The following is a 57671-nucleotide window of genomic DNA, read 5'->3' on the forward strand; positions in this document are numbered from 1 at the left end:
GCGGGACTCGGTGAATACGGACAGGTCGTCGTCCTGCGGCTGCTGTGCGTGGCGTTCTCTGCCGCTGCGATCCCGATCTACCGGGGCGTCCTCCGCCGGATCGGTCTCTCCGCCGCGCTCGCCAACTCCGCGGTGGCCGTGTTCATCCTCCCGCCCGTGGTCATGTTCCTCGGTGCCACGGTGAACTACGACAACCTGCTGCTCCTCCTCGCCGCTGGGTGCTTCGCACTCGCGGTGCGGGCCTTCACGTCCGAGCGCGCGGACGTGCCGGCGATCGTCTCGGTGATCGCGCTGGGCAGCGCCGCGACGCTCGTGAAGACCGCGTTCCTGCCTGCCTTCGCCGCGATCGGGGTCGCCCTGGTCGTGAACGAGGTCGTCCGCGGACGTGCCGAGGGTTTCCGGTCCCGGTGGAGCGTCGATGCAGCGGGATGGCTCCGCCGACCGACCACGTGGCTGCTCCTCGCGGCGGCGTTCGCCGCAGTCGTTCTCTTCGTCGAGCGTATCGTCGGGAACGTGCTCGCCTACGGCACTCCCGACCCGGACTGCGCGCGGGTGCAGACCGAGGAACTCTGTCGGACGTTCGGGGTCTGGCGGCGGAACGAGGCGCTCGAGGCCGCAGCGGCGGGCAACCCGATCCAGCTCGGCAACGGACTGCAGTTCCTGATCGTGGACTGGCTGCCGGAGTCCGTTCGTACGGCCCTCGTCGTGGGCGGCGAGACCGCGCGTGGCATCCAGACGTCCGAGGGCTCGCCGATCGCACAGACGACGGTCGGATGGGTGGCAGTCGTGATGGTGTTCCTCGTGGTCCTCGCCTCGACCCACGCGCTGCGCAACCGTGCCGCACGGGTGCTGGCGATCGCGTTCGCGACCTATGTGGCAGCCCTCTTCTGGACCAACCTCGGTCACTTCGTGCGATTCGACGTGCCGCTGGCGATCCAGGCGAGGTACCAGCTCATGTTCCTCCCATTGCTGATCGGCGCTGCGATCGCGATGTTCGCGCGAGTGCTCGATCGCACGCAGCGGTCGCCCATCGCGTGGAAGCTCGCGGCAGTCGTCGTCGCGGTGTTCCTCGCATTCCAAGGTGCCGGCGCGATCACCTACCTGGTCGGATCCGACGATTCGTGGATCATGCCGGGCAGCCCGGTGGAGGGCATCGTTCCGATACTCCGGCGGCTCGCCGCTTTCGGAGTCATCGGCGTCTGACGCTACACGACCACGGCGGACGAGAGCCTCCGGTCGCGCAGCATCCACATGGGGACCGCTGTGGCGGCGGCGAACGCGAGCCCCGCACCCAGCAGGCCGACGAGCACCCACCAGGGCACGTAGGCGATCCCCAGCGCACGAAGCGCCGCTATCGGGTCCTCGAGGAGGAGGTCCGGTCCGACGGAGTAGGCGATGATCGATGCGGCGGATCCCAGGATGAGCAGCACGCTCCAGGCCGGGATCAGTACGGCCCGGATCCGTGGAGCGAGGATGATGCCACCCACCATCGCGGCGGAGAACGCGAGGGTCGCGGGAAGGAAGTAGCGCGTGTTGTACGCGCCGTATCCCACCGAGTGGCTGAGCTGCATGAGGTACGCGCCGATCGCGAGGCCGACCAGCATGGCCACGACGGCCCACTGGCCGAGTGACGGCCGGACACGTCCTCGGATGATGAGGCTGGTCCACGCCACGAGCGTGGCGAGGGTCGCCGCCCAGAAGAGCAGCGCGGACGCGGCGGGTGCCCACGCGACGACCGTGACGATCCACTTGCCGAACAGGCCGGCGGGGAAGGTGCCGTAGAAGTTCCAGTCCCCGAGGTTGTCGGAGAGCGTGCGTGCGACGCGCCCGATCGGCGAGACCTCGGTCGATCGGTGCCAGGCGCCACTGAGCAGCGCGTTACGCGCATAGAACCAGCCGAACGACGCGATCGCGGCGATCCACGGCACGGCAGCGGCTGCTCCGCCGAGGAGGGCACGACGCAGCGGCCCTCCGCGCCCGTGCAACAACGTCCCGACCATGATCGCGATGGACCCGACGGCGAGTACCAGGATGAACGTCGCCTTGCTGCCGGCGCCGACGATCGCGAGGCCGGAGAGCGCACCCAGGCGCCACCACGACGGTCCTCGCAGTAGTACGGAGGCAGAGGTCGCGAGGGTCCAGATCGAAGCCACCACGAGCAGCATGTCGCCGTACACCTCGCCCGAGAAGCGCAGGTAGGCGTAGGTGAACCCTCCGGTGGCGGGAAGGGCGATCGCCAGCGGAGCCCGAAGGCGCCCACCGATGATCCAGCCGGTCCACGCCAACCCGAGGAGTCCGATCAGGCCCAGGCCGATGTTCAGAGCCCGCAGGATTGCAACGGCACGGATCCACGAGTCCTGGTCCTGCATCCCCGCCTCGAGGAGGCCTCCGACGAGCGCGGCCGCGATCACGTAGTACAGCGGCGGGTGGGCGGAGGCGTACTGGCGACCGGCCTCGAGTCGCGACTGGTTCGCGGTCCAGACCGCCGGATCGAAGACGTGGCCGAACGGCTCCGGCAACTGGCCGCGCGCGACCTGGAGCACGTAGTCCAGGTGCTCGTACGCGTCGGCGCTGCCGCTCCAGCGCAGCGAGTACGCCGCGAAGGCGGCGACGCATACGAAGGCGATCCCGATGAGTGCGACGCCGATTCCGGCGAGGCGTCGCTCCCGCGCGACGTCCGTGGCCGGCGCCGCCTCCATCAGGCCGCGTCGCGCCGCGGTGGCACGGGCAGCGCCCCGACCATCGGGACTCCGGGCTCGCCGTAGCGCAGGACCTTCGTGTACTCGAGGTTCTCCTCGAGCAGCACGCGGTTGGTACGCATCAGGTCGGCGAGCACGCCGAGGGCGAACGCCAGCAGCGCGCCGACCAGTAGCGCAACGCCGAGCAACAGCGACTGGATGTGCTGGCCGGCGTCTTCAGCGAACAGCGTGATCAACACCAGGTAGCGCACGAACGGGATCATCGCCCCGGCGAACATGATCGCGGCGATCCAGGCGAAGAAGACGAAGGGCTTGAACATGAGGTAGCTGCGCAGGATCGCCTGGGCCGACTTGACGACGTGCTCGCCCATGGACGAGAAGAGACGCGACTCGCGGGTCTTCGGATTCGTGTCGACCTCGACGCTGGCGATCTTGAGGCGCTTGTTGCCCGCCTGGATGATGGTCTCCATGCAGTAGCTGAACTGGGTGACGATGTTCAGCCGGAGGAGAGATGCCTTCGAGTAGGCGCGGAAGCCGCTCGCCGCATCCGGCAGCCGCGTACCCGCCGCCTGGTTGACGACCCAACTGCCCAGTGCCTGGAGCTGCTTCTTGAACCAGGAGAAGTGCGCGATCTTGTGGGTCTGGCGATCGCCGATGACGATGTCGGCCTCCCCGGCGATGATCGGTGCGACGAGGTCGGGGATGCGCGACTGCGGGTACTGGTTGTCGCCGTCGGTGTTGACCACGATGTCGGCGCCGTGCGTCAGCGCGTAGTCGATCCCGTCGCGGAACGAGCGCGCGAGGCCCATGTTGCGGTTGTGGTGGACGAAGTGGCGCACCCCGTACGCGCGCGCGACCTCGATCGTGCGGTCGGACGATCCGTCGTCGATCACGAGGATCTCGAGCTCGTCGACGCCGGGGATCTGCTTCGGAATGCTCTCGAGGACGAGCGGGAGCGTCTCCTCCTCGTTGAGGCAGGGAATCTGGACGAATACCTTCACGATGGGGTCTTTCCGTTTCGGTGCGGCCGGTGGGGACCGGACGGCGTTCAGTGTAGTGCGGCTCAGGCGCGGGGCGACGTGGAGTCGGATCCGCGCACGATGTCGGCGATCAGGTCCGCCTGCTGCACGGAGCGAGCCTTGACCTCGGGGAGGTGCCGGGCGAGCCGGTCGCGCACCTCGGGTTGCTGCGCGACGAGCGCCTCGAACCGCTCCTGGAGGTAGGTCGGCGAGAACTTGTCATGCCCGAATGCCCACTCCTCGAGCTCGAACATCTCGAGCACTTCGGCGTACTTGTGGCTCCACCCGATCACCAGCGTCGGCACTTCCATCGCGAGCGAGGAGACCATTGCGTGGAATCGGCTCGCGACGAAGAGGTCGCACCGACCGATGAGGTACCGCAGCTGCTGAGAGGTCATCTCCCGATCGAGGACGAGCAGATCGTCGCCCGCGGTGAGTCGATCGGCGATCGAGCGGCAGAGCGGGAGGTCGTTGTTGTGCGTCTTGTCGGTGCCGGTGCGCACGCTGTGCGGGACGAGCACCACGCGACGGCCGGTCGACCGGACCCACTCGATGAAGTCCACGAGCTGACCGGCATAGTCGCCGCCCTTCGCGTCGACCTTCTTCTGCAGCACGACGCTGGGGGAGATGCCGACGACATCGCCCTGCGCGAAGAAGTCCAGGTCGACGTGGTCGGCCACCGCGGCCGCCTCCGTGCCGTCGAGCTCGAGCGAGAACGCGTAGTCGGCGCCGGCCACGAGGTTGCGGAGCCCGAGCCCTTCCGCGAACTCGTGAGTGATGCGGCCGCGCGTGACGAGGGTGCGCACCTTCGGCAGGAAGGTCTTCGACGCCCACCGGTTCACCGGGTTGCGGAAGGGCCCGACCGCCTGTGCGCACTTGAAGACGGGAGTCCTGGTGTTCAATGCGGGCAGGATGGACGCCACGTTGTAGAGGAGGAACTTCTCGCGGCCGTCGGTGAAGGTGATCCCGCCCTGGTCGAGCAGCACCGACGAGCGAGCGAGCGCGCCGATCGCCCGCGAGCGCCGCCGGATGAGCGGACGCACCGGCGGGAGCAGGCGATACGTCAGCGCCAGCAGGTTGATGGTCACGCCGAGCTGCCGGGGCGAGGCGGGGACCACCTCGAGGTTCGGGTACGGGTTCTGCGCGGCATCCTCGGTCGGGTACATGCTGAGCAGCGTGAAGTCCACCTCGCCGAGGCGCTCGCCGAGGGTCTGGACGGCGCTCTCGAGCATCGCCGCAGCGCCCTTGTTGCCGGACAGGGCGGAGCCGATGATGGTCACGTGGTACGGGGTCATGGGCGGTTCTCCTTCGGGATCGCGCGGCGGAGCGCGAAGTAGGCCAGCGCGACGACGACGTCGCCCAGCGTGCTGAGCAGCCGGGCGAGCAGCGCGATGACGATCGCCTGCGCGGTGGTGGTGTACTGGCTGAGGACGAGGACGATGATCGCCTCGCGCACGCCGAGCCCGCTGGGCACGAAGAACGCGAGGATGCCGATCGCCCCGGCGAGGACGTAGGCCGCGCCGAAGGGAAGCCACTCGGCCGGGGTCACCTCGGTCACGGTGGCGGCGAGGATCACGAAGCCGACCGCGTTGAGCAGTCGGGGCAGCAGGAACTCCGCGAGGCTCGCCAACGTCTGCGGTGTGGAGAGGAAGTACTCCTCGGGCACTTCGGACTTCAGCGCCCGCCGCGCCGCGACGTTGACGACGCGGTGGAAGAACGGCTTCCACATCACGAGCCCGAGGGGCACGAGGGCCAGCAGCGGAAGCACCAGCGTGATCGGGTTCTCGCCGAAGAGCTCGATGCCGAGCGCGAGCAGCAGGATGAGCACGGAGGGGATGATCGAGGCGAGCTGCAGCAGGACGTTCTCGTAGACGAACGAGATCACGACCACGGTGCGACTGAGCCCGCGCTTGCCGGCCCAGACGACCTTGTTCACGACCGAGCCGACCTGGCCCGGGATGTACTTCAGGAGCCACGACAGCGACTGGACCGCCATCGCCTCGGTGCGCGTGATGCGGCTGCCGTCGAGGCGGCGCAGCAGGCGCCCCCAGAGGAGCCCGGTCACGAGCACTGCGGAGGCGAATATGAGGGTTGCGAGCACCCACGTCCAGTCGAAGCCGAGCTCCGCGCTCGCGACGTCGTCCCAGTTCCGCGCGAGCGTCACCGCGAAGAAGTAGCCGACCACGGCCACGACCGCGACCGTCAGCAGCCAGCGCAGCGCCTTCCGGAGGCGCCTGCGTGAGCCGTCGGACGCCATCACGCGAGTTCGTTGAAGCGCCGGAACGTGTCGAGTTCCTTCTTCTGCGAGAAGGGCACCAGTCCCTCGGCGTGCGAGTAGCCGACCGCGATCAGCATGACGACGCGGTCGGTCGTGCGCAGTCCGAGCGTCTTCTGCATCTTGCGCTCGAGTGGCTCGAAGTCGGGCCAGTTGATCACGCTCGAGCTGAGTCCGAGGGTCTCGAGGGCGAGCAGGAACGACATCGCGGCGAGTGAGCTGTCGACGTAGATCGCGTGGCGGTCGCGCGGGCTGAAGTAGCTCTCCAGCTTGCCGATGACCACGACGATCGAGGGGATGTTGTCCGCGTACCCGGCGGTGCCGAAGGGGATGCGGGACACCGTGCGCACCATATCGGGCTCGTCGAACACGCGGAACTCGTACGGGAGGCGATTGCAGGCGGTCGGCGCCTGGCGGGCCAGCAGGAGCGCCTTGTCCATCAGCTCGCGGGGAACCGGCCGATCCTCGAACCACCGCACGCTGCGGCGCTGCATCGCGAGCTCGTGCAGTTGCTCGTAGCTGATGTCCGAGAGCGCCTTCTTCGGGTAGGGCACCTTGCCCGTGAACTCGGCGTCGTGCCCAGCCGCCCGGAAGCGTGCGAGCGCTGCGGCGACGGTCTCGTCCGAGTGGTCGACCACCGCGAAGTACTCGGTGAGCACGTCGTGCGCCCACTCCATCTCGCTGGGCTCCATGGTGCCGGGTGCCGTCTGGACCTGGCGGACCGCGTCCTCGTAGAACTCGATGGTCTCGGCGATGTAGTCGCGCGCGAACACGGGTCGCCGCGGGCGCATCGTCAGCCCCTTCTCGATGCGGTGCACGTTGCGCCGCAGCTCCACGTGGGTCGGCCGGTCGCGGTGCTTGTTGCGGTAGTAGTCGCGCCGTCCGCGGAGGACCGCCGCCTGCTCGCGGTTGAAGGTGAGGAAGCTCACGACGAAGTAGAGCCAGACGAGGACCCGGGATGCCCCGAAGGTCTCGAGCAGGACCCGGTTGACGACCTCGTAGGTGCGCCGGATCCACGTGATGGCGAGCAGGTCCTTCGCGATCCGCTTGAGTGTGTTCAGCACCGGGTCTCCGAGATGATGGGGGAACGAGTCAGGGCGCGATGCGCCCCGGAAATCCTAGTCGATGGCCGACTGGACGATCGCCGAGTGCACGGGTCGCCCGCCGATCGCCCGGATCAGGCCGTCTGGTCGCCGCGGCCGCGGGCACGCGAGCGGAGGCCGAGCCCGGTTCGGAGGGCCAGCCGGAGCGGCGCGTGGTACCAGCGGTCGTACACGCTCGCGAGATAGCGGTAGGCGCTGGCGTGGTGGGCCCGGTCCATGCGCCGGGCCACGAGCGAGGTCGAGCGGGCACCGAAGTGGAGCACCGTGGCATCCGGGACGTAGATGCTGCGCCAGCCGGCGTCCGCGAGCCGCTGCCCGAGGTCGACGTCCTCGAAGTACATGAAGTAGTCGTGGTCGAACCCGCCGACCTCGTCGTACGCGGAGCGACGCAGCAACAGGCACGCGCCCGAGAGCCAGTCGGTCGCGCGCCGCTCCGTGCCGTGGTCGTCTTCGGCACGGTACGCCCGGGTCCATGGGTTGCCCGGCGCGATCCTGCCCAGGAGCGCGTGGCCCACGCCGGTGCCGACGCGCGGGAATCGACGTGCCGACGGATAGACGGCGCCGTGCTCGTCGACGATGCGTGGGCCGAATGCCGCACCCTCCCGCACGGCGTCAGCGGCATCGAGGAGGGACCGGATCGCGCCGTCGGTGAATTCGACGTCCGGGTTCGCGATCACGATGAACTCCGGGTGCGAACGGAGCGCCGCGACCCCGGCATCCGCTCCCGCTCCGTACCCGAGGTTCTCGTCGAGGGCCACGAAGGTCGCGCCCGCGGCTCGCGCTCGCCCTGCGGAGAGGTCTCGGTCGGTGGAGGCGTTGTCGACGACCACGACCTCCGCGGTCACGCCGTCCAGTGCAGCGGGAAGGGTTCGGAAGAACCCCTCGAGTGCATCCTCCGAGTGGTACGCGACCGTGACGACGGCGACGGTCGGGCCGGCGGTGTCAGCGCTCGACATCGTCCGAGAACGTCGCTTCCGCGTGCACGACACCGGTGAGGCGCTCGTCGTACGGCACCGTGAAGGATGCGGCCTGGGCGACGTCGAACAGGTGCACGCCCGCGCTCGTCATGAGCGACGCGTGGATGAAGTAGCGGCCGCCGGCGAACGGGCTGTCCTTGACGATGAACTCGACGGTCCGCTCGTCGCGCAGAGGCCCGAGCCGATCGGCGAGCCGGGCGGATGTGGTGCCCCAGATGGCCGGCCCGAGCGGCGTCGCCACCTGGATCGCGCAGACCCAGTCGTCGAGTCCGGTCGGATGCTCCATGGTGACGGCGATCCGAAGGTCGTCACCGGGCGCGACGGGGTCGCCCGGCTCGCGTCCGACGGCGTGCACGACCGTCTCGACGATGCTCCCCGTCGGAGCGGGTTCGACGTCGGCCTCGGACTCCTCGGCGACGCGCGCCTCCTCCAGCAGGTCGCGGAAGCGCTCGACCGCGGTGGTCGTCGCACCGTCATGCACGACGCGTCCGTGGTGGAGCAGTACGGCGCGGTCGCAGAGCTCGGTGACCTGGTTGAGATTGTGCGTGACGAGCACGATCGTCCGGCCCTCGGCCTGGAATTGGCGGATCTTGTCGAGGCACTTGCGTTGGAACGCCTCGTCGCCGACCGCGAGCACCTCGTCGACGAGCAGCAGGTCCGGGTCGGTGTGCACGGCGACAGCGAAGGCGAGTCGCACGTACATGCCGGACGAGTAGAACTTCACCTGCGTGTCGATGAAGTCGCCGATGCCGGAGAACCGCAGGATCTCGTCGAACCGCGCGGTGGTCTCCTCCTGGCTGAGGCCGAGGATGGAGGCGTTGAGGAAGACGTTCTCGCGACCGGTGAGGTCGGGATGGAAGCCGGCGCCGAGCTCGAGCAGTGCCGCGATGCGCCCCCGGCGGGCGACCGAGCCCGCCGTCGGGTCGATGATGCCGCCGATCACCTTCAGCAGCGTCGACTTCCCCGAGCCGTTGTGGCCGATCAGGCCGATGGTGGTGCCGGCTCGCAGGTCGATGGACACGTCGCGCAGGGCCCAGAACTCCTCGCGATGCCGACGACCGGCCCGCCCGAAGGTGACCAGCCGCTCCTTGAGCGAGTTGTCCTTGCGGATGACGAATCGCTTGCTGACGTCGGAGACGTGCACGATCGTCGGGCGTTCTGCTGCCGGGGTCAGGTCTGGAGTCGTCATGTGCGGTCAGAGCTCCTGCGCGAAGTTGCCCTGCAGGCGTGCGAACACACGCTGGAAGACCACGATGAGTGCGACGCTCACACCGATGGTCAGCCACAGTCGCAGCATGAGGTCGTCCGGGTACGGGGCGCCGCTCTCGGCGCCGCCGACCCAGAACGCCTTCTGGAAGCCGAGCACCGCGAGCGTGACCGGGTTGCTGGTGTAGACGTCGAGTGCGATCCCGGCGCCGAGGGCATCGCGAGCCATCTCCCAGGAGTACACGATCGGCGAGGCCCAGAGCAGGATGAGCAGCAGCACCTCGACGAGGTACTGGAGGTCGCGGAGGTAGACGTTCGTCGCTGCGAGGAGGAGTCCGAGCGCGGTGCCGAAACAGATGAGCAGGAGCGCTGCCGGGATGAAGTAGACGAGGTCGGCGGTGAGCGGGGGCTTCCGAGCACGATCGTCGCGACGGTGAGGATGACCAGCTGGATGCCGAAGTTGAACAGCGCCGAGCCGACGCTCGCGAGGGGGAAGATCTCCCGGGGAAGGTAGACCTTCTTCACCAGCCCGCTGTTGGAAACGATCGACGAGGTGCCGCCGGAGACGATCTCGCTGAACAGGCCGTACGCAGTGAGCCCGGTGAACACGTAGATCGCGAACTCCGGAATGTTGCGCTCGGCGCCGAGGAATCGGCCGATCACGATGTAGTAGATGAGCAACTGCGTCAGCGGGCGGACCAGCGTCCACACGACACCGAGCGCGCTGTCCTTGTAGCGTGCCTTGAGGTCGCGGCGAACCAGCAGGCCCAGCAGGTCGCGGCGGTGCAGGATCTCGCGGAGCGAGCGTGCCGGGGTGGAGTTTCGGGCGACTTCCACCATGGGTTCGCGCGCAAGGCGTGCGTAGCGTTCCTGCGCGCTCATCTGTCTGTGTCAATCCTCCGGTCGGGCGTCAACAGTATAGAGCGCGCGTGATGCGGGTCCGGTCGCGTGGTCGCGACCGCCACGCCCGGCGCCGTGTCCTCCGGGGAACGCGCGTCCCGCACAACTAGCATGACGTGCGACACCGAGTCGGAGGGGGCCGAGTGCAGCAGGCGGTGCCGGGACGACGCGGATTCCTGACGCGGGCGAGGGTCGCGCTCGTGGCAGCGCTGTCCCTCGTGCTCATCGGTTCGACGCTCTCCCTCGCCGCCGGCCCTGCGGAGGCCGCCGACGCCGCCGACTTCGACGCCGGGCACATCGTCAGCGACGCCGTGTTCTACGACGCCTACTCGCTGGACGCGGCGGCCGTCCAGCGGTTCCTCGAGGCCCGGGTGCCCACCTGCCGGGCGACGACCGGTCCCGACTGCCTCAAGGACTACCGGGCGTCGACGCCGACGCGGGAGGCGGAGGCGGGCCGCTGCGAGCGCTACGCCGGCCGCAGCTCCGAGTCCGCCGCGGAGATCATCGTCCGCGTGGCCCGGGTGTGCGGCGTCAGCCCCAAGGCGCTGATCGTGTTGATCGAGAAGGAGCAGAGCCTGGTCACCGCCACTGCTCCCAGCTCGCGGCAGTATCGCAGCGCGACCGGCTACGGCTGCCCGGACACCGCCGACTGCGACAGCCGCTACTACGGCTTCTTCAATCAGGTCTACTCGGCCGCACTGCAGTTCAAGCGGTACGCCGCGGCGCCGTCGGGCCGCGCCTACGTCGCGGGTCGCAACAACGCGATCCTCTACCATCCGAATTCCGGGTGCGGCACGAAGACCGTGTACATCCGGAACCAGGCGACCGCCGGGCTGTACCTCTACACGCCGTACACGCCGAACCGCGCCGCCCTCACGAACCTCTACGGTGCGGGCGACTCATGCTCCAGCTACGGGAATCGCAACTTCTGGCGCATCTTCTCCGATTGGTTCGGCTCGCCGACCGGCGGGGCGTCGCCGGAGGGGAGATCACCTCGGCTCGAACCGGGTATCGCAGTATCAAGGTCACCGGCTGGGCGACCGACGTCGACACGACGGACCCGATCCGGGTGCACGTCTACGTCGACGGGAAGGGCCGCGCGAGCGTCGCGGCGGACGACGAGGAGTCGGGCTCCACCCGCTCGCGCGGGTTCTCGGTCGTCGTCGGCGACCTCGACCCGGGGGACCATCGCGTCTGCGTCTGGGCGATCGACGTCGGCGTGGGCAAGAACGTGCGCCTCGGCTGCCGGACGCTCGCGGTCAAGTCGGGCTCCCCGGGCGGATACATCGATGAGATCTCCGGCGCACCCGGTGCCATCGAGTTCCGGGGGTGGGCGATCGACCCGGACACCCCGGATCCGATCCGGGTGCATGTCTACGTCGACGGCAAGGGCCGTGCATCGCTGCTCGCGAACGAGACGAAGCCCGGGTTCGACGATGCCAAGCCCGGCTACGGCGACGACCACGCGTTCTCCGGGCGGATCGAGGACATCGGTCCGGGCACGCATCAGGTCTGCTTCTACGCGATCGACGTCGGCCCGGGATCCAACCGGAAGTTCGCCTGTCGCACCGTCACCATGCCCTCCGGATCTCCTGTCGGCGAGATCACGGCGAGTGGTTCCCTGAGCATCGGCGTCATCGAGGTCGCGGGCTGGGCAGTCGACCCCGACACCGTCGATCCGATCCGCGTCCACATCTACGTGGACGGTCGGGGCGCGGCCTCGGTCTCCGCGGATCAGGACGTCGACGGTGCGCTGCTCCCGGCCGGGTACGGCACGGCCCACGGCTTCAGCGCGTCACTCGCGGGGTATGCGCCCGGAGTCCACCGGGTCTGCGCGTATGCGATCGACGTCGGTGCGGGAAGCAATCGCCGAATCGGCTGCGAGGACGTCCAGATGCCGACGGGATCCCCCACCGGATTCATCGACGAGATGAGTGCGACTGGCACGAGCGGGGAACTGATGGTGCGAGGTTGGGCGTTCGACCCCGACACGATCGACCCGATCCGGGTCCACATCTACGTCGACGGGCGCGGCGCCACCTCAATCGAGGCGAGTCTCGAGAAGCCGGGCTTGTCAGACGTGTACCCGGGCATTGGAGATCTCCACGGCTACCGCACCGTGCTGACCGGACTTGCTCCCGGTGAGCACGAGATCTGCGTCTTCGCCATCGACCGGGTCGATCCAGGCTCGAACACGCTGGTCGGGTGTCGTATCAGGACGGTTCCATGAAGCCGTCGAGAGACGGCGTCAGCGACCGAAGACCCGACGAATCGCCCGCAGCGAGACGCCGTAGGCGCGCTGCACGGTGCGGTAGGCGGGGTACGAGCGAGCCGACGTGATCGCGTCGATCCTGGCGCGGGTTCGTGCTGCTTCGGCGCGGACATCGTCGAGTTCGCCACGCAGTCGGTTGCGCTCGGTACCCACTGCCCGCGCATCGGCGAGGAACGCGTCGCGCTCGCGCTCCGCCCGGAGCAGGTCGGACTGCAGGCCCGCCGCCCACGCGAGCAGGGCGGACGGACGGCCGGTTCCACGTTCGGCGGTCGTGCGGAGCGCGTCCAGCGCGGGTGCGACGTCCTGCGCGCGCTGCGCGTAGGAATGGCGCGCGCGCACCACTTCGCGCAGTGCGGCCGCCAGCTCGGATGCATCCGACCCGCCCGCCGCCTCGAGCGCCGACTCGAGCGAGGAGGCGTCGCCGTACACCGGCACCGCGTCGAGTCCGAGCTCGTCGAGGCCCGTGCGCGTGTTCGTGACGGGGAGCGCCCCCGCGGCGATCGACTCGAACAGCCGGCTGTTGTGGTTGCCGTACGCCTTCGCGGGCGGGATGACGTCGTCGAGCACGACCGCCGACGCGGCATAGGCGGACGGCAGCGCGAAGAAGTCGAGGATGCCGGCGTGCTCGGCGTGCCGGGGCAGTGGCAGGTGCTCGCCGTTCGCGCCGAACCAGGTCACCGACCTCGAGTCGGGGAGCCCGTCGATGGCATCCGCGATCTCCCGTTCGGCACCCCAGAAGTTCACCGTGGTCATCGCCGCGAAGTGCTCGGCCGGATCGGCGACCGGAGCGAAGAGCTCGAGGTCGGCGGCGATCGGAACGACCTCGACCGGGCGGCCGGTCCGCGTCGAGAGCGCCTCGGCGGAGGCCGAGGACGACGCCCATATGCCGTCGAACACGTCGAGGTAGGGCAGTTCGAGCCAGCGATCGGTCCAGTTGCGCACCCACGCGACCACGGCCGTGTGCTCGCCGACGAGCCCGGGAACGAACGACTCCACCATCACGATCGCGATGTCGACCTGCGGCATGGCGTCGCACCAGCGCTCGGCCGGCCAGAGGCGAACGCCCCAACCGTCGCGCTGGAGGTACTTCGCGAGGCCCAGCGCGACGTACAGGTCGCCCTTGCCCTCGTCGAGGTCGTCGGTCGACACGCAGAACGCGATCGTCCCGCGGGGGCCGTCGGCATACGCGCCGGCCGCGAGGCTGCGATACAGCTCGGCCTGCGTGGAGTTGGTGGGGAGGTCTGTGGGGGTCACATCGGGTGCTTCCTGCGGGGGACGAGCGGTGCGCGGCGTCGTCGCCCCTGCCCGCTCGGCGAGTCGTCAGCAAAGATCTTGGCATACGGCCGCTGATCGGGCCCCCGTCCGCCCACAGGGTGCGCGTTGCTAGACTCCGCCTGTGCCCAGCGTCTCCGTCGCCCTCTGCACGCGCAACGGGGCTCCATACGTGCGGTCGCAGCTCGACTCGATGCTGGCGCAGTCGGTGGCCCAGCACGAGTGGATCGTCTCCGACGACGACTCGCGGGACGCCACGATCGAGGTCGTCTCCGGCGTCGCCGATGCCGCAGGGCAGCCCGTCCGCATCCTCCGCAACGACCCGCCGCTCGGCGTCACGGCGAACTTCGAGCAGGCGCTCGCCGCGACGACGGGGGAGCTCATCGCGCTGAGCGACCAGGACGACGTGTGGCATCCGGAGAAGCTCGCGCGCATGGTGGCCGAGTTCGAGGCGCGTCCCGGCCTGCTGCTCCTCGCGAGCGATGCGCGCCTGGTCGACGGCGAGGGTGAGCCGACGGGGGAGCTGCTGCTCGACACGCTGTACGTGAGCGCGGGCGAGCGCGCCCGCATCCACGACGGGGACGCGTGGGGCGTGCAGCTGCGCCGCAACGTGTTGACGGGCGCGACGATGCTGCTCCGCCGCGAGCTGCTCGAGCTCGCGCGGCCGTTCCCCGCCTCGTGGGTGCATGACGAGTGGCTCGCGACGATCGCCGCGGCGACAGGCGAGGTCGACGTGCTCGAGGAGCCGCTGATCGACTACCGGCAGCACGGCGGCAACCAGATCGGCGCCGAGTCGCTGGGCTGGGCGGGGCGGATGCGACGCCTGCGCGAGCCGCGCGACGCGAGGAACGCGCGCCTGCTCGCCCGTGCCGAGGCGCTCGCCGAGCGGCTGCCCGAGCTGCCGGGCATCGCCCCCGATCGGGTCGCCGCAGCAGCCGACAAGCTCGCGCACGAGCGGGTGCGCTCCGCGCTCCCCGAGGCCCGGTGGCGCCGCGTCGGGCCGGTCCTCCGCGAGTGGCGCACGGGACGGTACGGGCGGTTCGGCCTGGGTGCGCAGGACATCCTGCGCGACCTGGTGCAGCCGGTCGGCTGAGTCGTCGACCGGGGGAGCGGCCCCCGGGGCACGGCGCCGTTTCAGGGGCATCCGTTAGACTCAGGCGACCCGCGCGACGACGCTCGATCGGGCGCACGTGATCGTGCGTCGGACGGAACCCACGCCCCCGCCGCCCCGCGGCGCTCGACCGAACCGGAGCCACATGCACTCGACTCCCCGACTCGTCGCCTTCGACCTCGACGACACGCTCGCGCCGTCGAAGTCGCCGATGGACCCGCGCATGTCCGGCCTCCTCGTCGAGCTGCTCGGCGTCGCCGAGGTGTGCATCATCTCGGGCGGCCAGATCGCGCAGTTCACCGCGCAGGTCGTGGAGCGGCTGCCCGAGGCGGATGCGGCGACGCTCGCCCGGCTGCACCTGATGCCGACCTGCGGCACGCAGTACTACCGCCACGAGGCGGGCGACTGGCGGCGCCAGTACGCGGAGGAGCTCACCGACGACGAGCGACGTCGCGCGCTCGACGCGGTCGAGGCCGCCGCGCGCGAGCTCGGCTACTGGGAGGCCGAGACGTGGGGGCCGATCCTGGAGGACCGCGGCTCGCAGGTGACGTTCTCGGCGCTCGGGCAGGCCGCCCCGGTCGCGGCGAAGGCGGCCTGGGACCCGACGAACGTGAAGAAGAACACGCTGCGCGACGCCGTGCAGCTGATGCTGCCCGACCTCGAGGTGCGCAGCGGCGGCTCGACCTCGGTCGACATCACGCGTCGCGGCATCGACAAGGCGTTCGGCATGCGACGCCTCGTCGAGGTGTCGGGCATCGCGCTCGACGAGATGCTCTTCGTCGGCGACCGGCTCGACGAGGACGGCAACGACTATCCGGTCAAGGCCATGGGCGTCGCCTGCGTGGCGGTCGAGGGCTGGGAGGACACGATCGACGTCGTCGAGGGCATCCTCGCCCGGGCTCGGGACGCGGCCGCGCCCGTCGCCTGACCGCCGCACCGCGGCACGCGGCCCCGGTCGCGATCAGAAGGCAGGCGTGAGCGCCGGCTTCCACGCGTCGCGCCAGCTCATGTCGCGCGCGGCCTTCACGGCGCAGATCACGATGAGCATCCAGCCGCCCTCGACGAGGGCGTAGCTCTCGGCGACCGACGTGACTGCGACCACGACGAGCACGAGTGCCGGCCAGACGTAGACGACGGCACGGCGGGCGGATGCCAGCAGCCACGCGCGCACGAGGGCGAGGCCCAGCATGCCCACGAACAGCACGCCGCCGATCACGCCGAGCTGGAAGTAGACGTCGACGTAGGCGCTCAGCCCGCTCGCGTGCGGGCGGCCGGTCGCCAGGGTGATCCAGCTGTACGGGGGCGACGTCGGCCAGATGCCCGCCCAGCCCCAGCCCTGCATGGGGTTCATGTCGAGGTAGCGGCTCATCTCGCGCCAGGTCTCGAGTCGCACGTCGAACTCGCCGCGTGCGTCGAGCAGCTCGATGATGCGCACGCGCGCCGCGAAGCCGATGGCGAGCGCGACGACCCCTCCGGTGACCAGCGCGACCTGCCACCGCCAGCGGGTCTGCGCGTCGGCCCGCCGCAGGCCGAACAGCGCGAGCGTGGCGACGAGCAGCACGATCAGGGAGACGAACGTGGTCGGCGAGCCCGACAGCAGCACCATGACGCCCGCGAGCACCATCGAGGCGATCGCCGTCGGCCGTGACACCGACCGGGTGCGCCACTCGACGACGAACGTCAGCGCGGCGATCAGGGCCACGAACCCGAGCAGGTTGCGGGTGCCGAACAGGCCCTGCACGGGGCCGCCGGAGGCGAGGGCGCCCTCGATGCCGAGGAACGCGATCGGGAGGTCGAGCAGGATGCCGGAGAGGACCTCGAGCGCGAGCGATGCGCCGAGCAGCACGCGGAGCACGTCGCCGGCGGCGCGCACGACCTGGATGGTGTCGCGTGCCAGGGCGACGTACACGCCGAGCAACCCGAACGCGACGAGGTAGCCCACGCGGACCGCGGTGGTCGCCGGGTACTCGCTCCAGAGCACGGATGCCGCGGCCCAGCCGACGAACACGAGCAGCGAGAGCGGCAGCACGCCGTACCAGTCCACGGCCTGCCAGCGCGCGACCAGGGAGACGCCCGCGAGCACGACCAGCGCGACGACCACGGCGATGAGGCCGGGCCACCCGATCAGGCTGCGCAGCGCGTGCGTGGCGAACCCCGTACCGAGGATCGCGAGGGTCAGCGCCTGGGCGAAGCGGGCCGAGCCCAGGAAGCGTCGCAGTGCCGGCGCGATCGGGTCGGGCATCGGCTACGGCATCGGCTCGCCGGCGAAGCGGCGGCGCTTGGTCAGGAAGGCGAGTGCGATCAGGAGCATCCAGCCGCCCTCGATGAGGATGCGGCTCTCGCCGATGCTCTGCGCGATGAGTGCGGCCGTCAGCAGGAGCGGCATCAGCGAGCTGGCCCGGTACCCGGTGCCGTTGCCGAAGTCGACCGCCGGGCGATCGACGGCGGCGAACCAGGAGCGCGAGAGCGTGCCGAGCACGAGTGCCGCGAAGACCACGAGTCCGACGACGCCGAGCTGCATCCAGACGTCGAGCCAAGCGTTGTGCGCCTGCAGGTACTCGACCCCGTTGCGCACCGCGAGCCCCGCGTACGGCTCCGTCCACGGGGCCCAATAGCCCGTCCAGCCCCAGCCGAGCACGGGACGCTCGGCGATGAGCCCCTGCACGGACGCCCAGATGTCGAGGCGGCCGGTTGCGTCCTCGCTGCGGCCGAGGAGGTCGAGCAACGGTCCCCACGCGACGACGATGGCCGTGATCGCCGCGGCGAGCGAGCCGGCCGCCGTCAGGTAGACCGGCAGGCGGCCGTGCGGGCGCCGTCTGGCCCAGAGCGCGAATCCGAGCACCGCCGCGACGACCACCGCCGCGAGCAGCACGGTCGCCGACCGGGTGAGCGCGAGCGTCAGCACGGAGACCACGATCCAGCCGATGGCGCGGTCGCGCCGGTGGCCCATCGTGCGCGTCTGGATCGAGAAGACGATGAGGCCGAGCAGCGCGATCATGCCGAGCAGGTTGCGGTTGGCGACGACGCCCTCGATCGGCCCGCCCGCGAAGAGCAGGTCGCGCGACCAGTAGAACGCGGCCGGCACATCGGCGTCGCCGTAGTCGACGAAGTTCGGCAGCAGCGGCTCGCCGACGAACAGCGCGACCCACAGCTCGAACACGAGCGAGAGCGCGAGGATCCACGCCAGTGCCCTCGCGAGCGAGCGCAGGAACTCGCCCCAGGTGAGGCAGAGGCCCAGTGCGACGCCGGCGATCGCGGTGCCGGCGAGGATCGCGACCATGAGCACCGTGGTCCACGGGTAGGCAGACCAGGCGATCGACAGCGCGGCGAGGCCGACGAACGCGATCGCCGACTTGGGCACGAGCCGCCAGTTCCAGGTCGGTCGCACCAGGACGAGGAGCACGACGGCGCCGGCGATGACGATGCCGGCGACGATGCCGAAGCCCCACCAGCCGAGCAGGTTGCGCCAGAACTGGCCGGCGAAGGCGGTGAAGAACGCGAACCCGGCCCAGGCGCGGATCGCCGAACCGAGCCACCGCGGTGATCCGGCGCGCGCGGAGATGCGGGCGCGCACGTCGGTCATGTGGTCAAGGGTACCGCCCGCGCCGGCGGCGGCGCGGTCAGGCGAACGCGGCGCTGCCCGTGATCGCCCGCCCGACGATGAGCGTGTTCATCTCGCGCGTGCCCTCGTAGGAGTACAGCGCCTCGGCATCGGCGAAGAACCGCGCGGCGCCGTGCTCGAGCACGATGCCGTTGCCGCCCATCGCCTCGCGCGCCCAGGCGACGGTCTCCCGCATGCGGGCGGTGGCATACGACTTCGCGAGCGCCGAGTGCTCGTCGCGCTGCTCGCCGCGGTCGAGCATCTCCGAGACGCGCACGACCATGCCGAGCGAGGCGGTGATGTTGCCGAGGCACTTCACCAGCAGGTCCTGCACGAGCTGGTGCGACGCGATCGGCTTGCCGAACTGCTCGCGCGTCTTCGCGTACTCGAGCGCGGCCTCGTAGGCGCCGATCGCGACGCCGACGGCGCTCCAGGCGACCTCGGCACGGGTGAGGCGCAGCACCGAGGCGGTCGCGCGGAACGAGTCGGCACGCTGCAGTCGCAGGCGCTCGGGCACGCGCACGTCCTCGAGCACGATGTCGGCGTTCTGCACCGGTCGGAGGCTGATCTTGCCCTCGATCTTCGACGCGCGGTAGCCGGGGGTGTCGGTCGGCACGATGAATCCCTTGACCTGGCCGTCGGCGACATCCTTCGCCCAGATGATCGTGATGTCCGAGAAGGTCGCGTTGCCGATCCACCGCTTCTCGCCGTTCAGCACCCACTCGTCGCCCTCACGGCGCGCGGTCGTGCGCAGGCCGCGCGCGGAGTCGGAGCCGGACAGCGGCTCGGTCAGGCCGAATGCGCCGATCACCTCGCCGGATGCGAGCTTCGGGATCCACTCCTGTCGCTGCTCGGGAGAGCCGGCGACCGCGAGCGCGCCGGTCGCGAGCCCGTTCTGCACACCGACGAAGGTGCAGATCGAGGCGTCCACCCGGGCGAGTTCCAGGGCGACGAAGCCGCGGAAGACCGCGGAGTTCTCGAACGGCGCCGTCTCGTCCCACGAGAACGACAGTGCGCCGGTGTCGGCGAGCGGCTTCACGAGCTGCATCGGGAACTCGCCGCGCTCCCAGTAGTCGTCCATGATCGGCCGCACGTCGGTCTCGAGCCACGCGCGCAGCTTCGCGAGCGCCTCGCGCTCGGGCTCCGAGAGCAGGCTCTCGTATGCGTAGAAGTCGCTGGCGAGGGGCTCGAGGGTCATGGTCGCTCCAGTGCGTGGTCGTCGGGGCGTCGGGGTGCCGCAGGGGCTCGCGCCGATCCGGCGCGTCGACGCCGGAAAGCCTAGGTCGCGCCCCGAACCGGCCCAAGGCCGTTGGTAGGTTGATGCAGTCGAACGAGCGAGAGGGCGTCCATGTTTGTGCCGATCGGCAATACTCCCCGTGACTACGCGTGGGGTTCCCACACGGCGATCGCCGACCTCCTGGGCTCGGCGGCCTCGGGCGGCCCCGAGGCGGAGCTGTGGCTCGGCGCGCACGCGGGTTCGCCGGCGCGCATCGTCGCCGACGCCCCGGAGGGCGTGGACGACCTCCGCTCGTGGATCGGCTCCGCTCCCGAGCAGGCCCTCGGCCCCGACCTCGCGCGACGCGGTGCCCGCCTGCCGTTCCTGCTGAAGGTGCTGGCGGCGGATGCCCCGCTGTCGCTGCAGGCCCACCCGGACCTCGACCGCGCCCGGCTCGGCTTCGCCCGCGAGGAGGAGGCGGGCATCGCGGTCGACGCGTTCGACCGCAACTACCGCGACGCGTTCCACAAGCCCGAGCTGATCGTCGCGGTGAGCGAGACCTTCGACGCCCTGTGCGGGTTCCGGCCGGTCGCCGAGGCGCTGGCGATCGTCGACGAGCTGGGGGCGGCGGATGCGGCGGGCGACGACCCGCAGCCGGCGGCGCTCGACCTGCTGCGCGCCCGCCTCACCGGCGACGACGGACTCCGCGAGGCGGTCGAATGGCTGCTGCGCGACGGCCGCGGCGAGGATACGGGGGAGGTGTCCTGGCTCGTCGAGCGCGTCGTCGCGCTCTCGGCGGTGCGTGCGGCGGACCCGGCCTCGCCCTTCCGCGCGGCGTTCGCGACCGTGGGCTTCCTCGCCGCGCACTACCCCGGTGACCCGGGCATCGTCATCTCGCTGCTGCTGAACCACGTCACGCTCCGTCGCGGCGAGGCCCTGTACCTGCCCGCCGGCAACATGCACGCCTACCTCCGCGGGCTCGGCATCGAGCTCATGGCCGAGAGCGACAACGTGCTGCGCGGCGGGCTCACCCCGAAGCACATCGACATCGAGGAACTCGTCGACGTGCTCGACTTCTCGCCGCTGCCGGTGCCGTACCTGCGGCCCGAACAGCCGGGCGCCGGCGTGCAGACGTTCCGGCCCGACGTGCCCGACTTCGTGCTGCACCAGGTGCGGGCGGCGGATGCCTCGGAGACGCCGATCCCGCTCGACGGACCCGCCATCGCGCTCTGCACGAGCGGCGACGTCGCGATCGCGGGGGCGCACGGCGAGACGACGTTCGGTCGCGGCGCGAGCGTCTACATCACGCCCGACGAGGGCGCGGTGACGGTGTCGGGCGACGGCGAGGTGTTCATCGCGACCGTGGGTGCCGGCTACGCCTGAGGCATCCGCCCGCCCCTGATCAGGACGCGATGCGCTGGCTGAAGGTGCGCCGGTACGCGGTGGGCGTGGTCTGCAGCACCTTGACGAAGTGGTGCCGCATGACGGCCGCGGCGCCGAACCCCGTGTCGCGCGCGATCTCCTCGAGCGTGAGGCCCGTGGTCTCGAGCAGCTGCTGCGCGCGCAGCAGGCGCTGACGGTTCAGCCAGGCGGTGGGCGTGGTGCCGGTCGCGGCGCGGAAGCGGCGAGCGAACGTGCGCGGCGACATGAGTGCACGCCGGGCGAGCGCGTCCACGGTGAGGTCCTCGTCGAGGTGCTCGAGCATCCAGTCGGTGACCTCGGCGAGCGAGTCGGCGCGCACCTCGGGCACGGGGCGCTGCACGAACTGCGACTGGCCGCCGTCGCGCTGCGGCGGCACGACCATGCGCCGGGCGACGATGTTGGCGGCCTCGGCGCCGAGCTCGGTGCGCACGATGTGCAGGGCGGCGTCGATGCCCGCGGCCGTTCCGGCGCCGGTGACGACGTGCCCGTCCTGTACGAAGAGCACGTCGGGGTCGACCTCGGAGCGGGGGAACCGGCGCTGGAGCGCGTCGGTGTACATCCAGTGGGTCGTGCAACGGCGGCCGTCGAGCACGCCGGCCTGGCCGAGCGTGAAGGCGCCGCTGCAGACCGAGAGCACCCACGCGCCGCGATCGACCGCCTCGCGGATGACCCGCAGCACCTCGGGGTGGGTGGGCGAATCGATGATGGAGGCGGGGACGGCGACGAGGTCGGCGGTCTCGGCGAACGAGAGGTCCTCCTTCACGACGAGGTCGAAGCCGAGCTTTGTCGGGACCGTGCCGGTCTCGGCGGCCACGACGTGGAAGTCGAAGGTGGGGCCGCCCTGCTCGGTGCGGTCGATGCCGAAGACCTCGCAGATGACGCCGAACTCGAACGGCGCGAGCTGGGGAGGGCGATGCAGGCGACGGTGGTGAGCATGGGCGGGCCCTCTCCTCGAGCGTGGCAGGAATGTGCCGATGTATGTCAATCCTGCCACTGGTGGCATGATCTGGCAATCCGTAGATTTCCTGCCATGACCATTCTCCTCATCCTCGTCCTCGTCGCGGTGGCCGCGTGGGGCGTCGTCGAGACGCTCCGGAGGATCGACGGGGACGGCTACGGCCGCCCGGAGATCCGCGACCGCATCCGCCACGTCGAGCGCCGCGCCACGCCCCGGATCTGATTCCGGCCCGACCGGCCCCGCCGGTCGTCCCCGTCCGCCTCGCGCGAGCCCGGCCCGTCGATAGAGTGTCGACGGGCCGGCCCCACTCGGCCCGCGAGGAGGACACGTGAACTGGTTGGTCACCGGCGGCGCCGGCTACATCGGGGCGCACGTCGTGCGCGCGCTCGTCGCGGAGGGGCTCGGCACCGTGGTGCTCGACGACCTGTCGTCGGGACGGCGCGGCTTCGTGCCCGACGGCGTGCCGCTGGTGCACGGGTCGATCCTCGACGGCCCGCTCGTCGACCGCACGCTGCACGAGTACGAGATCGCCGGGGTCATCCACGTCGCGGGCTTCAAGTACGCGGGCGTCTCGGTGCAGGAGCCGCTGCACACCTACCGCCAGAACGTCACGGGCACCGCGACGCTGCTGGCCGCGATGCAGGAGCGCGGGGTCGAGCGGATCGTGTTCTCGTCGAGCGCGGCCGTCTACGGCACGCCCGACGTCGACCTGGTCACCGAGGACACGCCCAAGTCGCCCGAGTCGCCCTACGGCGAGTCGAAGCTGATCGGCGAGTGGATGCTGCGCGACCAGGGGGTCGCCACGGGCCTGCGCCACACCTCCCTGCGCTACTTCAACGTCGTCGGCTCGGGCACGTCCGAGGTCTACGACGTCAGCCCGCACAACCTGTTCCCGCTCGTCTTCGACGCGCTCATCGAGGGACGCACTCCGCGCATCAACGGCGACGACTACCCGACGCCCGACGGCACCTGCGTGCGCGACTACCTGCACGTCGCCGACCTCGCGGCGGCCCACGTCGTGGCGGCGAAGCGGCTCGCCGACGACCAGCCGATCGAGCCGGTCTACAACCTCGGCTCCGGAGACGGGGTCTCCGTCGGCGAGATCATGCGCGCGGTCGCCGAGGTCACGGGCATCGACTTCACGCCCGAGATCGCGCCGCGGCGCGCGGGCGACCCGGCCCGCATCGTCGCGTCCGGCGACCTCGCCGCGCGCGACCTCGACTGGCGCATGCGGCACTCCCTCGCAGACATGGTCGCGAGCGCGTGGGAGGCCCGCCGGGCGGCATCCGACCCGACCGCCTGATCACGGATCCGCACCGGATCGGCGTGTCGTGATGGCCGCCTAACCCTCGACGACGCCTTGAGGGTTTAACATCTGCGACTTGACGCGCGCGAACTACACGAGTGTAATTACACGTGACGCGGCGACACGCCGAGTCGGTACGAATGGGTGGGAGACGATATGGCTGTTCCCGAATATCGTTCTGGCGTACCGGACGACTGGTTCATCGACCCCGTGAAGCTCGGGGTCCCGGGGGTTCGCGCACAGACCGACGACGACAATCCGCTCTCCTGGCAGACGGATGCGCTCTGCGCGCAGACGGATCCGGAGGCGTTCTTCCCCGAGAAGGGCGGCTCCACGCGCGACGCGAAGAAGATCTGCACCACGTGCGAGGTGCGCTCGCAGTGCCTCGAGTACGCGCTGGCGAACGACGAGCGCTTCGGCATCTGGGGCGGCCTCTCCGAGCGCGAGCGCCGCAAGCTGCGCCGGCGGGCGGTCTGACCGGTCGCTCGGCCCCCGATCGGGGCACGCCGCGCGGCTGAACGGCGTGCGGGAGGACCCGACCTAGGCTGAGCGCGATGATCCCGAGTGTCGCCGCCGTCCTCGTCGTCCGCGGCGAGGCTCCGCTCCTCGAGCGAGCGCTCGAGGCCGTTCGCGGGCAGCACCGCGCCGTCGACTCGCTGACCGTCGTCGCCTGCCGGGTGCCGGATGCCGCGCTGTCGCGGATCGAGCGGGCCGAGCCCGACCACATCGTGACCAGTGCGCAGGAGCTCGACTACGGCGCCGCACTGCGGGCGGGAGTCGCAGCCCACCCCGAGGGGGCCTCGGACGAGCTCCTCTGGTTGCTCGACGCCGCCACGATCCCGACGCCGGACGCGCTGCGGGTGCTCGCCGCCGAACTCGAGACGGCGCCGTCGGTCGTCGCGGCCGCGCCGAAGCTCGTGCGCGACGACGAACCCGACCGCATCGCGTCGATGGGCGAGTCGATGACCCGGCTCGGCGCGTCGGTGGACCTGGTGGGGGGCGAGCTCGACCAGGGCCAGCACGACCGGCTGAGCGACGTGCTCGGGACTTCGCCGCACGGCATGCTCGTGCGGCGTTCGGCGTGGGACGACCTCGACGGGCTCGATCCGGCGCTGCCGGCCGTCGACGACGGCCTCGACCTCGGCGTGCGCGCGCGCCTCGCCGGCCACCGCGTCGTCGTCGTGCCGGCGGCGGCCGTGCGCATCGCCGCCGACCGCGACGACCGCCGCGCCGGGGCGGCCGCCCGACGCCGGCACCGGGAGCGACGCTCTGCCCAGCTGCACCGGAGGTTCGCGTACGCCGCATGGCCGGCGCTGCCCGTGCACTGGCTGTCGCTGCTCCCGCTCGCCGTGCTGCGGTCGGCGTGGCACCTGCTGACCAAGGCGCCCGGGTCGATCCCCGGCGAGTGGGTGGCGTCGGCGCGGGCGCTGGTGCTGCTCGGGCCGGTGGTCGCCGCGCGCCGTCGGATCCGGCGGAATCGAGGGGCCAGGTGGAGCGCCATCGCTCCGCTCCGGCTCCCGCCCGACGAGCTGCGCCGCCGACGCGCGCAGGAGCGCGACGCGCGCCGAGTGCGCGCGCGCGGCCAGCGCGAGGAGGTGCACTTCATCGCGGGCGGCGGTGGCTGGACGGTGCTCGCCGCGACCGTGGCATCCGTGGCCCTGTTCCTCTTCCTGATCGGGTCGTCGGGCGTCTCCGGCGGCGGACTCCAGCCGCTCGCCGCGCAGGTCGGCGAGCTCTGGGGTTCCGCGGCCTACGGCTGGCGCGACATCGACACCGGCTTCGTCGGCGCGGCCGACCCGTTCGCCGGCGTGCTCGCCGTGCTCGGCACCGCGAACTGGTGGTCGCCGTCGTTCGCGCTCGTGCTGCTCTGGATCGGCGCCGTTCCGCTGTCGGCGCTCGGCGGCTGGTTCGCCGCCGCGCGCCTCACCGACCGCGCCGGCATCCGCGCGGTCACCGGGCTCGCGTGGGCCGTCGCGCCGCCGCTCTTGGTGGCCCTCGCCGACGGCCGGCCCGCCGCGGTGCTCGCCCACGTGCTGCTGCCCTGGCTGGTCTGGTCGATGATCGCGGCGGCACGCTCCTGGCCGGCGGCGGCGGTCGCCGCGCTGCTGTTCGCCGCGGTCGTGGCCTGCGCGCCGTCGCTCGCTCCCGCCCTCGTGCTGGGCTGGCTCGTCGCCGCGATCGTCAGCCGGCACCCGCTGCGCTACCTCGGCATCCCGGTGCCGGCGGCGGTGCTCGCCGCGCCCCTCGTCATCGACCAGGTCGTGCGCGGCACGCCGCTCGGCCTGCTCGCGGACCCCGGCCTGCCGACGGCGTCGGGCCCGACCGGCGGCACGGCGCTCGTGCTCGCCTTCCCGGCCGACGCGTACGCGGCGTGGGCGGAACCGCTCGCGGCGCTCACGGGCGGCACCATCGCACCGACGGTGCTCGTGGCGTCGATGCTCCTGCCGCTCGGGCTGCTGGCGGCCGCGGCCGTGTTCGTGCGCGGTGCCCGCGCCGGCATCGGCGCGCTCGGGATCGCCCTGGCGGGGTTCGCGACCGCGGCCGCGGCGGCGCAGGTCTCGGTCGCCACCGCGGGCGAGGACGCGGTGCGGGTGTGGACGGGAGCGGGCCTCAGCCTGTACTGGCTGGGGCTGCTCGGGGCCGCGCTCGTGACGCTCCGCGCGATCGGGCGCCATTCCGCGGTGCCGGGGGCCGTCGCGCTGCTCGGCGTCGTGCTGGCGATCCTGCCGGTCGGGGTCGCGATCGCGACCGGCTCGGCGGCGGTGCAGCCCGCCGGGCCGCGGACGGTGCCCGCGTTCGTCGAGGCCGCGGCGGCCGAGGACCCCCGCGTGGCCACGCTGCGGCTCGTGCCGCAGGCGGACGGCGGCCTGCGCGCGGTGCTCGAGCACGGCGCCGGCACGACCCTCGACGAGCAGTCGACGCTCGCGGCCACGGCGGATGCGCTCGATGACGACCAGCGCGAGCTCGCGGAGCTCGCGGGCAACCTCGCCAGCCGCACCGGCTTCGACACCACGGCCGGGCTCGAGCAGTTCGGCATCCGGTTCGTGCTGCTCGGCACCGCGTCCGACGACGAACGACGGGCGACGGCGACCGAGGCGCGCGCCGCCACCGCCATGGACCAGAATGCGGCCCTGGTGCCCGTCGGGGACACCGAGTTCGGACGCTTGTACCGCACCGCGGACGAGGGCGACACGACGGCCGCGACCGCGATCCCCGTCGGTGCGGGGGCGCGTGGGGCGCGTGGGTCGTCGGCATCCAGCTCGCGGTCGTGATCGGCACGCTGCTGCTGGCGATGCCGATCGGGGCCGGGCGGGAGCGGGGCGCCGCAGGCCGACCCCGCCGCCGCTCGTCGACACGGTCGTGCGCGCCGATGCCGCCGCCGAGCAGGATGCTGCCGAGCAGGACGCGGCCGAGCAGGACGCTGCCGAGCAGGACGCAGCCGAGCAGGACGCGGCCGAGCAGGATGCTGCGGAGCAGGACGCCGCCTCGTCGCCGGAGCCCGAGCCGGGCCCCCGGACGCGGCCGCCGCCGCCGACGATCCGGGTGCCGACACGGATGCCGCCGAGGCCGACGCCCGGCCGGACGAGCGGACGGACCGAGGGGAGACGCATGATCGCCGCACGCACGGTCGCGCTGGTGGGCGCTCGCATCGGTGCGGGCGTGCTCGCCCTGGGGGTCTGCGCGACCGTCGCCGTCGTCGCCGCGGTCGAGCCGCTGCCCGAGGTGTCGGTCGAGCCGCCGTCGGTGCGCGTGCTGCCGGCGGACTCGCAGGAGGTGCGCGCGTGCGCCGGCCCGTTGCTCGCGCTCGCCGAGGACTCCGCGGAGGCCACCGGGGCGACGGCGCTCGGCGTGCCGGCACTCGTCGACGGGGCGTTCCCCGACGGGGCCGCGATCGAGGAGCAGGCCGCGCTGGCCATCGACGTCCCGGGCGCCGACGCGCTCGGCGGCGTGGCGTGGTTCGCGACCGCTCCGGGCGAGGTCGAGCCCGGCCTGCTCGCCGCCGCGTCGTCGCAGGGCGTCGCGAGCGAGCGCGTGGCGGGCTTCGCCGCGGCCGCGTGCACCGAGCCGGTCGCGGAGGCGTGGCTCGTCGGCGGCGCGGTCTCGGTCGGCCGCACGACCGTGCTGTCGCTCGTGAACCCCGGCGAGGTGGCCGCGACCGTGCGCGTCGAGGTGTTCTCCGAGCTCGGTCGCCTCGAGTCGGCCGGCGGCTCGCTCGTCGTGGCCCCGGGCACGCAACGCGTCGTGGCGCTGTCGGGCATCGCCCCCGACGCGCGCTCGCCCGTCGTGCACGTCACGTCGACGGGCGGACGGGTGGCGGCAACGATGCAGCAGAGCATCGTGCGCGGGCTCGACCCCGACGGCGTGGCGATCGTCTCCGCCGGCGACGCGCCCGCGACCGACCTGGTGATCCCGGGCGTGCCGCGCGGCATCTCGGGCGACGGCGACGCCGACCACGTGGGCGACGACGACGCCGTGTCGGTCGTGCGCCTGCTCGCCCCGGGCGACGAGGACGCCGATGCGACGGTCTCCTTCCACGACGCCGCAGGCGCGACACTCGGTTCGCTCGAGGTCGCGCTGCGTGCGGGGCTGGTGGCCGACGTGCCCGTGCCGACGCTCTCGGCGACGGTGGTCGACGTGCGTGTACGCGCCGACGGTCCGGTCGTCGCGGCCGCTCGGGCGACGACCGGCGACCCCGACGACGACGCCGGCAGCGACTTCACCTGGTACGCCGGCGCGCCGGAGCTGGTGGACGCGGTCGCGGTGGCGATCGCACCGGGGCCGTCGCCGCGTCTCGTGCTCGCGAGCGACGGGGAGGCCCGCGCGGTGCGCGTCACCGACGCATCGGGCGGGGAGCGCGTCGTGGAGGTGCCCGCGGGCGGCTCGGCGAGCGTGACCGTGTCGGGCGGCGACGTGCTCCGTCTCGACGACGCGACCGGCGTGCACGCCGCCGTCACGTACGCGGATGCCACGGAGTCGGCCGCGTACCCGGTGCTGCCGCCGGGCGCGTTGGACGCGCCGATCCGCGTCTACCCGCGCTGACGCCGGGCGCCCGGGCGGCGCGGGCCCGGAGGCATCCGCTCGCCGCCCTGCCCCGCCCGGCGGCTCAGAACCCGCGGTACCGGTTCGGCGCGAGGTCCCACGGGTCGGTGTCGAGCAGGTCGGCGACGGCACGGAACACGCAGCTCTCGATGAGCATGCGCTCGTGCAGCTCGTCGACGTCCTCCGCGTGGGCGAAGCGCACGATCGGCAGGCGGTACAGCACGATGCGCCGGGCGTCGTGGTGCACCTTCCAGCGGTCGACGTGGTCGTCGTGGATGGCCTCGGCCGGGGCCTGCGCCACCTCGAACCGCACGCCCGCGAGCTCATCGGGCCAGAGCCCGCGCAGGTACGCCGCGGTCGTCGAGACGATGAGCTCGAAGTCGCCCTCGCGCGTGCGCAGCATGGGCAGGTGCGGGCCGGCGACCGACGAGCGCAGCCCGCGGCCGTGGCGGTTGCGCGCCGACCGTCGCGGCGAGCGAACCGTGGCGGCGCGGCGGCGGGGTCGTGGCATGTCGCAATCCTACTGTCGGCCCCTCGGTCGCTACGCTGGGAGGCGCCATGGACCGCACCTGCTCGCGCATCGCCTGCACCGCCTCGGCGGTCGCGACGCTCACCTACGTCTACGCCGACCAGATGGCGGTGCTCGGTCCGCTCGCGGTCGCCGCCGAGCCGCACAGCTACGACCTGTGCGCCCGGCACGCGGAGCGCACGTCGGCGCCGCAGGGCTGGCAGGTCGTGCGGCACTCGGTGCTCGGCGACGACCTCGTCGGCGGCCTCGGCGTCACCGGCTGACGCACGCCCGCGCGGCGCGACCCGCTCGGCTGCGAGAATGAGGGCATGAGCACCCTCCCCGTCACGTCCGCACTGCCGTTCAAGGTCGCCGACCTCTCGCTGGCGCCCGCCGGCCGCCACCAGATCCGGCTCGCCGAGAACGAGATGCCGGGCCTCATGGCCCTGCGCGAGGAGTTCGGCCCGTCGCAGCCGCTCGCCGGCGCGCGCATCGCGGGGAGCCTGCACATGACCGTGCAGACTGCCGTGCTCATCGAGACCCTCGTCGCGCTCGGCGCGCAGGTGCGCTGGGCGAGCTGCAACATCTTCTCCACGCAGGACGAGGCGGCCGCGGCCGTCGTCGTCGGGCCCGATGGCACGGTCGAGGCGCCCGCGGGCGTGCCGGTCTTCGCCTGGAAGGGCGAGACGCTCGAGGAGTACTGGTGGTGCACCGACCGCATCTTCGACTGGACCGCCGAGGCGGCCGCGGCGAGCGACGGCTACACGGGCCCGAACCTGATCCTCGACGACGGCGGCGACGCGACGCTGCTCGTGCACAAGGGTCGCGAGTTCGAGGCGGCCGGGGTGGTGCCCGAGGCGACGGATGCCACGAGCGCCGAGTACCGCGTCGTGCTCGACACGCTCCGGGCATCGCTCGAGCAGGACGCTTCCCGCTGGACCCGCGTCGCCGACGACCTGCTGGGCGTCACCGAGGAGACCACGACCGGCGTGCACCGCCTCTACGAACTGCACGCGGCCGGCGACCTGCTGTTCCCGGCGATCAACGTGAACGACTCGGTGACGAAGTCGAAGTTCGACAACAAGTACGGCATCCGCCACTCGCTGCCCGACGGCCTGAACCGCGCGACCGACGTGCTCATGGGCGGCAAGGTCGCGTTCGTCGCGGGCTACGGCGACGTCGGCAAGGGCGCCGCCGAGGCGCTGCGCGGCCAGGGCGCCCGGGTGATCGTGAGCGAGATCGACCCGATCAACGCGCTGCAGGCGGCCATGGACGGGTACGAGGTCAAGCGCCTCGAGACCGTGATCGGCGAGATCGACATCCTCGTGACGGGCACCGGCAACAAGGACGTCGTGCGCGTCGAGCACCTGCTCGGGCTCAAGCACCTCGCGGTGGTCGCCAACGTCGGCCACTTCGACAACGAGATCGACATGGCGGCGCTCGAGTCGCTGCCCGGTGCGGAGCGGGTCGAGATCAAGCCGCAGGTGCACGAGTGGCGCCTGCCGAGCGGACGCAGCGTGCTCGTGCTCTCCGAGGGGCGCCTGATGAACCTCGGCAACGCCACGGGGCATCCGTCGTTCGTGATGAGCAACTCGTTCACGAACCAGGTGCTCGCGCAGCTCGAGCTCTACACGCGCACCGACGCGTACCCGACCGGGGTCTACGTGCTGCCGAAGCACCTCGACGAGAAGGTCGCGCGCCTGCACCTCGACGCCCTCGGCGTCGAGCTCACCGAGCTCACGCCCGATCAGGCCGCGTACATCGGCGTGCCGGTCGAGGGTCCGTACAAGGTGGACCATTACCGGTACTGAGACCGGCGCCCGCGGGTCAGCGGATCGGGAACCCAGCGGGTCGTGCGCCGAGCACGGGCTCGAGCGCCCGCATCCGCTCGGCCTCGAGCGAGAGCGCTGTGGCGTCGCGGTGGCGGCGCACGGCCACGATGCCCGCGAGCAGCGCCTCGGGGGCGACGGCGGGCACCGGTGACACGTACGGGGTCGCGTCGCGCGCGAGCGACTCGGCGAGCCGGGAACGGCTGGCGGGCGCGAGGTGCGGGGCCTGGGCGAGGAACTGCGCGATGCGCCGGGCGAGCGGGGCGGGCAGGCGCACGACGTCGGCCGTGTGCGCCCACTCGGCGAGCTCGATCGGCACGCCGGTCTCGACCCGCGGCACGTGCGGCACCCGCTCGGCCTGCGCGTGGGTGCCGGCGAGGATGTCGCCGAGGCGCTTGCCGTGCGGGTTGAGGAAGCCGACCGCGAGCGCGACGCCGCCGAACGTGAGGTAGATCTCGAGCACGCCCACGAGCGCGCGCACGAACGCGTGCCGCGCCTGGACGGCGCCGCCGTCGTCGCGCACCACGCGCGCGCCGATGGCGAGCTTGCCGAGCGAGCGCCCGGAGCTCGCGGTCTCGACGACCGTCGGCACGATGACGAGGAACGTCACGAGGATCGCGACCGCGACCGCCTGTCCGAGCGCGGAGTCGAGCTGGAGCGGAGCGACGTTCACGGCGGCGAGGAACACCAGCGCGATCGCCAGCAGCGTGACGAGCACGTCGATCGCGGCACCCGCCGCGCGCAGGAACACGCTCGCGGTGCGGACGTCGAGCGCGACCGCCTCGCCGACGACGAACGCTCCGCCCGGGGCATCCGATTCGGGCTGCGCGGCCATGGGTAGTATTCAAGCAGATGGACCTCGACGCCCTCGCCGCCGCCCGCCGCCCCGAGTGGGATCGGCTCGACGAGCTCGCGCGCACGAGGCGCCTCGACGGCGCGGAGGCGGACGAGCTGATCGCCCGCTACCAGGCCGGTGCGGCCGACCTGTCGACGCTGCAGACGACGGCCGGCTCGACCGCGGTCGGCGACCGGCTCTCGGTGTCGCTGTCTCGCGCCCGCATCCGCTTCACGGGCGCCGGCACGAATCTCCTCGCGCGCATCCCGCAGTTCGCGGTCGTGCAACTGCCCGCGGCACTGTACCGGGTGCGCTGGCTGACCCTCGCGGTGGCGGTCGCGACGCTCGCGGTGGCGGGCCTCGTCGCGGGCTGGGCGCTGGCCGACCCGCGCGTGCTCGCCTCGCTCGGCAGCGACGAGCAGTTCGAGCAGCTGGCCCGCGAGGACTTCGTCGACTACTACTCCGAGAACCCGGCGGCGTCGTTCACGGGCCTCGTCTGGACCAACAACGCCTGGATCGCCGCGAAGTGCATCGCCTTCGGCATCACGGGCGTGTTCGTGCCGTACGTGATCCTGCAGAATGCGCAGAACCTCGGCGTGACGGGCGCGGTCATGTTCGCGTACGGCGAGGGCGACACGTTCTTCGCGTACATCGCGCCGCACGGGCTGCTCGAGCTCACCGCGGTGTTCGTGGCCGCGGCGGCGGGGCTGCGCATCTTCTGGTCGTGGGTGGCGCCCGGGCCCCGCACGCGCGGTCAGGCGCTCGCCGAGGACGGCCGTGCGCTGTTCTCCATCGCGCTGGGCCTCGTGGTCGTGCTGCTGGTGTCGGGCGTCATCGAGGGGTACGTGACGCCGGCGCCATGGCCGTGGCCCGTGAAGGTCGGCATCGGCGTGGTCGCACTCGGCGCGTTCCTGGCGTACATGCTGGTGCTCGGCGGCCGCGCGGTGCGGGCGGGGAGACCGGCGACCTCGACGAGTCCGAGGCGGGCGCGCGCACGATCGTCGCCGGCTGACCCGGGCGCCAGGGGCACGGCCGAGCGGATGCCTCGGGCCGGCCGTCAGCCCTGGTTCGCGCGGTCCGGGTGCACCGCGACGAAGACCGACACCGCCTCGCCGTCGTCCGCGCTCGGGCGCGCCGCGAATTCCTGCAGCAGGTCGTTCATGCGCCGCTGGAACTCCTCGACCTCCGTCGGTGCCAGTCGCAGCCCCAGGCGTGCCAGGTCGAGGTCGCCGTCGTCGAGCCCGGCGATCTCCTCGAGGAACGCCTCGACGAGCACGCGTGCGCCGCCGGGCAGCGGTTGCCGCCAGCTGAGCCGGGTCGCCAGGTACGGCACCTCGCGAGCGGGGCGGCCGTCGTCCGCGGCATCCGCCCGCCGCAGGAACCCGGTCGCTACGAGCGTGCGCACGTGGTGCAGGCAGGTGCCGGGGTTCAGGCCCAGGCGCTCGGCGATCTCGCGGTTGGTGTGCGGCTCGTGCAGGCAGATGCGCAGGATGCGCAGGCGCAGGGGAGAGGCGAGGGCCTTGGCGCGGGCGTGCGCCAGCGCTTCGTCGTCGGTCGCGGGCGGCCCGCCGGCGGCGACCGAGTCGGGCTCCGCACCCTCGGGGGCATCCGCAGATTGACTTTTCTCAATCACAGACCTCAGGATAGTCGACGTGACCAGCGACACCACCACCGACACGACTGCGGATGCCCCGAAGGCCGGCCCCTCCCTCTGGCGCGACCGCGCGTTCCTCCAGCTCTGGGCCGCGCAGACCGTCAGCCAGTTCGGTGCGCAGCTCGCGACCGTGGCGGTGCCCGTGCTCGCGATCGTGGTGCTCGGCGCGAGCGAGTTCGAGGTGGGCCTGCTCAACGCCGCCACGACCGCCGCGTTCCTGGTGGTCGGCCTGCCCGCGGGCGCCTGGATCGACCGCATGCGCAAGCGCCGGGTCATGATCGTGGCCGACCTCGTGCGCGCCGCCGCGCTCGCCACGATCCCGCTGCTCTGGATGCTCGACCGGCTCGAGATGTGGCACGCCTACCTCGTCGCGCTGGTCATCGGCACCGCGACCGTGTTCTTCGACGTGTCGTACCAGTCGGTGATCCCGGTGCTGGTGCGCCGCGCGCGCATCGGCGAGGCGAACGCGAAGCTCGAGGCCACCGCGCAGGTCGCCCGCATCGGCGGGCCGGCCATCGGCGGCGGGCTGCTCGCCATCGTCTCCGCGCCGTTCGTGATCGCCGCCACGGCCGTCACCTACCTCGTGTCGTTCCTCTTCCTGCTCGGCATCCGCGAGCACGAGACGCCCCGGCTCCGCACGCCCGGCGTCGGGCTCGTCGGCGAGATCCGCGAGGGGCTCTCGTTCGTCTGGCACCACCGGCTCATCCGCCGCATCACGCTCAACACGGCGCTCGCGAACCTGTTCGGCACCATCTCGATGACGCTCATGAGCCTGCTCGTGCTGCGCGAGCTCGGCCTCACGCCCGCGGTGCTCGGGCTCGTGCTCTCCATCGGCTCGGTCGGCGGGCTGCTCGGCGCGGTCGCCACGCCGTGGATCACCCGCCTGGTCGGCGAGGGCACCGTCATCCCGCTCTCGACCGTGCTGTTCGGCCTCTCGGCCTGCCTCGTGCCGCTCTCGGCTGCCGTGCCGGCCCTCGCGGTGCCGCTGTTGATCGTCGCCGAGTTCGGCTTCTCGTTCTCGGTGCTCGTCTACAACATCGCCCAGGTGAGCTTCCGCCAGCGGGTCACGCCGCACCACCTGCTCGGGCGCATGAACGCGTCGATCCGGTTCGTGGTGTGGGGCGTCATGCCGCTGTCGGCCCTGCTCGCGGGCGCGCTCGCCGAGGTCATCGGCGTCGTGCCCACGATGTGGGTCGGCGCCGTCTGCCAGCTGCTCGCGGGGGCCGTCGTGGTGTTCTCGCCGTTCCTCGGCATGCGCACCCTGCCCGACGCCGACGAGGAGTCGTAGCGTAGGAGCGTGGACTGGCTCGCGCTGCTCGACGGCAGCGGCTTCGAGTTCGCCCGCCAGGTGCTGCAGCGCGGCACCGCGGCGGTCGCGCTGGTCGCATTCGTCTCGTCGTGGTCGCAGTTCCCCGCGCTCCTCGGCGAGCGGGGGCTGCTGCCCGTGCGCCGCTTCCTCGAGCTCGGCTACGCACGGCGCGCGCCGACCATCTTCCGGTGGCACTACAGCGATCGGATGCTCCGGGGCTGCTGTGCGCTCGGCGTGCTCGTGTCCGCCCTGCTGGTCGCCGGCCTCCCGCAGCTCGGGCCGCCGTGGCTGCCGATGCTCGCCTTCGGCCTGCTCTGGGTGCTGTACCTGTCGATCGTGAACGTCGGGCAGACCTTCTACGGGTTCGGCTGGGAGAGCCTGCTGCTCGAGTCGCTGTTCGTGGTCGCGTTCCTCGGCTCGGACGAGGTGGCGCCGCCGATCCTCGTGCTCGGCTTCACCTGGTGGCTCGTCTTCCGCCTCGAGTTCGGCGCCGGAATGATCAAGTGGCGCGGCGGGCGCGAGTGGCGCGACCTCACGGCACTCACGTACCACCACGAGACGCAGCCGATGCCGAATCCGCTCAGCCGCTGGGCGCACCTGCTGCCGGCCTGGTTCCACCGGTCGGAGGTCGTGGCCAACTTCATCGCCCAGCTGGGCGTGCCGTTCCTGCTGTTCGCGCCGCAGCCCGTGGCATCCGTCGCCGCCCTCGTGATCGTCGGCACGCAGGCCTGGCTCGTGCTCACCGGTAACTTCGCGTGGCTGAACTGGCTCACCATGGTGCTCGCCTGCGCCGCGCTCGGCGACGGGTTCGTGCACGCGATCGTGCCCGCGTGGCCCGCCGAGACCGCCTACGCGCCTACCCCGGTCTGGTTCACGGCGCTCACCACGCTCGTGTTCGCCGGCCTCGTCGTGCTCAGCTGGCAGCCGCTGCGCAACCTGTTCGCGCGGCACCAGCTCATGAACGCGAGCTTCAACCGGTTCCACCTCGTGAACGCGTACGGCGCGTTCGGCACCGTCACGAAGCGCCGCGAGGAGGTGGTCGTCGAGGGCGCCGAGGTCGTGGACCCCGCGCCGGGCGACTGGGTCGCCTACGAGTTCCACGGCAAGCCCGGCGACCCGGCGCGGATGCCCCGGCAGTTCGCGCCGTACCACCTGCGCCTCGACTGGCTGATGTGGTTCCTCGCACTCGGTGCGCCCGACCACGGCTGGTTCCGCACGTTCCTCGTGCGGCTGCTCGAGGCCGATCCGGCGACGCTCCGGCTGCTGCGGGTCGACCCGTTCGACGGGCGCCGGCCGGTCGCCGTGCGGGCGCGCGTGTACCGGTACCGCTTCGCCACGCCCCCGGAGCGGCGCGCGACCGGGCTGTGGTGGATGCGGGAGGATGCCGGTGTGCTGGTCGCTCCCGTCACGCTCGGGGCGCGCCCGTGATCGACGCGAACGTCGTCGGCGCGGGGCCCAACGGGCTCGCGGCCGCGGTGACGCTCGCCGCGGCCGGGCTGCGCGTGCGCCTCACCGAGCGCGCGGAGACGATCGGCGGGGGCTCCGCACCGAGGAGCTCACGCTGCCCGGGTTCCGGCACGACCTGTGCTCCGCCGTGCACCCGGCGGCGCTCGCCTCGCCCTTCTTCCGTGCGTTCCGTCTCACCGAACGCGTGCCGTTCGTCGTGCCCGACGCCTCCTACGCCCACCCGCTCGACGACGCGCCCGCCGGCATCGCCTGGCGCGACCTCGATCGCACGGCCGCGGAGCTGGGCGACGACGGTGCCGCGTGGCGCGCGTTCTTCGCACCCCTCGTGCGCCGCATCGACGGCGTGGGCGACTTCACCGGGTCGCAGCTCCTCCGGGTGCCGCGGCGGCCGATCGCGGCGGGGCTGATGGGGCTGCGCGTGCTCGAGCAGGGCACGGCGGTCGCCGGGGCGCGGTTCCGCGGGCCCGTCGCGCCCGCGATGCTCGCCGGGGTCGCGGCGCACGGCATCGGCCGGCATCCGTCCCTCGCCACCGCCGGGCCGGGCGTGCTGCTCGGCGCACACGCCCACGCCGCCGGCTGGGGACTGCCCGCCGGCGGGTCGCAGGCGATCGCCGACGCGCTGGCCGCCGAGCTCGTCGCCCGCGGGGGCGAGATCGTCACCGGTCACGAGGTGCGCTCGCCCGCCGACCTCGAGCGCAGCCGCATCACGCTGCTCGACACCTCGGTCGAGCAGCTCGTCGCGATCGCCGGGCACCGCCTGCCCGCCCACTACCGGCGCGCGCTCGCCCGCTTCCGCCACGGCGACGCGGTCGCGAAGGTCGACTTCGCCCTCTCGGCGCCCGTGCCGTGGGCCGACGCACGGGTGGCCGCGGCGCCCACCGTGCACGTCGGTGGCACCGCGGCCGAGATCGCCGCGAGCGAGCACGCCGTCCTGCGCGGGCGGGTGAGCGACCGGCCCTACGTGCTCGTCGTGCAGCCGACCCTCCTCGACCCGTCGCGGGCGCCCGCCGGTCGGCACACGCTGTGGGCGTACATCCACGTGCCGCGCGGCTCGCGCGTCGACGCGACCGAGCGCGTGATGGCGCAGCTCGAGCGGTTCGCGCCGGGCTTCCGGGACACCGTGCTCGCGAGCGTCGCGACCGACGCGGCCGAGCTCGAACGCCGCAACCCGAACGACGTCGGCGGCGACATCCTGGGCGGTGCGCTCACCGTGCCGCAGCTGGTCAAGCGCCCCGTGGTCTCGCCCGTGCCGTGGCGCACGCCCGTGCGCGGGCTCTACCTGTGCTCGGCGTCGACGCCGCCCGGGCCGAGCGTGCAGGGCATGAACGGGTGGTTCGCCGCGCGACTCGCGCTGCGCGAGCACTTCGGCGTGCGGGAGGTGCCCTACGACGGCACGGTCGGCTTCGGCATCTGAGCGCCGGCGCCGCCCCGCGGCATCCGACCTCAGAGCCTGCCGGCGGCCTTGAGCGCGAGGTAGCGGTCGGCGAGTGCGGGCGGCAGCTCCTCGGGCGGGGCCTGCACGACGTCGCCGCCGAGCCGGCGGATCGCCGCCGCGACCCGGTCGGCGTCGCGCAGCGCGCGCTCGGCCGAACCCGCCAGGTAAGCGGCCTCGCGGTCGCCGCGGTCGCGCCGGGCCTCGGCGAGCGAGGGGTCGGTGACGGATGCGACGAGCACCGTGTGCGCCGAGGTCAGCGCCGGCAGCACCCCGAGCATGCCGCGCGCGGCCGCGGGGGTGTCGATGCCGGTGCACAGCACCACGAGCGACCGCTGGCTCGTGACCTGCCGCACGAGCGCGGGCACGGCGCTCCAGTCGGTGTCGATGAGCTCGGCCTCGACCGGGGCGAGCGCGTCGACCATGCGCGAGAGCAGCGTCGGGCCGGTGACCGACTGCACGCGTGCGCGCACCCGCCGATCCCACGCGACGAGGTCGACCCGGTCGCCGGCGCGGCTCGCGAGCGCCGCGAGCAGCAGGCTCGACTCGATCGACGTGTCGAGCCGTGGCTCGTCGCCCACGCGCGCCGCGGCGGTGCGGCCCGTGTCGACGACGACCACGACGCGCCGGTCGCGCTCGGGCCGCCACGTCCGCACCATGAGGCGCTGCCCGCCGCCGGTCATCGCCGCGTCGCGCCGGGCGGTCGCCCGCCAGTCGATCGAGCGCACGTCGTCGCCGCGCACGTACTCGCGCAGCGAGTCGAACTCCGTGCCGGCGCCGCGCACCATGACCGGCGTGTTGCCCTCGAGCTCGCGCAGCCGCGCGACCCGCGACGCGAGATGACGACGCGAGCGGAACGGCGGCAGCACGCGCAGCCGGCCCTCGTGGTGCAGCGTCGCCTGCCGCGCCCACAGCCCGAGCGGCCCCCACGAGCGCACCGTGACCGACCGGGCCCGGCGCTCGCCGCGGCGCGTCGGCACGAACGCGAGCGGCACGGAGCGGCGCTCGCCGGCGGGCACGACGAGGCGCGCCCGGTTGTCGCCCGCGAGCCCGGCCGACGGCTCCCAGCCGTCGCGCACGATCCCGCGGATGCGCCGGGCACCCACGTTGGTCACGAGCAGCCGGCCGGTCGCCGGCTCGCCCAGCCGCACCCGGGCGGGCACCTCGCGCGCGAGCGACACCTGTCGCGGGCTCCCGGCGAGCAGGAGGTCGACGATGCCTGCGGTCAGCGCGAGCGCCAGCCAGCCCGCGAACACCGCCCAGGCCGTGCCGGGCGTCCCGCCGAGCAGCACGAGCGGCACGACGCCCGCGGCGACGAGGAGTGCGAAGCGACCAGACCAGGCCATGTCAGAGCGGCACCCGCACCTGCTGCACGACCGAGCCGAGGATGGCGTCGACGTCGACACCCTCGAGCTCGGCCTCGGGGCGCAGCACCACGCGGTGGCGCCAGGTCGACGGCAGCATGGCCTGCACGTGGTCGGGCGTGACCGCCGCGTCGCCGCGCAGCCAGGCCCACGCCTTCGACGCGGCCAGCAGCGCCGTCGCGCCGCGCGGGCTCGCCCCGAGCGCCACCGACGGGCTGCGGCGCGTCGCCTGCGCGAGGTCGACGACGTAGCCGAGCACCTCGTCGGTCACGCTGACGCGCGCCGCGGCGGCGCGCGCGGCCGCGAGCGCACCGGCGTCGAGTACGGGGCGCACGCCCGCCGCGTCGAGGTCGCGCGGGTCGAAGCCGTCGGCGTGCCGGCGCAGCACCTCCACCTCGGTCTCGCGCGGCGGCAGGTCGAGCACGAGCTTCAGCAGGAACCGGTCGAGCTGCGCCTCGGGCAGCGCGTAGGTGCCCTCGTACTCGACCGGGTTCTGCGTCGCGGCGACCAGGAACGGGTCGGGCAGCGGCCGGGTCGTGCCGTCGGTCGAGACCTGGCGCTCCTCCATCGCCTCGAGCAGCGCCGACTGCGTCTTCGGCGGCGTGCGGTTGATCTCGTCGGCGAGCAGGATGTTCGTGAACACGGGCCCCTCGCGGAACTCGAACGCCGCGTCGCGCGGGTCGTACACGACCGAGCCGGTCACGTCGCCGGGCATGAGGTCGGGCGTGAACTGGATGCGCCGGGTGTCGAGGTCGAGCGCGCGGCTGAGCGACCGCACGAGCAGCGTCTTCGCGACGCCGGGCACGCCCTCGAGCAGCACGTGGCCGCGCGCGAGCAGGGCGATGATGAGCCCGGTGACGGCGCCGTCCTGTCCGACGACGGCCCGGCCGACCTCCGTGCGCACGCGGGCGAGCCGCTCGCGCAGCTCGGCGTCCGTCGGCGCATGGGCGGTCGGGTCGGTCGGAGCGGCGGGTGCGGCCGCGGCGGTGGGATCGGTCATGGTCACCTGTTCCTGGTTCGGTCGGTCGGGTCGGCGGATGCCCCGGGGGCGCGCACGGCGTCGGCGAGGCGCTGCTCGAGGGCGTCCAGCTCTCGTGCGCGCCGGACGAACTCGCCGTCGTCGGCGGGCGGGTCGCCGATGAGCAGCGCCCGCACGGCGGCGGGGTCCGCGCCGAGCAGCGCGGCGGCGGCGTCGGCGATGTCGCTCGCGGGCGCGTGGCCCGGCAGGCCGACGAGCGCGGCGATGCGCCCGAGCGCGCCGATGCGCATCGCGTCGAGCGCACGGCCGCGGGCGTCGCTGCGCGCGTAGAGGCGGCCGCGGCCCTCGGTCGTCTCGCGGGCGCGCACCACCACCGGCAGCCGCTCCACGACGAGCGGCCCGAAGCGCCGTCCGCGCCAGACGGCGGCCGCCACGGTCGTGACGACGAGCAGCAGCAGCACGGGGAGACCCACGGCGGCGTGAGCTCGCCGATCGTGGGGCCGGCGTCCGACGCGTCGGCGGCGCCCGGCTGGTACCAGACGAGCCGCTCGGCCGAGCCGAGCACGCCCAGCGCGAGCGCCGCGTTGCCCGCCTCCGCGACCGTGTCGTTCGCGAACACCTCGGTGCCGGCGACGACGACGACCTCGGGGCCGCCGTCGGCCGGGCCGAACGCGAGGCGGACGGCGCCGCTCTCGTCGGGGAAGCAGCCGCGCCAGCCGGACGCACGGGCGTCGTCGTCGACCGTCAGCACGTCTCCGACCCCGCCCAGCGCACCCGCGCGCTCCGCCGCGGGCACGTCGCACGCGGCGGCATCCGTCGGGCCGGCGGCGAGTCCGCCGAACCGCACGCCGGGCGCCAACGCCTCGAGCGCGGCGAACGTGGGCGCCACGACGACGATGCGTCGCGCGGCGGCGGTCAGCTCGTCGACCTGGTCGCTCCCGAGCAGCCCGAGGTCGTCGACGAGCAGCACCGTCGCGCCGTCCGCGCGGGCCGCGGCCGCGTCGAGCGAGTCGACGGGCACCACCTGCACGCCCTGCGCCGAGAGCACGTTCGCGACGGCGGCGCCGCCCGCGGGTGCGGCGTTGTCGGCGCCCAGCGGGCGCCCGCCGCCCGTGCCCGCGCCCTGCAGCACGGCCACGCCGACCGACACCACGAGCACGATCGCCGCGACCACGATCCAGCCGCGCCGGTCGACGAGCGCGCGCCGCAGGGTCGGGGTCTCGGCCGGGGCGACCCCGGCGACCGGCGCGCTCACGAGCTCGCCTCCGCGAGGCCCGCGGGGGTGCGGCGCACGAGCTCCGCGTCGAGGTCGTGCACCGCGGCGTAGTCGGCCGGGTCGGCGTGCCCGCCGCCGTAGCGCACGCGCTCGAACGCGTCGGCCGCGGCGACGAGGCGTTCGGCGAGCCCGGGGAAGGCCGGCGCCGCGCCGTCGGCGACGCGATGCGCGGTCGTGCCGGGCAGGAGCGTCAGCACGGTGCGCTCGTCGAGCCCGCGGGCGAGGCCACGGAACGCCTCGACCACCGCGGTGTCCCAGTCGCCGCGACCGGCGGCATCGGCTGCGGCGCGCCGCAGCCGGGAGGCCGATCGCCGATCGTCGGCGCCCAGCACGCCCGAACCGCCGTCGATGGCGCGGCGCCGCAGCCGGGGCATCCCGTAGACGAGGAGCAGCGCGACCACGACGCCGGCGACGATCACGGCTCCGACGAGCAGCAGGGTCGGCGCAGGCAGGCCGGCCCCGCCCGAGAAGAGGTCGGCGAGCCACTCGCGCACCGCGTCGGCCGCGCGGTCGAACGCCGTCGGGCTGGCCGCCGCGTACTCGGGGAGCGCAGCTCCTCCTCGAGCAGTCGTCGCGCCTCGTCGGCGTCGGGGTCGAGCGGCACGTCTCGGCGCATGCGGGTCAGGCGGCGAACGGGTCGGCGACGTCGCGACCGGCGTGACGCTGCTCCACGACGCGCTGGAGCTCGAGGTCGAGGCCCTCCCGCCGCATCCGCAGGTCGAGGTACAGCAGCGCGACCACCGCCGACTGGGCGACCGCCGCGACGGCGCCCACCACGAGCGACAGCCCGATCGCGACCACGTACGTGACGATCAGCACAGTGAGGCCCGCGCCCGTGCCCGTGGGGTCCACCAGCACCGACGCGATGCCGCCGACGAAGCTCACGGGCTGCACGACCACCTGGGCGGCGACGTTCACGATGACCGCGACGAGCACCTCGACGCCGAAGACGCGCCAGAAATGCCCGTCGGTGAGGCGCCACGAGCGGGCCATGGCGCTGCCGAGCCCGCGTCCCTCGAGCACGATCGCGCTCGGGGTGAGCGACAGCTTCGTGTACAGCCACGCCGCGAGCACCGCGGCGCCGAGGCCCACGAGCACCGCGATCGCGACGCCCGCGAACACCAGCACGGGCTCGATCAGCGCGAACGCGAGCACGATGCCGACGAGCACCACGACGACGACGGTCGCGGCCGCCGCCAGCAGCAGCACCCAGCCGATCAGCGGCCAGATGCGCTTCGCCGCGCGGCGCCACACCATGCCGAAGCCCGCCTTGTCGCCGAGCGCGCCCGCGGCGACGTCGACGACCATGATGCCCTGGAGGAACGCGGAGCCGACCACCGAGACCGCGATGGGCACGAGCATCAACAGCAGCAGCGCCGCGACGCCGCCGCTCGCGATCGCGTCCACGTCGCCGGCCGAAGCCCGCTCCAGGCGGTCGGCGAAGCCGAACGCGAACGGCAGCAGGATCGCCGCGGTGCCCACGGTGACGACGACCTGCACGAGCAGGCCGCTGCCGAAGGTCGGGCCGGGGTTGCGCCGGATGGTCTGGAACGGGGCGCCGAGGAGCGTGGCGAATCCGAGCGGTCGCAGCGGCACCAGCCCCGGCTTCGGCGGCGGCGTCCAGCCCTGGTCGGGTGCAGCGGGTCCGGGGGCGGGAGGCGGCGGTGCGCCCGCGCCCGCCTGCGGTGCGGGCCCGTATCCGGCGGGTGCCGGCGGCCCGTACCCGGGCTGTGCGCCCGCGCCGGACGACCCTCCGGGGCCGGTCGGCGGATGCCACGTCTGATCGGTCACCGGTGCCTCCTCACGCGTGCACCCATCGTGCCATGCCGGCACGTGCCCGGGCACGTCGTCGACGCTCCGACCGCGCCGCGAGATACCGCTCTCCTGCGGCTCGACTACGCTGGGAGGGGCGTCCGCACCTGCTGCGGGCGCGCGGACGGACGGAACGGGAACGGATGAACGCACGCGTACTCGTGGTCGACGACGACCAGGCACTCGCCGAGATGATCGGCATCGTGTTGCGCACGGAGGGATTCGAGCCGTTCTTCTGCGCCGACGGCACCACGGCGCTCGACGAGTTCCGCGCGGCCAAGCCCGACCTGGTGCTGCTCGACCTGATGCTGCCGGGCGTCGACGGCATCGAGGTGTGCTCGCGCATCCGTGCCGAGTCGGGCACGCCCATCATCATGCTCACCGCGAAGTCCGACACCGCTGACGTCGTCAAGGGCCTCGAGTCGGGGGCCGACGACTACATGGTCAAGCCCTTCAACCCGAAGGAGCTCATCGCGCGCATCCGCACCCGGCTCCGGCCGGCCGGCGACGGCGAGTCCGACCTGCTGCGCGTGGGCGACCTGACCGTCGACGCCGCCGCGCACGAGGTGCGGCGCGGCGACGAGCTCATCGCGCTCACGCCGCTCGAGTTCGACCTGCTGCTCACGCTCGCCTCGAAGCCGCAGCAGGTGTTCACGCGCGAAATGCTGCTCGAGCAGGTCTGGGGCTACCACTACAAGGCCGACACGCGTCTCGTGAACGTGCACGTGCAGCGGCTCCGGGCGAAGGTCGAGTTCGACCCCGACAACCCCAGCATCGTCATGACCGTGCGCGGGGTGGGGTACCGGGCCGGGGCCACCGTCTAGGGCACCCGTGCGCGGCGACGGCGAGCTGCCCCCATCACCTGGCGCTCGTGGCGGAGCTGGCCGAGGCAGTTCGCCGCGCTGTTCCGCCGCTCGCTCCAGTTCCGGACGGTGCTCATCACGATCACCCTGTCGGGGCTCGCGATCCTCGTGATCGGCCTCTACATCTCGTTCAGCATCGCGTCGAACCTGTTCCAGACGCGGCTCGACCAGGTGCTCGACGCATCGACCAACGCCGAGTCGGCCGCGCAGGCCGTGCTCGACTCGTCGGATGCCACGGATCGTGCCGCGCTCCAGAGCGTGCTCCGGTCGGCCATCGAGCGCGCGAGCGTCACGGCGTCGAGCCCGCTGGTCGCCGTCTACCGGGCGCCGGGGCAGGAGCCGTCTGCGGTCGCCCCGCAGGACCAGGGCACGAACCAGCTCACCAACGCCATCACCGACCAGCTGCGCGCCACGGTGCAGGAGAACCCGGGCAGCCAGTTCTGGCAGTCGGTCGAGTTCGTCGAGCTCGACGGCGCGGGCGTCCCCGGCGTCGTGGTCGGCAGCGACGTGGAGCTGCCCTCCGCGGGGCGGTACGAGCTGTACATCGGCTACAACCTCGCCGACGCCGATGCGACGCTCGCGTTCATGCAGTTCACCGGCGTGGTCGGCGCGATCGCCCTGCTCGTGCTGCTCGCGGTCATCACGCTGCTCGTCGTGCGCTGGGTGATCGAGCCGATCCAGGCGGTGTCGGCGACGAGTCGCCGGTTCGCGGGCGGCGACCTGGGCGTGCGCATGGAGGCGAAGGGCGAGGACGAGCTCGCCACGCTCGCCGAGTCGTTCAACGGCATGGCCGACAGCCTGCAGCAGCGCATCCACGAGCTCGCCGAGCTGTCGGTCATGCAGCAGCGCTTCGTGTCCGACGTCTCGCACGAGCTGCGCACGCCGCTCACGACCATCCGGCTCGCCGGCGACGTGCTGTACCAGCAGCGCGAGGACTTCCGCCAGTCGACCTCGCGCACCGTCGAGCTGCTGCACACCCAGACCGAGCGCTTCGAGACCCTGCTGGCCGACCTGCTCGAGATCAGCCGCTACGACGCCGGTTCGGTCGAGCTCGAGACGGAGCCCACGAACCTGGTGCACCTGGCGACGGATGCCGTCGAGGGCATGCACACGCTCGCCGAGGAGCGGGGTTCCGACGTGCGGGTCGTCGCCCCGGGCGGGCACCTCGACGCGGAGGTCGACCCGCGCCGCATCCGTCGCGTGGTGCGGAACCTCCTCGGCAACGCGATCGAGCACGGCGAGGGCCGGCCGATCGTGGTCTCGGTCGACAGCGACGAGCATGCGGTGGCCCTCGCGGTGCGCGACTACGGGCTCGGCATGACCGCCGAGGACGCCGATCGCGTCTTCGACCGCTTCTGGCGCGCCGACCCGAGCCGCAAGCGCTCCATCGGGGGCACCGGGCTCGGGCTGGCGATCTCGCTCGAGGACGCCCACGTGCACGGCGGGTGGCTCGAGGTGTGGTCCGAGCCGGGAGCCGGCTCCTGCTTCCGCCTCACGCTGCCGCGCCGAGCGGGCGGCGTGATCGAGTCCTCGCCGCTGCACCTGCCGCCCGACGACGCCGCGGGCGCGGACCCCGAGGTGGCGCGGCTCGTCGAGTCCGTGGGCTCGACGGGGCCGGTCCCCACGGCGCAGGACGCCGACCTCGAACGATCGGAGGCCGACCGTGCGTAGGACGTTCCGTCAGGCGGCATCCGTCGCCGTGCTCGCGGCGCTCGTCGCCCTCACCGGGTGCGCGAGCATCCCGACCTCGGGCGGGGTGAACGCCGGCCAGGTGGCCACCGGCGAGGAGAGCGTCGAGGTCGACGTGGTCGCATCGGGTCCGGTCGCCGGCAGTTCTCCCGAGCAGATCGTGAGCGGCTTCGTCGACGCCGCCGCGAGCCCCCGCAACAACTACCAGACGGCCCGGCTGTTCCTCACGCCCGCGTTCGCCGAGGAGTGGACCCCCGACGCGGGCGCGACCGTGGACCGCATCGCCTCGCGCCAGTACGTCGAGCTCGACGAGAACAGCTGGCGCATCCAGGCCGAGCCCGTCGCGGGCCTCACCGAGACCGGCGAGTACGACGACACCGTGTCGGCCTCGCGCGTCACCCTCGACTACGAGCTCACCCAGGTCGCGGGGGAGTGGCGCATCTCGCGCGCACCGCAGGGCGTGCTCGTCGACGACGCCATCTTCGACATCGCGTTCGCGCAGTACCCGCTGTACTTCTACGACCCGACGCTCAGCTACCTGGTGCCCGACGTCCGCTGGTTCGCCCGGCGCGAGTCGACCCAGACCAGCATCGTGCGCGAGCTGCTGCGCGGCCCCGCCGAGTGGCTCGCGCCCGGCGTGACGAGCGCGATCCCCGACGGGCTGCGCCTCGACCCCGGCGCCGTCCCGGTGGAGGCGCGCGTCGCCGAGATCGCGCTCACGGGCGACGTCACCGACGACCTGCGCACGCTGCAGCTCATCGAGCTGCAGTTCCAGGAGAGCCTGGGCGCCGTGCGCGGCATCGAGGACGTGCACCTGCGCATCAACGGCGCCGACGACGAGATCCCCGACCTCGCGCTCGACGTGCCGCAGCTGAACCCCCGCGTCGACCCGCGCACCGTCGTGTACCGCGACGGCGAGTTCGGCTACCTGTCGACCTCGGCGCAGCAGGTCACGCGCATCGACGGCGTCTCGGCCGCGGTCGAGTCGCTCCAGCCGCTCGACGCCGCGGTGGGCCGCGACGGCGAGGAAGTCGCGGTGCTCGCCGAGTCGGGCGCCTGGATCGTGCGCTCGGGCGACGAAGCCGAGCTGCTCGACGAGCGCGACGGCCTGGCGACGCCCGCGATCGACGGGTTCGGCATCGTCTGGACCGCCACCGACCGCCGGGCGGACGAGATCGCCTGGTTCGCACCCGACGGGTCGCGGGGCATCGTGTCGACGCCGTGGGCCGAGGACGCCGGGATCGCCGCGCTGTCCGTCTCACGCGACGGCACCCGGCTGCTCGTGCTGATCCAGACCGACGACGGCACCCAGCTCGAGGTGGCCTCGATCGCGCGCGCCAGCGAGGTCGACCTGCCCGACGCACTCGGCGGCCGTCTCGCGCTCACGGCCGTGGACGGCACGGCGCGCGACGTCGCCTGGCTCGGCCCCAGCACCGTCGCGTCGCTCACGACGGCGCCCGACGGCGACACGATCGTGGTCACGCAGGACGTCGGCGGCACGAGCACGACCCGCGCCGGCCCCGAGGACGGCCGCGAGATCGTCGGCGGCAACACGGTGCGGGAGGCCCGCATCCTCACCGAGGGCGGCGACCTCGACCAGCAGAGCGGCGTGGCCTGGCAGGTGCGGTCCACCGGCATCGACTTCGTCGCGTCGCAGCAGGGCTGACCCGCCCTCCACAGGTCGCTGCGAAGGCGACGGCGAGCGGATGCCCCGTGGCCGGCGCCGCGCCTCCGGCCGACGGGCGAGGCTCGGGCCATGGCGTCCGACCCGTCCGCACTGCTGGCCCGGCTCGCCGGCGCGTTCCGCGATGCGGCCGCGGTGCTGCTCCCCGTGCGCTGCGCGGGGTGCGGCGTCGGCGGCCGCGCCGTGTGCGCCCCGTGCGCCGACGCGCTGCGACCGTCGCCCGTGCCCGGCGTCCGCGGCGACCTGCGGTTCACGGCCGCCCTCGAGTACGGAGGCACCGTGCGCGCCGTGCTGGCCGCCTACAAGGACGGCGGACGCACCGATGCCGCGACCGCGCTCGCCCCGGCGCTCGCCGCGGCCGTCGTCGCCGTCGCGCGTGCGCGGACGGGGCCGGTGCGACCCGAGCTCGTCTGCGTGCCCTCGTCGGCCGCGGCGCGGCGTCGCCGCGGATACCACCCGGTCGCGCTGCTGCTGCGGCACGCGGGCCTGCGCGACCGGCGCCTGCTCGCCCGCACGGGGGAGCGCGACGACCAGGCCGGACTCGACCTCGCCGCCCGCGTACGCAACGCGTCCGGGGCGCTGCGCGCACTGCCCGCCGCCCGCGGCCGGACCGTCGTCCTGGTCGAGGACATCGTCACGACGGGCGCGACCGCGCGCGAGGCGGTGCGCGCCCTGGCGGCCGGCGGGGCGACCGTCGTCGGGGTCGCGGCGCTCGCGCAGACGCCCCGACGGGGCGTGCCGGGCGGCGCCACGCGGGAGGCATCCGCACCGCCCCTTCGCGCATAGCGCACGCCGATGACCTCCCCACGGAACGTTCGGGAAAGATTCCGTGACATTGCCGTGGCGCCGGGTTAGCGTGTCAGCAAGGCGTGGAGCACTCGCCCTCCGCCGGGCGGCACGCCGGATCTGGGAGGTCGTCATGGAACTGAACATCGTCGGACGCAACTTGGGTATCACCGACCGTTTCCGCGACTACGCCGCCGAGAAGGCCGAGAAGGTCTCGCATCTGGCGGATCGTGCGCTCGCCCTCGACATCAAGGTGAGCCGGCACCACGAGACCAACGGGAACAGCGGGCCCGACCGGGTGGAGCTCACCCTGATCGGGAAGGGACCCGTCGTCCGGGCCGAGGCAGACGGCCAGGACAAGTACGCAGCGTTCGACGTCGCCCTGGGGCGCCTCATGGAACGGATCCGCAGGGCGAAGGACCGCAGGAAGGTCCATCGCGGGCAGCATCGCCCGAAGTCGCTCCGCGAGGCCAGCACCGACGGGTTCTTCGGGCACGGCGTGCAGCCGGCCGACCCGGCCCTGCTCGAGCGGGTCCGCGACGGCAGCCCCGCACCCGAGGCCGCCGCGCCCGAGGAGGCGGAGGACGAGTACTGCCCCGTCGTGATCCGGCGGAAGGTCTTCGCCTCGACGCCCATGACGGTCGACGATGCGCTCTACTTCATGGAGCTCGTCGGCCACGACTTCTACCTGTTCATCGACTCGGAGAACGGCCGCCCGAGCGTCGTGTACCGCCGCAAGGGCTGGGACTACGGGCTCATCGGCCTCGACGAGCAGGCCGACGCGGCGAGCCCGGAGGGGCTCGAGGAGCAGCTGGTCCAGGCGGGCGCAGCTCGCGGCTGACGCGCGCGGGGCGGCGGCCGTCGCGCCGTCGCCCCGCGGCAGCGCCGCATCCGTCCACGGGCTCGGTCCGCGCACAGCCCGCACGCCGGTACGATTGCTATGATCGACCGCTGCGGGCCGACGCGACATCGATCGTGCGCCCGCGAGCGGCGCGGATCACGCGCCGTACGACGAGTGGAGAGCATCCGTGGCCTCAATTCTGGAAAGGGTTCTTCGCGTCGGCGAAGGACGCACGCTCAAGCGACTGGAGCACTACGCGAAGGCGGTCAACGCCCTCGAGGAGGACTTCACCTCTCTGAGCGACGAGGAACTGAAGCACGAGACGGTCGAGCTGCGCGAGCGCTACGTCGGCGGCGAGTCGCTCGACGACCTGCTGCCCGAGGCGTTCGCGGCCATCCGCGAGGCGGCCAAGCGCACGCTCGGCATGCGCCCCTACGACGTGCAGCTCATGGGCGGCGCGGCGCTGCACCTCGGCAACATCGCCGAGATGAAGACCGGTGAGGGCAAGACGCTCGTCGCCACCACGGCCGCGTACCTCAACGCGCTCGCGGGCCGTGGCGTGCACATCATCACGGTCAACGACTTCCTCGCGAGCTACCAGTCCGAGCTCATGGGCCGCGTGTTCCGCGCGCTGGGCATGACGACCGGATGCATCGTGGCCGGCCAGACCCCGGCCGAGCGCCGCGAGCAGTACCAGGCCGACATCACCTACGGCACGAACAACGAGTTCGGCTTCGACTACCTGCGCGACAACATGGCGTGGCAGTCGGCCGACATGGTGCAGCGCGGCCACTTCTTCGCGATCGTCGACGAGGTCGACTCGATCCTCATCGACGAGGCGCGCACCCCGCTCATCATCTCGGGCCCCGCCTCGGGCGAGGCGAACCGCTGGTTCGGCGAGTTCGCGCGCCTCGCGCAGCGGCTCGTGCCGGGCGAGGACTTCGAGGTCGACGAGAAGAAGCGCACCGTCGGCGTGCTCGAGCCGGGCATCGAGAAGGTCGAGGACTACCTCGGCATCGACAACCTGTACGAGTCGGCCAACACGCCCCTCATCTCGTTCCTCAACAACGCCATCAAGGCGGCCGCGCTGTTCAAGCGCGACAAGGACTACGTCGTCATGAACGGCGAGGTGCTCATCGTCGACGAGCACACCGGCCGCATCCTCGTGGGCCGCCGCTACAACGAGGGCATCCACCAGGCCATCGAGGCCAAGGAGGGCGTGCAGGTCAAGGCCGAGAACCAGACCCTCGCGACCGTGACCCTGCAGAACTACTTCCGCCTCTACAAGAAGCTCGCCGGCATGACCGGTACGGCCGAGACCGAGGCCGCCGAGTTCATGGCGACCTACAAGCTCGGGGTGGTGGCGATCCCGACGAACAAGCCAATGGTGCGCATCGACCAGCCCGACCTCGTGTACAAGAACGAGGAGGCGAAGTTCGCGCAGGTCGTCGACGACATCGTCGAGCGCCACGCGAAGGGCCAGCCCGTGCTGGTCGGCACGACGAGCGTCGAGAAGAGCGAGTACCTCTCGCGCCTGCTCGCCAAGAAGGGCGTGCGGCACGAGGTGCTGAACGCCAAGAACCACGCTCGCGAGGCCGCGATCATCGCGCAGGCCGGCCGACTCGGCGCGGTCACCGTCGCCACGAACATGGCCGGTCGCGGCACCGACATCATGCTCGGCGGCAACGCCGAGTTCCTCGCGGTGCAGGAGATGCACGAGAAGGGCCTGAGCCCCGCGGAGACGCCCGAGGAGTACGAGGCCGAGTGGGACGGCGTGTTCGACCGCGTCAAGGCCACGGTCGCGACCGAGGCCGAGAAGGTCCTCGCCGCGGGCGGACTGTACGTGCTCGGCACCGAGCGCCACGAGTCGCGCCGCATCGACAACCAGCTGCGCGGCCGTTCGGGCCGCCAGGGCGACCCGGGCGAGAGCCGGTTCTACCTGTCGCTCACCGACGACCTGATGCGCCTGTTCAACTCCGGCGCGGCCGAGTCGCTCATGTCGCGCGGGGTGCCCGACGACGTGGCGATCGAGTCGAAGGTCGTGACCCGGGCCATCCGCTCGGCGCAGTCGCAGGTCGAGACGCGCAACGCCGAGATCCGCAAGAACGTGCTGAAGTACGACGACGTGCTGAACCGCCAGCGCGAGGCCATCTACAGCGACCGCCGGCACATCCTGCAGGGCGACGACCTGCACGAGCGCACGCAGCACTTCCTCGAGGACGTCATCGACGAGGTGCTCGACCAGCACATCGGCGAGGGCAACCCCGACGAGTGGGACTTCGACGCGCTCTGGGCCGAGCTCAAGACGCTCTACCCGATCGGCATCACGATCGACGAGGTCGTGGCCGAGGCCGGCGAGAAGGGCCGCATCAACCGCGAGTTCGTGCGCAGCGAGATCCTCTCCGACGCGCAGCTCGCCTACGGGCGCCGCGAGGAGCAGCTCGGCTCGCCGGCGATGCGCGAGCTCGAGCGTCGCGTGGTGCTGTCGGTCATCGATCGCCGCTGGCGCGACCACCTCTACGAGATGGACTACCTCAAGGACGGCATCGGCCTGCGCGCCATGGCGCAGCGCGACCCGCTGGTCGAGTACCAGCGCGAGGGCTACGCGATGTTCCAGCAGATGATGGGGTCGATCCGCGAGGAGTCGGTCGGCTTCCTGTTCAACCTCGAGGTCGAGGTGAACCCCGCCGGTGCCGCAGGGCCCACCATCGCGGCGCGCGGGCTCACCCGCAACCAGGCCCCGGAGGACAAGCTGAGCTACTCGGCCCCGAGCGACTCGGGCGGCGTGGAGGTGCGCAACCAGCGCGGCCAGGTGCAGCAGGCGGCCACGCAGCGGGCGCGTCGCGCGGTGGCCGCGCAGCAGGCGCAGGCGACGCCCCGTCCGTCGGGGCAGGAGGTCGCGCGCGGCGCGTTCGGGCAGCCGACGTCGGGCGACCAGGCGCCGGAGCAGGCGCCGCAGAACCGGGCGCAGCGGCGCGCACAGGAGCGCCGGGGGCGCTGAAGCGCGCCGCGGGCTGGCGCGGGTCCCGAGCGACCGCGTCAGCCGGTGGTGGGTGCGAGCGGGCGGGCGCTCAGAGCACGCTGATCGCGCTCGCGCGCCAGCGGGCGTCGAGGCCCTCCAGGCGGATGGCGACCGCGCGCGAGCGTGCCTTGCTGTGCACCATCACGACGGCTTCGATGATGCCGTCGCGGGGTTCGCACTGGTGGATGCGCCCGATGCTGAACGCCGGCCGCGATGGTGCCTGGCCCTTGACCCGACGCGCCCGCGCGCCGAGCACGACGCGCTTCAGCAGGTGCCGGTACACGTCGTCGTTCACCCACCTGGCCATCTGCTCGAGTTCCTCGCCCCCGCGAGTACCTCGATCACGCAGCGGGTCAGGTTGGTGAGCAGCGGCTCCGGATCTGGAAGCTCGCTGCGCACCGACGGTTGCCGTGCGAAGAAATCGTCATCGAATGCGGTGCCGGAACCCCTTGCGGCCCCCCTGGTCCCGACATCCCTCCTTACTGCTGCGGTCATTTCTGCTCCACATGGGACGCGTCGCCCGCCGGCCGCGGCGGGCGACGTGACGGCCCCGTCGCCGGGGGCCGAGTCGGTCATTGCTGAGCAAATTACGTGCGTGTCATGCGCGGTGTCAATAAGGAACCCTCATTGTGGATAAATCGTTTCCGCACTGTAACCGGACGGTAGTTTTCGCCCATGCCGGGCGACGGATTCCTCGACGATCTGGAGGCCGAGCTCGCTGATCCGGGCCGCGCCGCCGACCTCGAGCTGCGCGCCGAGGAGGAGCGGCTGCGCGTCGCGCGGCTCGACCTGCGCGAGCGGGTGGTCGCGATGTCGCGCGGCGAGGCCGGGGCGCGCGGCGTGCGCCTCGACCTCCGCGACGGCACCACGATCGTGCTCGAGGTCGAGCTCTCGGGTCGCGACTGGGTGTCCGGCGCCGCGGTGCCGCCCGACGGCGGCCGCGCATCGCCGTGCCTCGTTCCCCTGCATGCCGTCCGTGCGGTCGTGCCCTCGCGCGCGCAGCTGTCGGCGAGCCTCGTCCCCGCGGCCTCGTCCGGCGTCGCCGAGCGCATCGGCATCGGTGCGGTGCTGCGCGACCTGTGCCGGCGGCGGTCGCCGGTCACGATCGCCTGCGACGGCGCGCGCGTGCACGGCACGGTCGATCGCGTGGGACGCGACCATCTCGACCTCGCGGTGCACGAGCCTGGGGTCGCGCGCCGCGACGGCGACGTGCGCCAGGTGCGGCTCATCCCGTTCGAGACGGTGCTCCTGGTGCGCTGGTGAACGGATGCCCCGCGACGGGCGCGCGCCGCACGGCGACCGGCGGCGCGGCGGGTCGGCTCAGCCGCGGTGCGGTTCGCGGATGACGCGGCCGCCCGAGAGCTCGGGGATGTTCGCGAAGTCCGACTGGAGCCAGAGGTTGAGGCGCCTGGCCTCCTCGTATTTGGCCTCGATGTAGGACTCGAGCACGTCGCGTTCGACGCGCCAGACCCCGGCGCTCGTGATGCGGATGGCGGGCAGTTCGCCCGAGCGGACCAGGTCGGACGCCTCGGACAGCGAGATCCGGAGGATCTCCGCGACATCGCCGAGCGTCAGGAAGCGCCCGACGGGTTCCGCACCCGAGCTGGTCATGTGTCGATTATGGCGGGACGCCCTCGGAGCGTGTTCTCGTGTGGATAACTTCACGGGGACCTCACATGTTCGTATCACGATGGGTGCGCCCCGCCCGGGGCATGTCGGAGAGGCGGGGCGATGGACGGGTCGGACGCATCGGTCGCGCGGCGTTCCCCGCGGCGGACCGCCGACGTGCGGCTGGTCGTGGGCGTCGTGCTCGTGCTCGCCTCCGTGGTCGGCACCTGGCTGCTCGTCGACTCGCTCGATCGCACGTCTCGTGTCTACGTCGCCCCGCAGACGCTCGCGCCGGGCTCGACGGTGCGGCTCGACGAGCTCGCGACCGCCGACGTGGGCCTCGGCGCGAGCGAGGACCGCTACCTCCGGGCGGACGACGCCGCGGGGGCGGGCGAGCACGTCGTGCTGCGGACCGTCGCGGCGGGCGAGCTCGTGCCGGCCGGGGCGCTCGGCGACCTCGCGGCCGAGACCCTGACGACGGTCGTGGTCACGCCCGCGGCCGCGCTGCCCGCCGCCCTCGGCGTCGGCAGTCCGGTCGACCTCTGGTCCGCGGAGGCCGTCGAGCGGGGCGTGTGGGGGCCCCCGACCGTGCTGGTCGCAGGCGCCGTGGTCCGCGGCATCGCGTCGGACGACGGCGGCGTCGGCGGCCTCGACCGGGTGCCGTCCGTGGAGCTCTCGATCCCGCGCGACGCGGTGCCCGCCGTGCTGGCGGCCATCGCCGCCGGCGACGCCATGCACCTCGTCGGTGCGCGCGCGGGCGGAGCCGGCTGAGGTGGCGCGCATCGCGCTCGTCCTCGGGCACGAGCTCGAGGACCGGCTGCTCGCGGACATCGTGGAGCACGGCCACGTCGTGGTCGCACGCCTCGTCAGCGGGCGCGAGCTGCTCGGCTCGATCGATGCGCTCGCGCCGGAGGTGGTGCTGGTCGGTGCGGGGCGCGCGACGCTCGGCCGCGACCTCCTGGCGGCCTGCGACGAGCGGGGCGTGCGCGTGGTCGCGCTCGCCGCCAACGACCTCGAGCGCCACCACGCCCGCCACGTCGGCCTGCTCGAGGTCGCCGACGCGTCCGCCGGGTGGGACGAGGTCGAGCCGCTCGTACAGGGCGGCGCCGCCGTCACTGAGGCGCCGCGCGGACCGGCGACGCGGCGCGGCACCGTGCTCGCGGTCTGGGGCCCGACGGGCGCGCCCGGGCGCACCACGCTCGCGGTGAACCTCGCCGCAGCGTACGCGCACGCGGGACGCTCGGTCGCACTGGTCGACGCCGATGCGTACGGGGGAGCGGTCGCTCCCCAGCTCGGACTGCTCGACGCGGCGCCGGGCTTCGCGGCGGCCTGCCGCCTCGCCGGATCGGACGCGCTCGACCGTGGCGAGCTCGACCGCCTCGCACAGCACCACACCGCGCCCGGCGGCTCGTTCCGCGTGCTCACCGGGCTCTCCGGCACCCGTCGCTGGCCCGAGCTCGCGGCCGATCGCGTCGCCGCGGTGCTCGAGGCGCTCCGCGGGTGGGTCGACGTCGTGGTCGTCGACACGGGGTTCTGCCTCGAACGCGACGAGGAGCTCTCGACCGACGTGTTCGCGCCGCGCCGGAACGCGGCGACGGTCGCGGCGGTCGAGGTCGCCGACCGCACGGTCGCCGTGGGGCAGGCCGACGCGGTCGGCCTCGCGAGGCTCGTGCGCGGCTACGCCGACCTGCTCGAGTTCACGGATGCCTCGCGCGTGCGCCCGGTGGTGAACCGCGTGCGCGCGTCCGTGCTCGGCCTCGACCCGGGCGGACAGGCGCGGCACGCCCTGCAGCGCCTCGCCGGCATCTCGGACGCGACGCTGCTGCCCGACGACCGACGCGCGGCGGATGCGGCGCTGCTCGCCGCCCGCCCGCTCCTCGAGGTCGCCCCGCGCTCGCCGCTCGCGTCCGGCGTCCGGGGGCTCGCCGAACGGCTCTCGCCCGCGGCCGCAGCGCCGCCGCGCCGCCGTCGGGGGCTGCTCGCGCGCGCCTGACCGCGCACGCGCGCCCCGCGCCGCGCGTCGTGCACGACGGCGCGGAAGTACGCTGGGACTCGTGTCGACGCTCAGTGATCTCGTTCTCGCCCAGGGCCGCAGCAGCAGGGAGGACCTCGACTGGCTGCACATGCTCGTGGGCGACCTCCAACTCCTGGCGGACCTCGCGTTCGCCGACATCGTGCTCTGGACGCCGGGAGCCGACGCCCCGTTCGTCGCCGTCGCGCACGCGCGTCCGTCGGGCGCGGCGACGCTGTTCTACCGCGACTTCGTCGGCCAGCAGGTCAAGGAGGACTGGCGCGACCTCGTGACCCGCGCCTACGACACCGGCGAGGTCGTCGACTCCTCGGCCCTCGACTGGTACGAGGAGATGCCCACCCGCATGCGCGCCGTGCCCGTGAAGCGGCGCCTGCGGACGAGCGGCCCCGAGGTCTCCGAGCGCCCCATCGCGGTGCTCACGCGCCACTCGAACCTGAGCCAGTCGCGCACGCCCAGCCGCCAGGAGCTCACGTTCAACGACTGCGCGGACGAGTTGTTCGCGATGATCGCGTCGGGCGACTTCCCCGACCTCGGCGCGCCATCGGGGCCGCGTCGCGGCGCACCCCGGGCATCCGACGGCCTGATCCGGCTCGACATGGACGGCGTCACGACCTTCGCGAGCCCCAACGCGCTGTCGGCGTTCTACCGCATGGGGTTCGCCGAGGAGCTCGAGTCGGAGTCGCTGGCCGAGGTGACCACGCGCCTGCTCGCGGGGCGGCTCGAGGTCGACGAGTCGCTGCCGCTCGTGGTGACCGGTCGCGCGCCGTGGCGCACCGACATCGAGTCGAAGGGGGTCACGGTCACGCTCCGGGCGATCCCGCTCCGGCACCGGGGCGAACGGGTCGGCGCGATCGTGCTCTGCCGCGACGTGACCGAGATGCGCCACCAGGAGCAGGAGCTCATCACCAAGGACGCGACGATCCGCGAGATCCACCACCGGGTGAAGAACAACCTGCAGACCGTCGCGTCGCTGCTGCGCATCCAGGCGCGGCGCACGCACTCCGAGGAGGCGCGCTCGGCGCTCACCCAGGCCATGCGGCGCGTCGGCGCGATCGCGGTCGTCCACGACACGCTCTCGGAGGGGCTCAGCCAGAACGTCGACTTCGACCAGGTGTTCGACCGGGCGCTGCTGCTCGTGGCCGAGGTCGCCGCGGCGCACAACACGACCGCGCACCCCAAGCGCACGGGCACCTTCGGCGTGCTGCCGAGCGCCTACGCGACGCCGCTCGCGCTCGCGCTGACCGAGCTCGTCACGAACGCGGTCGAGCACGGGCTCGACGGCCAGGAGGGCGACGTCGAGATCACGGCCGAGCGCACGACCGACACGCTCACCGTCGAGGTGCGCGACACCGGCTCGGGCCTGCCGGAGGGCAAGGTGGGCGAGGGGCTCGGCACGCAGATCGTCCGCACGCTCATCCAGGGCGAGCTCGGCGGCACGATCGACTGGCACACGGTCGTCGGGGCGGGCACCGAGGTGACGATCTCGGTGCCGATGCGCTGGATCACCCAGGCATGACGACGCCCGCCGCTAATCGCGGCGGGCGGGCGTCGTGCGCGCGGTGCGCGGTGGCTAGGAGGCGCGGCGGGCGCGGGCGGCGCGGCGCTTCAGGGCGCGGCGCTCGTCTTCGCTGAGGCCGCCCCAGACACCCGAGTCCTGACCGGTCTCGAGGGCGTACTGGAGGCACAGCTCGGTCACGGTGCAGCGGCCGCAGACGGCCTTGGCCTTCTCGATCTGGTCGATCGCGGGACCGGTGTTGCCGACCGGGAAGAACAGTTCGGGGTCTGCGGTCAGGCAGGCGGCCTTGTCGCGCCAATCCATGGGGGTGCTCCTTGCGTGTGTGCGTGCGCAGCAACTCGCGTGGGACGCGGCCGTGTCGGCGGTACTGCTTGTGGGGGAAGGCCGAGTCGCAGGAAGGTAGGATCGAATGCGACCGGCTCACGTCCCTGTGAGCGTCAACTCGGCCCTGTAAATGCTCGCATAGTGTGTGACGCAGATCAATAGTCGTGCATGGGATATCGCTGTGAATGCTGAAGAGGATTCGGGGTCCGGAACCGTCCGGGTCGCCCCGGGCGTGCGCGCCGCGCTGGTCGTCGTGACGGTGCTGCTGTTCGCCGAGGCCGCCCTCATGGTCGGCGTGACCGCGTGGCTCGTGCTCGAGCTCCTGGTCGACGAGCCGTCGTCTCTGGCCAGCGGGCTCGCCCTGACCGCGGTCTCCGCGATCGGCGCGACGTGGGTCGTCGCGGTCGCCGTCGCGGCCGCTCGGCGCGCGCCGTGGTCGCGGGGCGGCGCCATCACGTGGCAGC

Annotated in this window: 50 protein-coding genes and 3 pseudogenes (2 of these 53 cut by a window edge); 27 read left to right on the top strand and 26 right to left on the bottom strand. The window is 72.8% G+C overall.

Going from position 1 to position 57671, the window contains the following annotated elements:
• A protein-coding gene (locus QUE38_RS13510; protein WP_286308786.1) for a glycosyltransferase family protein crosses the window boundary here: on the top strand, positions 1–1203 show its 3' portion. It extends 306 nt beyond the left edge of the window; only the last 1203 of its 1509 coding nucleotides appear in the window; its start codon lies beyond the left edge, outside the window; its stop codon occupies positions 1201–1203.
• A 2-nt stretch (positions 1204–1205) separates the two neighbouring features.
• On the opposite strand, the gene QUE38_RS13515 is transcribed toward QUE38_RS13510, so the two are convergent.
• The 9 genes and pseudogenes from QUE38_RS13515 to QUE38_RS17675 form a co-directional block, all read right to left on the bottom strand.
• Positions 1206–2699, bottom strand: a complete 1494-nt coding sequence (locus QUE38_RS13515; RefSeq protein ID WP_286308787.1) for a hypothetical protein — start codon at positions 2697–2699, stop codon at positions 1206–1208.
• A complete protein-coding gene (locus QUE38_RS13520) occupies positions 2699–3700 on the bottom strand; it encodes a glycosyltransferase family 2 protein (protein ID WP_286308788.1) in 1002 nt (333 codons plus the stop codon). Before QUE38_RS13520 ends, QUE38_RS13515 begins: the two co-directional genes overlap by 1 nt.
• 62 nt (positions 3701–3762) lie before the next feature.
• Positions 3763–5013, bottom strand: a complete 1251-nt coding sequence (locus tag QUE38_RS13525; RefSeq protein WP_286308789.1) for a polysaccharide pyruvyl transferase family protein — start codon at positions 5011–5013, stop codon at positions 3763–3765.
• Positions 5010–5975 carry a lysylphosphatidylglycerol synthase domain-containing protein gene (locus tag QUE38_RS13530; RefSeq protein WP_286311835.1) on the bottom strand — a complete coding sequence of 322 codons (966 nt, stop codon included), beginning with the start codon at positions 5973–5975 and terminating at the stop codon, positions 5010–5012. Before QUE38_RS13530 ends, QUE38_RS13525 begins: the two co-directional genes overlap by 4 nt.
• Positions 5975–7057 (bottom strand): nitroreductase family protein, encoded by a 1083-nt coding sequence (locus QUE38_RS13535; RefSeq protein WP_286308790.1) that lies wholly within the window; start codon positions 7055–7057, stop codon positions 5975–5977. The genes QUE38_RS13530 and QUE38_RS13535 overlap by 1 nt, the downstream gene beginning before the upstream one ends.
• Positions 7058–7170: 113 nt before the next feature.
• The gene (locus QUE38_RS13540) at positions 7171–8052 is read right to left on the bottom strand and encodes a glycosyltransferase (protein ID WP_286308791.1); all 882 of its coding nucleotides are present in this window, start codon (positions 8050–8052) and stop codon (positions 7171–7173) included.
• Positions 8039–9262, bottom strand: coding sequence for an ABC transporter ATP-binding protein (locus QUE38_RS13545; protein ID WP_286308792.1), 1224 nt, complete (start codon positions 9260–9262; stop codon positions 8039–8041). Before QUE38_RS13545 ends, QUE38_RS13540 begins: the two co-directional genes overlap by 14 nt.
• A gap of 6 nt (positions 9263–9268) precedes the next feature.
• Positions 9269–9559 (bottom strand): hypothetical protein, encoded by a 291-nt coding sequence (locus QUE38_RS17670; protein WP_350227658.1) that lies wholly within the window; start codon positions 9557–9559, stop codon positions 9269–9271.
• 194 nt (positions 9560–9753) lie between these two features.
• Positions 9754–10161 (bottom strand): annotated as a pseudogene (locus tag QUE38_RS17675) (ABC transporter permease); the annotation flags it as partial.
• A gap of 919 nt (positions 10162–11080) precedes the next feature.
• Between QUE38_RS17675 and QUE38_RS13555 the strand changes: the two are divergent.
• Positions 11081–12409 (top strand): hypothetical protein, encoded by a 1329-nt coding sequence (locus QUE38_RS13555; protein WP_286308793.1) that lies wholly within the window; start codon positions 11081–11083, stop codon positions 12407–12409.
• A gap of 18 nt (positions 12410–12427) precedes the next feature.
• Here QUE38_RS13555 and QUE38_RS13560 read toward each other — a convergent pair whose 3' ends face one another.
• Positions 12428–13705 (bottom strand): glycosyltransferase family protein, encoded by a 1278-nt coding sequence (locus QUE38_RS13560; protein ID WP_286308794.1) that lies wholly within the window; start codon positions 13703–13705, stop codon positions 12428–12430.
• 142 nt (positions 13706–13847) lie between these two features.
• Between QUE38_RS13560 and QUE38_RS13565 the strand changes: the two genes are divergently transcribed.
• Positions 13848–14816 (top strand): glycosyltransferase family 2 protein, encoded by a 969-nt coding sequence (locus QUE38_RS13565; protein WP_286308795.1) that lies wholly within the window; start codon positions 13848–13850, stop codon positions 14814–14816.
• A 163-nt stretch (positions 14817–14979) separates the two neighbouring features.
• Positions 14980–15762 carry an HAD-IIB family hydrolase gene (locus tag QUE38_RS13570; RefSeq protein ID WP_286308796.1) on the top strand — a complete coding sequence of 261 codons (783 nt, stop codon included), beginning with the start codon at positions 14980–14982 and terminating at the stop codon, positions 15760–15762.
• A 33-nt stretch (positions 15763–15795) separates the two neighbouring features.
• Here the strand turns inward: QUE38_RS13570 and QUE38_RS13575 are convergent, their stop codons facing one another.
• From QUE38_RS13575 to QUE38_RS13585, 3 genes are read right to left on the bottom strand one after another with little or no spacing between them, the layout of a single operon-like run.
• Positions 15796–17076 carry an O-antigen ligase family protein gene (locus QUE38_RS13575; RefSeq protein ID WP_286308797.1) on the bottom strand — a complete coding sequence of 427 codons (1281 nt, stop codon included), beginning with the start codon at positions 17074–17076 and terminating at the stop codon, positions 15796–15798.
• 3 nt (positions 17077–17079) lie between these two features.
• Positions 17080–18417 carry an O-antigen ligase family protein gene (locus QUE38_RS13580; RefSeq protein ID WP_286308798.1) on the bottom strand — a complete coding sequence of 446 codons (1338 nt, stop codon included), beginning with the start codon at positions 18415–18417 and terminating at the stop codon, positions 17080–17082.
• Positions 18418–18454: 37 nt separating this feature from the next.
• Positions 18455–19633, bottom strand: coding sequence for an acyl-CoA dehydrogenase family protein (locus QUE38_RS13585; RefSeq protein WP_286308799.1), 1179 nt, complete (start codon positions 19631–19633; stop codon positions 18455–18457).
• A gap of 150 nt (positions 19634–19783) precedes the next feature.
• Here QUE38_RS13585 and manA point away from each other — a divergent pair, with 150 nt between their 5' ends.
• Positions 19784–21034 carry a mannose-6-phosphate isomerase, class I gene (gene manA / locus QUE38_RS13590; protein ID WP_286308800.1) on the top strand — a complete coding sequence of 417 codons (1251 nt, stop codon included), beginning with the start codon at positions 19784–19786 and terminating at the stop codon, positions 21032–21034.
• 19 nt (positions 21035–21053) lie between these two features.
• Here manA and QUE38_RS13595 read toward each other — a convergent pair whose 3' ends face one another.
• Positions 21054–22067, bottom strand: a complete 1014-nt coding sequence (locus QUE38_RS13595) for a GlxA family transcriptional regulator (protein WP_350227477.1) — start codon at positions 22065–22067, stop codon at positions 21054–21056.
• A 36-nt stretch (positions 22068–22103) separates the two neighbouring features.
• Here QUE38_RS13595 and QUE38_RS13600 point away from each other — a divergent pair, with 36 nt between their 5' ends.
• The 5 genes from QUE38_RS13600 to QUE38_RS13620 all read left to right on the top strand — a co-directional run bounded on the left by QUE38_RS13600 (position 22104) and on the right by QUE38_RS13620 (position 28377).
• The gene (locus QUE38_RS13600) at positions 22104–22253 is read left to right on the top strand and encodes a hypothetical protein (RefSeq protein WP_286308801.1); all 150 of its coding nucleotides are present in this window, start codon (positions 22104–22106) and stop codon (positions 22251–22253) included.
• A gap of 106 nt (positions 22254–22359) precedes the next feature.
• On the top strand, positions 22360–23334 hold the full coding sequence (galE, locus tag QUE38_RS13605; RefSeq protein ID WP_286308802.1) for a UDP-glucose 4-epimerase GalE: 975 nt from the start codon (positions 22360–22362) through the stop codon (positions 23332–23334).
• 159 nt (positions 23335–23493) lie between these two features.
• Entirely contained in the window at positions 23494–23814 is a 321-nt protein-coding gene (locus tag QUE38_RS13610) for a WhiB family transcriptional regulator (protein ID WP_286308803.1), read from the top strand.
• 77 nt (positions 23815–23891) lie between these two features.
• Entirely contained in the window at positions 23892–26609 is a 2718-nt protein-coding gene (locus QUE38_RS13615; RefSeq protein WP_286308804.1) for a glycosyltransferase, read from the top strand.
• A gap of 88 nt (positions 26610–26697) precedes the next feature.
• The gene (locus QUE38_RS13620; protein WP_286308805.1) at positions 26698–28377 is read left to right on the top strand and encodes a DUF5719 family protein; all 1680 of its coding nucleotides are present in this window, start codon (positions 26698–26700) and stop codon (positions 28375–28377) included.
• Between the two features lie 64 nt (positions 28378–28441).
• Here the strand turns inward: QUE38_RS13620 and QUE38_RS13625 are convergent, their stop codons facing one another.
• The gene (locus QUE38_RS13625) at positions 28442–28888 is read right to left on the bottom strand and encodes a metallopeptidase family protein (RefSeq protein WP_286308806.1); all 447 of its coding nucleotides are present in this window, start codon (positions 28886–28888) and stop codon (positions 28442–28444) included.
• Positions 28889–28935: 47 nt separating this feature from the next.
• On the opposite strand from QUE38_RS13625, the gene QUE38_RS13630 reads away from it, so the two are divergent.
• Complete coding sequence (locus QUE38_RS13630; protein ID WP_286308807.1) at positions 28936–29169, top strand: DUF3499 family protein; 234 nt, start codon at positions 28936–28938, stop codon at positions 29167–29169.
• A gap of 45 nt (positions 29170–29214) precedes the next feature.
• Positions 29215–30696, top strand: a complete 1482-nt coding sequence (gene ahcY / locus QUE38_RS13635; RefSeq protein WP_286308808.1) for an adenosylhomocysteinase — start codon at positions 29215–29217, stop codon at positions 30694–30696.
• 16 nt (positions 30697–30712) lie between these two features.
• On the opposite strand, the gene QUE38_RS13640 is transcribed toward ahcY, so the two are convergent.
• Positions 30713–31549, bottom strand: a complete 837-nt coding sequence (locus QUE38_RS13640; RefSeq protein WP_286308809.1) for an RDD family protein — start codon at positions 31547–31549, stop codon at positions 30713–30715.
• A 17-nt stretch (positions 31550–31566) separates the two neighbouring features.
• Here QUE38_RS13640 and QUE38_RS13645 point away from each other — a divergent pair.
• A pseudogene (locus tag QUE38_RS13645) lies at positions 31567–32561 on the top strand (stage II sporulation protein M).
• Positions 32562–32606: 45 nt separating this feature from the next.
• On the opposite strand, the gene QUE38_RS13650 reads toward QUE38_RS13645, so the two are convergent.
• Positions 32607–33227: a winged helix-turn-helix domain-containing protein gene (locus tag QUE38_RS13650; RefSeq protein WP_286308810.1), complete on the bottom strand. Its 621-nt coding sequence runs from the start codon at positions 33225–33227 to the stop codon at positions 32607–32609.
• Between QUE38_RS13650 and QUE38_RS13655 the strand changes: the two genes are divergently transcribed.
• The 3 genes from QUE38_RS13655 (at position 33202) to QUE38_RS13665 (ending at position 37393) form a co-directional block, all read left to right on the top strand.
• The gene (locus QUE38_RS13655; RefSeq protein ID WP_286308811.1) at positions 33202–34491 is read left to right on the top strand and encodes an MFS transporter; all 1290 of its coding nucleotides are present in this window, start codon (positions 33202–33204) and stop codon (positions 34489–34491) included. The genes QUE38_RS13650 and QUE38_RS13655 overlap by 26 nt on opposite strands.
• 9 nt (positions 34492–34500) lie before the next feature.
• Entirely contained in the window at positions 34501–35940 is a 1440-nt protein-coding gene (locus QUE38_RS13660; RefSeq protein ID WP_286308812.1) for a lipase maturation factor family protein, read from the top strand.
• A gap of 166 nt (positions 35941–36106) precedes the next feature.
• Positions 36107–37393, top strand: coding sequence for a phytoene desaturase family protein (locus QUE38_RS13665; RefSeq protein ID WP_350227659.1), 1287 nt, complete (start codon positions 36107–36109; stop codon positions 37391–37393).
• A gap of 29 nt (positions 37394–37422) precedes the next feature.
• Here QUE38_RS13665 and QUE38_RS13670 read toward each other — a convergent pair whose 3' ends face one another.
• From QUE38_RS13670 to QUE38_RS13690, 6 genes and pseudogenes are all read right to left on the bottom strand, one after another.
• Complete coding sequence (locus QUE38_RS13670) at positions 37423–38757, bottom strand: DUF58 domain-containing protein (protein ID WP_286308813.1); 1335 nt, start codon at positions 38755–38757, stop codon at positions 37423–37425.
• A gap of 1 nt (position 38758) precedes the next feature.
• Complete coding sequence (locus QUE38_RS13675) at positions 38759–39775, bottom strand: AAA family ATPase (protein WP_286308814.1); 1017 nt, start codon at positions 39773–39775, stop codon at positions 38759–38761.
• Between the two features lie 2 nt (positions 39776–39777).
• A complete protein-coding gene (locus tag QUE38_RS13680; RefSeq protein WP_286308815.1) occupies positions 39778–40215 on the bottom strand; it encodes a hypothetical protein in 438 nt (145 codons plus the stop codon).
• A 158-nt stretch (positions 40216–40373) separates the two neighbouring features.
• Positions 40374–41009 (bottom strand): annotated as a pseudogene (locus QUE38_RS17680) (DUF4350 domain-containing protein); the annotation flags it as partial.
• Entirely contained in the window at positions 41006–41524 is a 519-nt protein-coding gene (locus QUE38_RS13685; RefSeq protein WP_286308816.1) for a DUF4129 domain-containing protein, read from the bottom strand. The pseudogene QUE38_RS17680 and the gene QUE38_RS13685, both read right to left, overlap by 4 nt.
• Positions 41525–41651: 127 nt before the next feature.
• Positions 41652–42821 (bottom strand): glycerophosphoryl diester phosphodiesterase membrane domain-containing protein, encoded by a 1170-nt coding sequence (locus QUE38_RS13690; protein WP_286308817.1) that lies wholly within the window; start codon positions 42819–42821, stop codon positions 41652–41654.
• A gap of 164 nt (positions 42822–42985) precedes the next feature.
• Between QUE38_RS13690 and mtrA the strand changes: the two genes are divergently transcribed.
• From mtrA to secA, 6 genes are all read left to right on the top strand, one after another.
• Positions 42986–43666, top strand: a complete 681-nt coding sequence (gene mtrA / locus QUE38_RS13695; protein ID WP_286308818.1) for an MtrAB system response regulator MtrA — start codon at positions 42986–42988, stop codon at positions 43664–43666.
• Between the two features lie 108 nt (positions 43667–43774).
• On the top strand, positions 43775–45376 hold the full coding sequence (gene mtrB, locus QUE38_RS13700) for an MtrAB system histidine kinase MtrB (protein WP_286308819.1): 1602 nt from the start codon (positions 43775–43777) through the stop codon (positions 45374–45376).
• Positions 45369–47060, top strand: coding sequence for an LpqB family beta-propeller domain-containing protein (locus QUE38_RS13705; protein WP_286308820.1), 1692 nt, complete (start codon positions 45369–45371; stop codon positions 47058–47060). Before mtrB ends, QUE38_RS13705 begins: the two co-directional genes overlap by 8 nt.
• Before the next feature lie 90 nt (positions 47061–47150).
• Positions 47151–47864, top strand: coding sequence for a ComF family protein (locus tag QUE38_RS13710; protein WP_286308821.1), 714 nt, complete (start codon positions 47151–47153; stop codon positions 47862–47864).
• 133 nt (positions 47865–47997) lie between these two features.
• Positions 47998–48705, top strand: coding sequence for a ribosome hibernation-promoting factor, HPF/YfiA family (gene hpf, locus QUE38_RS13715; protein ID WP_286308822.1), 708 nt, complete (start codon positions 47998–48000; stop codon positions 48703–48705).
• A gap of 187 nt (positions 48706–48892) precedes the next feature.
• Positions 48893–51706: a preprotein translocase subunit SecA gene (gene secA, locus QUE38_RS13720; protein WP_286308823.1), complete on the top strand. Its 2814-nt coding sequence runs from the start codon at positions 48893–48895 to the stop codon at positions 51704–51706.
• 70 nt (positions 51707–51776) lie between these two features.
• Here the strand turns inward: secA and QUE38_RS13725 are convergent, their stop codons facing one another.
• Positions 51777–52034, bottom strand: coding sequence for an Rv3235 family protein (locus tag QUE38_RS13725; protein WP_286308824.1), 258 nt, complete (start codon positions 52032–52034; stop codon positions 51777–51779).
• Positions 52035–52402: 368 nt separating this feature from the next.
• On the opposite strand from QUE38_RS13725, the gene QUE38_RS13730 reads away from it, so the two are divergent.
• Positions 52403–52990, top strand: a complete 588-nt coding sequence (locus QUE38_RS13730; protein WP_286308825.1) for a hypothetical protein — start codon at positions 52403–52405, stop codon at positions 52988–52990.
• A 57-nt stretch (positions 52991–53047) separates the two neighbouring features.
• Here QUE38_RS13730 and QUE38_RS13735 read toward each other — a convergent pair whose 3' ends face one another.
• On the bottom strand, positions 53048–53338 hold the full coding sequence (locus QUE38_RS13735) for a helix-turn-helix domain-containing protein (protein WP_286308826.1): 291 nt from the start codon (positions 53336–53338) through the stop codon (positions 53048–53050).
• 120 nt (positions 53339–53458) lie between these two features.
• Between QUE38_RS13735 and QUE38_RS13740 the strand changes: the two genes are divergently transcribed.
• The 3 genes from QUE38_RS13740 to QUE38_RS13750 all read left to right on the top strand — a co-directional run bounded on the left by QUE38_RS13740 (position 53459) and on the right by QUE38_RS13750 (position 56883).
• Positions 53459–54106, top strand: a complete 648-nt coding sequence (locus QUE38_RS13740; protein WP_286308827.1) for a hypothetical protein — start codon at positions 53459–53461, stop codon at positions 54104–54106.
• Position 54107: 1 nt separating this feature from the next.
• Positions 54108–55328: an AAA family ATPase gene (locus QUE38_RS13745; RefSeq protein WP_286308828.1), complete on the top strand. Its 1221-nt coding sequence runs from the start codon at positions 54108–54110 to the stop codon at positions 55326–55328.
• 61 nt (positions 55329–55389) lie between these two features.
• A complete protein-coding gene (locus QUE38_RS13750) occupies positions 55390–56883 on the top strand; it encodes a sensor histidine kinase (RefSeq protein ID WP_286308829.1) in 1494 nt (497 codons plus the stop codon).
• A gap of 54 nt (positions 56884–56937) precedes the next feature.
• Here the strand turns inward: QUE38_RS13750 and QUE38_RS13755 are convergent, their stop codons facing one another.
• Positions 56938–57186: a WhiB family transcriptional regulator gene (locus tag QUE38_RS13755; RefSeq protein ID WP_281882044.1), complete on the bottom strand. Its 249-nt coding sequence runs from the start codon at positions 57184–57186 to the stop codon at positions 56938–56940.
• A 202-nt stretch (positions 57187–57388) separates the two neighbouring features.
• On the opposite strand from QUE38_RS13755, the gene QUE38_RS13760 reads away from it, so the two are divergent.
• Positions 57389–57671, top strand: partial view of a hypothetical protein gene (locus QUE38_RS13760; RefSeq protein ID WP_286308830.1) — the 5' portion only. It continues 161 nt past the right edge of the window; only the first 283 of its 444 coding nucleotides appear in the window; it begins with the start codon at positions 57389–57391; the stop codon falls past the right edge of the window.

It is taken from the genome of Agromyces mangrovi (genome assembly GCF_030296695.1).
GTDB classification, from domain to species: Bacteria; Actinomycetota; Actinomycetes; order Actinomycetales; family Microbacteriaceae; genus Agromyces; species Agromyces mangrovi.

Coding starts and splice junctions, on each gene's coding strand:
- QUE38_RS13740 (WP_286308827.1), top strand. CDS start 53,459: ATGGACGGGTCGGACGCATCGGTCGCGCGGCGTTCCCCGCGGCGGACC.
- hpf (WP_286308822.1), top strand. CDS start 47,998: ATGGAACTGAACATCGTCGGACGCAACTTGGGTATCACCGACCGTTTC.
- QUE38_RS13540 (WP_286308791.1), bottom strand. CDS start 8,052: ATGTCGAGCGCTGACACCGCCGGCCCGACCGTCGCCGTCGTCACGGTC.
- QUE38_RS13640 (WP_286308809.1), bottom strand. CDS start 31,549: ATGGCCGCGCAGCCCGAATCGGATGCCCCGGGCGGAGCGTTCGTCGTC.
- QUE38_RS13555 (WP_286308793.1), top strand. CDS start 11,081: ATGCTCCAGCTACGGGAATCGCAACTTCTGGCGCATCTTCTCCGATTG.
- QUE38_RS13630 (WP_286308807.1), top strand. CDS start 28,936: ATGGACCGCACCTGCTCGCGCATCGCCTGCACCGCCTCGGCGGTCGCG.
- QUE38_RS13600 (WP_286308801.1), top strand. CDS start 22,104: ATGACCATTCTCCTCATCCTCGTCCTCGTCGCGGTGGCCGCGTGGGGC.
- manA (WP_286308800.1), top strand. CDS start 19,784: ATGTTTGTGCCGATCGGCAATACTCCCCGTGACTACGCGTGGGGTTCC.
- QUE38_RS13515 (WP_286308787.1), bottom strand. CDS start 2,699: ATGGAGGCGGCGCCGGCCACGGACGTCGCGCGGGAGCGACGCCTCGCC.
- QUE38_RS13675 (WP_286308814.1), bottom strand. CDS start 39,775: ATGACCGATCCCACCGCCGCGGCCGCACCCGCCGCTCCGACCGACCCG.
- QUE38_RS13610 (WP_286308803.1), top strand. CDS start 23,494: ATGGCTGTTCCCGAATATCGTTCTGGCGTACCGGACGACTGGTTCATC.
- QUE38_RS13730 (WP_286308825.1), top strand. CDS start 52,403: ATGCCGGGCGACGGATTCCTCGACGATCTGGAGGCCGAGCTCGCTGAT.
- QUE38_RS13625 (WP_286308806.1), bottom strand. CDS start 28,888: ATGCCACGACCCCGCCGCCGCGCCGCCACGGTTCGCTCGCCGCGACGG.
- QUE38_RS13755 (WP_281882044.1), bottom strand. CDS start 57,186: ATGGATTGGCGCGACAAGGCCGCCTGCCTGACCGCAGACCCCGAACTG.
- mtrA (WP_286308818.1), top strand. CDS start 42,986: ATGAACGCACGCGTACTCGTGGTCGACGACGACCAGGCACTCGCCGAG.
- QUE38_RS13580 (WP_286308798.1), bottom strand. CDS start 18,417: ATGACCGACGTGCGCGCCCGCATCTCCGCGCGCGCCGGATCACCGCGG.
- QUE38_RS13570 (WP_286308796.1), top strand. CDS start 14,980: ATGCACTCGACTCCCCGACTCGTCGCCTTCGACCTCGACGACACGCTC.
- QUE38_RS13670 (WP_286308813.1), bottom strand. CDS start 38,757: ATGGCCTGGTCTGGTCGCTTCGCACTCCTCGTCGCCGCGGGCGTCGTG.
- QUE38_RS13725 (WP_286308824.1), bottom strand. CDS start 52,034: ATGGCCAGGTGGGTGAACGACGACGTGTACCGGCACCTGCTGAAGCGC.
- QUE38_RS13615 (WP_286308804.1), top strand. CDS start 23,892: ATGATCCCGAGTGTCGCCGCCGTCCTCGTCGTCCGCGGCGAGGCTCCG.
- QUE38_RS13545 (WP_286308792.1), bottom strand. CDS start 9,262: ATGACGACTCCAGACCTGACCCCGGCAGCAGAACGCCCGACGATCGTG.
- QUE38_RS13575 (WP_286308797.1), bottom strand. CDS start 17,076: ATGCCCGACCCGATCGCGCCGGCACTGCGACGCTTCCTGGGCTCGGCC.
- ahcY (WP_286308808.1), top strand. CDS start 29,215: ATGAGCACCCTCCCCGTCACGTCCGCACTGCCGTTCAAGGTCGCCGAC.
- QUE38_RS13585 (WP_286308799.1), bottom strand. CDS start 19,633: ATGACCCTCGAGCCCCTCGCCAGCGACTTCTACGCATACGAGAGCCTG.
- QUE38_RS13525 (WP_286308789.1), bottom strand. CDS start 5,013: ATGACCCCGTACCACGTGACCATCATCGGCTCCGCCCTGTCCGGCAAC.
- QUE38_RS13710 (WP_286308821.1), top strand. CDS start 47,151: ATGGCGTCCGACCCGTCCGCACTGCTGGCCCGGCTCGCCGGCGCGTTC.
- QUE38_RS13530 (WP_286311835.1), bottom strand. CDS start 5,975: ATGGCGTCCGACGGCTCACGCAGGCGCCTCCGGAAGGCGCTGCGCTGG.
- QUE38_RS13735 (WP_286308826.1), bottom strand. CDS start 53,338: ATGACCAGCTCGGGTGCGGAACCCGTCGGGCGCTTCCTGACGCTCGGC.